The 57,671-nt window shown below is 29.0% G+C and carries 53 protein-coding genes (2 of these 53 cut by a window edge); 37 read left to right on the forward strand and 16 right to left on the reverse strand.

Annotated features, from left to right (window positions below; all coding sequences use genetic code 11):
- Window positions 1-149 carry the final stretch of a glycine--tRNA ligase gene (locus Q0733_RS09995; protein WP_298782039.1) on the forward strand. 1,393 nt of this gene lie to the left of the window's left edge, so the window shows 149 of its 1,542 coding nt (coding positions 1,394-1,542); the start codon falls outside the window, past its left edge; the stop codon is at window positions 147-149.
- A gap of 78 nt (window positions 150-227) precedes the next feature.
- On the opposite strand, the gene Q0733_RS10000 is transcribed toward Q0733_RS09995, so the two are convergent.
- Together Q0733_RS10000 and Q0733_RS10005 are read right to left on the reverse strand one after the other, a co-directional pair.
- A complete protein-coding gene (locus Q0733_RS10000) occupies window positions 228-503 on the reverse strand; it encodes a rhodanese-like domain-containing protein (protein WP_298782041.1) in 276 nt (91 codons plus the stop codon).
- Window positions 504-536: 33 nt separating this feature from the next.
- The gene (locus Q0733_RS10005; protein WP_298782043.1) at window positions 537-2,291 is read right to left on the reverse strand and encodes an aromatic amino acid hydroxylase; all 1,755 of its coding nucleotides are present in this window, start codon (window positions 2,289-2,291) and stop codon (window positions 537-539) included.
- A 460-nt stretch (window positions 2,292-2,751) separates the two neighbouring features.
- On the opposite strand from Q0733_RS10005, the gene gpmI reads away from it, so the two are divergent.
- The 4 genes from gpmI to Q0733_RS10025 all read left to right on the forward strand — a co-directional run bounded on the left by gpmI (window position 2,752) and on the right by Q0733_RS10025 (window position 6,530).
- On the forward strand, window positions 2,752-4,269 hold the full coding sequence (gene gpmI, locus Q0733_RS10010) for a 2,3-bisphosphoglycerate-independent phosphoglycerate mutase (protein ID WP_298782046.1): 1,518 nt from the start codon (window positions 2,752-2,754) through the stop codon (window positions 4,267-4,269).
- Between the two features lie 2 nt (window positions 4,270-4,271).
- Entirely contained in the window at window positions 4,272-4,877 is a 606-nt protein-coding gene (locus tag Q0733_RS10015; protein ID WP_298782048.1) for a thioredoxin family protein, read from the forward strand.
- Between the two features lie 72 nt (window positions 4,878-4,949).
- Entirely contained in the window at window positions 4,950-5,756 is an 807-nt protein-coding gene (map, locus tag Q0733_RS10020) for a type I methionyl aminopeptidase (RefSeq protein ID WP_298782050.1), read from the forward strand.
- Window positions 5,757-5,759: 3 nt separating this feature from the next.
- A complete protein-coding gene (locus tag Q0733_RS10025) occupies window positions 5,760-6,530 on the forward strand; it encodes a class I SAM-dependent methyltransferase (protein ID WP_298782052.1) in 771 nt (256 codons plus the stop codon).
- Window positions 6,531-6,553: 23 nt separating this feature from the next.
- Here the strand turns inward: Q0733_RS10025 and Q0733_RS10030 are convergent, their stop codons facing one another.
- Entirely contained in the window at window positions 6,554-7,534 is a 981-nt protein-coding gene (locus Q0733_RS10030; RefSeq protein ID WP_298782054.1) for an FAD:protein FMN transferase, read from the reverse strand.
- A 111-nt stretch (window positions 7,535-7,645) separates the two neighbouring features.
- Here Q0733_RS10030 and Q0733_RS10035 point away from each other — a divergent pair, with 111 nt between their 5' ends.
- A complete protein-coding gene (locus Q0733_RS10035) occupies window positions 7,646-8,491 on the forward strand; it encodes an OmpA family protein (RefSeq protein WP_298782056.1) in 846 nt (281 codons plus the stop codon).
- 113 nt (window positions 8,492-8,604) lie between these two features.
- On the opposite strand, the gene Q0733_RS10040 is transcribed toward Q0733_RS10035, so the two are convergent.
- The gene (locus tag Q0733_RS10040) at window positions 8,605-9,090 is read right to left on the reverse strand and encodes a hypothetical protein (protein WP_298782058.1); all 486 of its coding nucleotides are present in this window, start codon (window positions 9,088-9,090) and stop codon (window positions 8,605-8,607) included.
- Window positions 9,091-9,325: 235 nt separating this feature from the next.
- Here Q0733_RS10040 and Q0733_RS10045 point away from each other — a divergent pair, with 235 nt between their 5' ends.
- Window positions 9,326-10,822, forward strand: a complete 1,497-nt coding sequence (locus Q0733_RS10045; RefSeq protein WP_298782060.1) for a T9SS type A sorting domain-containing protein — start codon at window positions 9,326-9,328, stop codon at window positions 10,820-10,822.
- A gap of 195 nt (window positions 10,823-11,017) precedes the next feature.
- Here the strand turns inward: Q0733_RS10045 and Q0733_RS10050 are convergent, their stop codons facing one another.
- Both Q0733_RS10050 and Q0733_RS10055 read right to left on the reverse strand, forming a co-directional pair.
- Window positions 11,018-11,383 carry a Na(+)-translocating NADH-quinone reductase subunit F gene (locus Q0733_RS10050; RefSeq protein ID WP_298782062.1) on the reverse strand — a complete coding sequence of 122 codons (366 nt, stop codon included), beginning with the start codon at window positions 11,381-11,383 and terminating at the stop codon, window positions 11,018-11,020.
- Window positions 11,383-12,735, reverse strand: a complete 1,353-nt coding sequence (locus tag Q0733_RS10055) for a DEAD/DEAH box helicase (protein ID WP_298782064.1) — start codon at window positions 12,733-12,735, stop codon at window positions 11,383-11,385. Before Q0733_RS10055 ends, Q0733_RS10050 begins: the two co-directional genes overlap by 1 nt.
- A gap of 102 nt (window positions 12,736-12,837) precedes the next feature.
- Here Q0733_RS10055 and Q0733_RS10060 point away from each other — a divergent pair, with 102 nt between their 5' ends.
- The 5 genes from Q0733_RS10060 to Q0733_RS10080 are packed head-to-tail and all read left to right on the forward strand — an operon-like array spanning window position 12,838 to window position 18,680.
- Complete coding sequence (locus Q0733_RS10060; protein ID WP_298782066.1) at window positions 12,838-13,602, forward strand: TatD family hydrolase; 765 nt, start codon at window positions 12,838-12,840, stop codon at window positions 13,600-13,602.
- On the forward strand, window positions 13,602-14,084 hold the full coding sequence (locus tag Q0733_RS10065; RefSeq protein WP_298782068.1) for a methylated-DNA--[protein]-cysteine S-methyltransferase: 483 nt from the start codon (window positions 13,602-13,604) through the stop codon (window positions 14,082-14,084). Before Q0733_RS10060 ends, Q0733_RS10065 begins: the two co-directional genes overlap by 1 nt.
- A gap of 57 nt (window positions 14,085-14,141) precedes the next feature.
- Window positions 14,142-17,519: a hypothetical protein gene (locus Q0733_RS10070; protein WP_298782070.1), complete on the forward strand. Its 3,378-nt coding sequence runs from the start codon at window positions 14,142-14,144 to the stop codon at window positions 17,517-17,519.
- 53 nt (window positions 17,520-17,572) lie between these two features.
- Window positions 17,573-18,133 (forward strand): DUF3575 domain-containing protein, encoded by a 561-nt coding sequence (locus Q0733_RS10075; RefSeq protein ID WP_298782072.1) that lies wholly within the window; start codon window positions 17,573-17,575, stop codon window positions 18,131-18,133.
- 49 nt (window positions 18,134-18,182) lie between these two features.
- Entirely contained in the window at window positions 18,183-18,680 is a 498-nt protein-coding gene (locus tag Q0733_RS10080; RefSeq protein WP_298782073.1) for a hypothetical protein, read from the forward strand.
- 26 nt (window positions 18,681-18,706) lie between these two features.
- On the opposite strand, the gene Q0733_RS10085 is transcribed toward Q0733_RS10080, so the two are convergent.
- Complete coding sequence (locus Q0733_RS10085; protein WP_298782075.1) at window positions 18,707-19,654, reverse strand: GSCFA domain-containing protein; 948 nt, start codon at window positions 19,652-19,654, stop codon at window positions 18,707-18,709.
- A 65-nt stretch (window positions 19,655-19,719) separates the two neighbouring features.
- On the reverse strand, window positions 19,720-22,338 hold the full coding sequence (gene alaS, locus Q0733_RS10090) for an alanine--tRNA ligase (protein WP_298782077.1): 2,619 nt from the start codon (window positions 22,336-22,338) through the stop codon (window positions 19,720-19,722).
- A gap of 170 nt (window positions 22,339-22,508) precedes the next feature.
- Here alaS and Q0733_RS10095 point away from each other — a divergent pair, with 170 nt between their 5' ends.
- The 6 genes from Q0733_RS10095 (at window position 22,509) to Q0733_RS10120 (ending at window position 28,961) form a co-directional block, all read left to right on the forward strand.
- Window positions 22,509-23,471 (forward strand): M23 family metallopeptidase, encoded by a 963-nt coding sequence (locus Q0733_RS10095; RefSeq protein WP_298782079.1) that lies wholly within the window; start codon window positions 22,509-22,511, stop codon window positions 23,469-23,471.
- Window positions 23,472-23,483: 12 nt separating this feature from the next.
- Complete coding sequence (locus tag Q0733_RS10100; protein ID WP_298782081.1) at window positions 23,484-23,813, forward strand: MerR family transcriptional regulator; 330 nt, start codon at window positions 23,484-23,486, stop codon at window positions 23,811-23,813.
- A gap of 195 nt (window positions 23,814-24,008) precedes the next feature.
- Window positions 24,009-25,823, forward strand: coding sequence for an acyl-CoA dehydrogenase (locus tag Q0733_RS10105; RefSeq protein ID WP_298782083.1), 1,815 nt, complete (start codon window positions 24,009-24,011; stop codon window positions 25,821-25,823).
- Window positions 25,823-26,596: an SDR family NAD(P)-dependent oxidoreductase gene (locus Q0733_RS10110; protein WP_298782085.1), complete on the forward strand. Its 774-nt coding sequence runs from the start codon at window positions 25,823-25,825 to the stop codon at window positions 26,594-26,596. The genes Q0733_RS10105 and Q0733_RS10110 overlap by 1 nt, the downstream gene beginning before the upstream one ends.
- Window positions 26,597-26,685: 89 nt before the next feature.
- On the forward strand, window positions 26,686-27,900 hold the full coding sequence (locus Q0733_RS10115; RefSeq protein WP_298782087.1) for an acyl-CoA dehydrogenase family protein: 1,215 nt from the start codon (window positions 26,686-26,688) through the stop codon (window positions 27,898-27,900).
- Window positions 27,901-27,902: 2 nt separating this feature from the next.
- Window positions 27,903-28,961 carry a phosphotransferase family protein gene (locus tag Q0733_RS10120; protein ID WP_298782089.1) on the forward strand — a complete coding sequence of 353 codons (1,059 nt, stop codon included), beginning with the start codon at window positions 27,903-27,905 and terminating at the stop codon, window positions 28,959-28,961.
- On the opposite strand, the gene Q0733_RS10125 is transcribed toward Q0733_RS10120, so the two are convergent.
- Window positions 28,958-29,347 (reverse strand): HIT family protein, encoded by a 390-nt coding sequence (locus tag Q0733_RS10125; protein WP_298782091.1) that lies wholly within the window; start codon window positions 29,345-29,347, stop codon window positions 28,958-28,960. The two genes, Q0733_RS10120 and Q0733_RS10125, sit on opposite strands and share 4 nt — an antisense overlap.
- Window positions 29,348-29,425: 78 nt before the next feature.
- Window positions 29,426-29,899: a transcription elongation factor GreA gene (gene greA / locus Q0733_RS10130; protein ID WP_298782093.1), complete on the reverse strand. Its 474-nt coding sequence runs from the start codon at window positions 29,897-29,899 to the stop codon at window positions 29,426-29,428.
- Window positions 29,900-30,122: 223 nt separating this feature from the next.
- Between greA and Q0733_RS10135 the strand changes: the two genes are divergently transcribed.
- Genes Q0733_RS10135 through Q0733_RS10150 form a run of 4 tightly spaced genes read left to right on the forward strand, consistent with a single transcriptional unit; the run spans window position 30,123 to window position 34,269 of the window.
- Entirely contained in the window at window positions 30,123-30,512 is a 390-nt protein-coding gene (locus Q0733_RS10135; RefSeq protein WP_298782096.1) for a phosphoribosylaminoimidazole carboxylase, read from the forward strand.
- Window positions 30,513-30,565: 53 nt separating this feature from the next.
- A complete protein-coding gene (locus Q0733_RS10140) occupies window positions 30,566-31,723 on the forward strand; it encodes a 5-(carboxyamino)imidazole ribonucleotide synthase (RefSeq protein ID WP_298782097.1) in 1,158 nt (385 codons plus the stop codon).
- A gap of 2 nt (window positions 31,724-31,725) precedes the next feature.
- Window positions 31,726-32,205 carry a 5-(carboxyamino)imidazole ribonucleotide mutase gene (purE, locus tag Q0733_RS10145; protein ID WP_298782098.1) on the forward strand — a complete coding sequence of 160 codons (480 nt, stop codon included), beginning with the start codon at window positions 31,726-31,728 and terminating at the stop codon, window positions 32,203-32,205.
- Between the two features lie 48 nt (window positions 32,206-32,253).
- Window positions 32,254-34,269, forward strand: coding sequence for a M3 family metallopeptidase (locus tag Q0733_RS10150; RefSeq protein WP_298782099.1), 2,016 nt, complete (start codon window positions 32,254-32,256; stop codon window positions 34,267-34,269).
- 55 nt (window positions 34,270-34,324) lie between these two features.
- Here the strand turns inward: Q0733_RS10150 and Q0733_RS10155 are convergent, their stop codons facing one another.
- Together Q0733_RS10155 and Q0733_RS10160 are read right to left on the reverse strand one after the other, a co-directional pair.
- On the reverse strand, window positions 34,325-35,563 hold the full coding sequence (locus Q0733_RS10155) for a glycosyltransferase (protein WP_298782100.1): 1,239 nt from the start codon (window positions 35,561-35,563) through the stop codon (window positions 34,325-34,327).
- Window positions 35,564-36,037, reverse strand: a complete 474-nt coding sequence (locus Q0733_RS10160; protein WP_298782101.1) for a heme-binding domain-containing protein — start codon at window positions 36,035-36,037, stop codon at window positions 35,564-35,566.
- Between the two features lie 95 nt (window positions 36,038-36,132).
- On the opposite strand from Q0733_RS10160, the gene lpdA reads away from it, so the two are divergent.
- From lpdA to Q0733_RS10205, 9 genes are all read left to right on the forward strand, one after another.
- Window positions 36,133-37,533 (forward strand): dihydrolipoyl dehydrogenase, encoded by a 1,401-nt coding sequence (gene lpdA, locus Q0733_RS10165; RefSeq protein ID WP_298782102.1) that lies wholly within the window; start codon window positions 36,133-36,135, stop codon window positions 37,531-37,533.
- A gap of 79 nt (window positions 37,534-37,612) precedes the next feature.
- Window positions 37,613-38,914: an anthranilate synthase component I family protein gene (locus tag Q0733_RS10170; RefSeq protein ID WP_298782103.1), complete on the forward strand. Its 1,302-nt coding sequence runs from the start codon at window positions 37,613-37,615 to the stop codon at window positions 38,912-38,914.
- Window positions 38,915-38,933: 19 nt separating this feature from the next.
- Window positions 38,934-39,173: a hypothetical protein gene (locus Q0733_RS10175; protein WP_298782104.1), complete on the forward strand. Its 240-nt coding sequence runs from the start codon at window positions 38,934-38,936 to the stop codon at window positions 39,171-39,173.
- Window positions 39,149-39,991 carry an alpha/beta hydrolase gene (locus Q0733_RS10180; protein ID WP_298782105.1) on the forward strand — a complete coding sequence of 281 codons (843 nt, stop codon included), beginning with the start codon at window positions 39,149-39,151 and terminating at the stop codon, window positions 39,989-39,991. The genes Q0733_RS10175 and Q0733_RS10180 overlap by 25 nt, the downstream gene beginning before the upstream one ends.
- 22 nt (window positions 39,992-40,013) lie before the next feature.
- Window positions 40,014-41,315 carry a tRNA lysidine(34) synthetase TilS gene (gene tilS / locus Q0733_RS10185; RefSeq protein WP_298782106.1) on the forward strand — a complete coding sequence of 434 codons (1,302 nt, stop codon included), beginning with the start codon at window positions 40,014-40,016 and terminating at the stop codon, window positions 41,313-41,315.
- A complete protein-coding gene (locus Q0733_RS10190; RefSeq protein ID WP_298782107.1) occupies window positions 41,315-43,285 on the forward strand; it encodes a protein-disulfide reductase DsbD in 1,971 nt (656 codons plus the stop codon). The genes tilS and Q0733_RS10190 overlap by 1 nt, the downstream gene beginning before the upstream one ends.
- A gap of 49 nt (window positions 43,286-43,334) precedes the next feature.
- On the forward strand, window positions 43,335-43,706 hold the full coding sequence (locus tag Q0733_RS10195) for a hypothetical protein (protein WP_298782108.1): 372 nt from the start codon (window positions 43,335-43,337) through the stop codon (window positions 43,704-43,706).
- A 174-nt stretch (window positions 43,707-43,880) separates the two neighbouring features.
- Window positions 43,881-46,460, forward strand: a complete 2,580-nt coding sequence (locus Q0733_RS10200) for a phosphoenolpyruvate carboxylase (RefSeq protein WP_298782109.1) — start codon at window positions 43,881-43,883, stop codon at window positions 46,458-46,460.
- 120 nt (window positions 46,461-46,580) lie between these two features.
- Window positions 46,581-48,116 (forward strand): YifB family Mg chelatase-like AAA ATPase, encoded by a 1,536-nt coding sequence (locus Q0733_RS10205; protein ID WP_298782110.1) that lies wholly within the window; start codon window positions 46,581-46,583, stop codon window positions 48,114-48,116.
- Here the strand turns inward: Q0733_RS10205 and Q0733_RS10210 are convergent.
- From Q0733_RS10210 to ahcY, 3 genes are all read right to left on the reverse strand, one after another.
- Window positions 48,113-49,543, reverse strand: coding sequence for a DASS family sodium-coupled anion symporter (locus Q0733_RS10210; RefSeq protein ID WP_298782111.1), 1,431 nt, complete (start codon window positions 49,541-49,543; stop codon window positions 48,113-48,115). The two genes, Q0733_RS10205 and Q0733_RS10210, sit on opposite strands and share 4 nt — an antisense overlap.
- Window positions 49,544-49,557: 14 nt before the next feature.
- Window positions 49,558-50,022 (reverse strand): thioredoxin family protein, encoded by a 465-nt coding sequence (locus Q0733_RS10215; protein WP_298782112.1) that lies wholly within the window; start codon window positions 50,020-50,022, stop codon window positions 49,558-49,560.
- A gap of 169 nt (window positions 50,023-50,191) precedes the next feature.
- Entirely contained in the window at window positions 50,192-51,505 is a 1,314-nt protein-coding gene (gene ahcY, locus Q0733_RS10220; RefSeq protein WP_298782113.1) for an adenosylhomocysteinase, read from the reverse strand.
- Between the two features lie 62 nt (window positions 51,506-51,567).
- Here ahcY and Q0733_RS10225 point away from each other — a divergent pair, with 62 nt between their 5' ends.
- The 4 genes from Q0733_RS10225 to arfB all read left to right on the forward strand — a co-directional run bounded on the left by Q0733_RS10225 (window position 51,568) and on the right by arfB (window position 54,016).
- Complete coding sequence (locus tag Q0733_RS10225) at window positions 51,568-52,194, forward strand: 4'-phosphopantetheinyl transferase superfamily protein (RefSeq protein WP_298782114.1); 627 nt, start codon at window positions 51,568-51,570, stop codon at window positions 52,192-52,194.
- A gap of 98 nt (window positions 52,195-52,292) precedes the next feature.
- Window positions 52,293-52,925, forward strand: a complete 633-nt coding sequence (gene pnuC / locus Q0733_RS10230; protein ID WP_298782115.1) for a nicotinamide riboside transporter PnuC — start codon at window positions 52,293-52,295, stop codon at window positions 52,923-52,925.
- Window positions 52,886-53,545: an ATP-binding protein gene (locus tag Q0733_RS10235; protein ID WP_298782116.1), complete on the forward strand. Its 660-nt coding sequence runs from the start codon at window positions 52,886-52,888 to the stop codon at window positions 53,543-53,545. The genes pnuC and Q0733_RS10235 overlap by 40 nt, the downstream gene beginning before the upstream one ends.
- Before the next feature lie 66 nt (window positions 53,546-53,611).
- Window positions 53,612-54,016, forward strand: coding sequence for an alternative ribosome rescue aminoacyl-tRNA hydrolase ArfB (gene arfB, locus Q0733_RS10240; protein ID WP_298782117.1), 405 nt, complete (start codon window positions 53,612-53,614; stop codon window positions 54,014-54,016).
- A gap of 7 nt (window positions 54,017-54,023) precedes the next feature.
- Here the strand turns inward: arfB and Q0733_RS10245 are convergent, their stop codons facing one another.
- Window positions 54,024-54,422 (reverse strand): hypothetical protein, encoded by a 399-nt coding sequence (locus tag Q0733_RS10245; RefSeq protein ID WP_298782118.1) that lies wholly within the window; start codon window positions 54,420-54,422, stop codon window positions 54,024-54,026.
- Between the two features lie 343 nt (window positions 54,423-54,765).
- On the opposite strand from Q0733_RS10245, the gene Q0733_RS10250 reads away from it, so the two are divergent.
- On the forward strand, window positions 54,766-57,144 hold the full coding sequence (locus Q0733_RS10250; protein ID WP_298782119.1) for a TonB-dependent receptor: 2,379 nt from the start codon (window positions 54,766-54,768) through the stop codon (window positions 57,142-57,144).
- A 152-nt stretch (window positions 57,145-57,296) separates the two neighbouring features.
- Window positions 57,297-57,671, forward strand: the beginning of a protein-coding gene (locus Q0733_RS10255) for a hypothetical protein (RefSeq protein WP_298782120.1). Its footprint extends 393 nt past the window's final position; only the first 375 of its 768 coding nucleotides appear in the window; the start codon lies at window positions 57,297-57,299; its stop codon lies beyond the right edge, outside the window.

The following is a 57,671-nucleotide window of genomic DNA, read 5'->3' on the forward strand; positions in this document are numbered from 1 at the left end:
GTATTACCGTAGATCATGATACTTTAAAAGATAATTCTGTAACAATAAGACATAGAGACACAATGGAACAAAAACGTGTTGCAATTGCAGATTTAAAACAAATTATAAAAGATGCGGTTGATGTAAAAACGTGGTTGCAAAAAATGTAAACAAACCTTATTTTATAAAAAATCCTCATCAAATGATGAGGATTTTTTATATATTTTTTTGAGGTAAAAAAATTACCCTTACATATGTTTATCAACATCGCCCCAAGGACCACCGTTAATTACATCTACTCCGTGATTTGTTAAAAACTGTGTTGCTTGTCCACTTCTAGCTCCACTTCTACAAACGGCAATTACAGGCTTATTCCAAGATTTTATTTCATCAATATTTAAAGGAATAACATTTAAAACTATATGCTTAGCTCCTTCTGTATGACCTTCATTCCATTCCTCAATAGTTCTAACATCTAAAACAACTGCTCCTTTTTTTAAATATTCTTTTATTTCGTTATCCATATTTTTTCTTTTAAACAAGTTAAACAACCTCAACTAACTTTCATAATTTTTACATAAAGCTAATCCGTTTGAAATTAACTTTTTGAAATTACTATTTTCTTGTAATTTTTTCAAATGTAAAATAATTTCTTCTTTAATGGAAAAATTATGTTGCAAAGCTAATTCATAGATTTCTAAATTAAGCAACCAATCTAAAGGAAATTTAATTTTTAACTGATTAAATATTTCTGTTATTTTTTGTTCGGTTGATAAATTTTCTTCGCGCATTTCTCTTACTTGGTCGTATAAAATGTATAAATCTTTCTCAGATTTGGAATAAGATATCTTACTTGTTTTTGTATCAGAAACTTTGCCCAAATTATTAAAAGAATCTACATCTGCTGGACCGGAATATGCTGAAATTACTTCTTTACCAATTGCCATATCATAAATACCCCACTCTGGCTTAAATAGTATTTGATTATCATAAGTAACAGTACATTCATCTAAAGAAATAATTAAAATTTTACCTCTTAAATCTCTAGTACCAGTAATTGCTTTTCCTTTTACTACTACTCCACTTTCAAATTCTAATGTCATAAATTCACCTTCGTAAATTCCATAAGCTTTTAAATCTCTAGGACTCATATCTTCAATTGGTAAATTAATGCCTTTTAATTTTCCAACTGGACATCCAAAACCATCAGCATGACTGGTTATTCCATGACCAATTAATTCTTTATCTCTATTAGACAAAGCTGTTGCACCAGTAGTTTGTAAGTAAGCAACTTTGTTATTTTTAAACTGAATTACTTTGGTAAAAACACCCGAAATTTGAATTCCTGTTGTTAACTCTACCGTTCCTAAATTTTTAGAATTTATTAATTTTTGAACTCCTTTAAGTCCTCCAGTTCTTAGAGCCATTGTTTTTGCAAATTCATCTAAAACCAAACTTAAATAAGCAAAATCTGGCGTAACAAACAATTGAGGCTGAGGCTTTGTAATATCAAAACTAATATTTGCAGCTTCAATAGAATAAGGCACTTTTTTTACTTCATCTTTCATACACCAAGCACTTTCTCCAATTGATGATAATAATCCTGCTCCATAAATTTTAGGGTTATCAACAGTACCTATTAAACCATATTCAACGGTCCACCAATGCAAGTTTCTAATTTGAGACATTTCAGACAACTCACCCATATTGTTTTGCAACCACTCTACTTTTTCTTGAGCATTATCAATATCTTTTTGATTTGAATTAGGATCTTCTTTTAAAATGGATAAAAGCCTAATTGCTTCATACATTTCATAATCTTTTTCTGATGAAATAGCCTTACTTCCTATTTCTCCAAAACGTCTTAAATATTCTGCATACTCTGGGTTTGCAATTATAGGTGCATGACCAGCAGCTTCGTGAATAATATCTGGCGCTGGTGTATATTCTATATGATTTATAGTTCTCATATCCGAAGCAATTACCAACACGTTATATGCTTGAAACTCCATAAAAGCATTTGGTGGAATAAAACCATCTACAGAAACTGCAGCCCAACCAAGTTCTTTTAAAATTCTATTCATACCTTCCATATGAGGAATACTTTCTGAAGAAATTCCTGTTTTTTGTAAACCTGGAATGTATGATTTATGAGCAACCTTACTTAAATAATCAATATTCATTCTCATTACATACCTCCAAACTGCTTGATTTTGAGAAGTATATTCATTGTAAGGCTGTTTTACTATAAATTTATGTAAATGTTTTGGTAACTTTTTAGTTACAGAGTTCATTTCAAAATGCATATCCATTAAATAATTAATAAAATTTACATTGTAAAATTACGAATTTTACAATTAAAGTATTTTTTTTTAACATTAAAAATTAATCTAATAATATAAATAAAAAACATTGTAACATTTATTGGTTTTCAGCTACTAATAGTTAAACACTTATTATGGCTGGAGAAGGATTTATTGCACACATGATTGCTAGTTTAAAAGCTAACAAAAGAAATCGTGCCTCTACTTTTGAAAGAATAAAGGATTTCAAAGGTAAAGAGTAAAATTAAAGTTCATTTTAATAAAAAAGCCACTCCCAAACAACTCAAGGAAATTAGAGAAAAATTGCAATCTGAAAACAAAAAATCTTTACAAACAAAAATTGTTCTTATGCTTATTTTTATAACTGTAATGATTTACGTTATCGGTTTCGTAAAATTTTAAAAATATTTTTAAAATCTTTCTTATTTTTACTGCTTAAAATACAATAATGAACAAGAAAGTTATCTTAATGATTTTGGATGGATGGGGAATTACCCAAGACCCTAAAGTATCAGCAGTTTACAATGCTAAAACACCTTTTATAAATTCTTTATATGACAAATATCCTCATGCTGAATTGAGAACTGATGGAGAGCATGTTGGTTTACCGGAAGGACAAATGGGAAATTCTGAAGTTGGGCATATGAATTTAGGTGCCGGTAGAATTGTATACCAAAATTTAGCAAGAATTAACAAAGCCGTCAAGGAAAAAACGTTAGGGCAAGAAAAAGTACTGTTAGATACTTTTAAATATGCTAAAGAAAACAATAAAAATGTTCATTTATTAGGTTTGGTTTCTAATGGTGGAATTCATGCGCACATCAATCATTTAAAAGGATTATTAGATGTTGCTACAGAAAATAAAGTTGATAATGTATTCTTACATGCTTTTACTGATGGACGTGATTGCGACCCAAAATCGGGCACATATTTTATCAACGAAGTTCAAGAATACATGAAAGAATCTACTGGCGAATTAGCAACCATAACAGGTCGTTATTATGCTATGGATAGAGATAATAGATGGGAACGTGTTAAGGAAGCTTATGATGGCGTTGTAAATGCTATTGGAACAAAAACCACAGATGCAATTGCAACAATGAATGCCAATTATGAAGCTGGTTTAACAGATGAATTTCACAAACCAATCATTATTACTAATGAAGATGGATCACCAAAAACACAAATAAAAGATGGTGATGTAGTTTTATTTTTTAATTACAGAACAGATAGAGGAAGAGAATTAACAAATGCTTTATCTCAAAATGATTTTCCAGAATTTGGAATGAAAAAATTAGACTTATATTATACAACAATGACTTTGTATGATGAATCTTTTAAAGGGATTAATGTTATTTATAATAGTGATAATATTAAAAATACTTTAGGTGAAGTTTTATCAGCAGCCGGTAAAAAACAAATAAGAATTGCTGAAACAGAAAAATACCCACATGTAACTTTTTTCTTTTCTGGAGGTCAAGAAGCTCCATTTGAAGGCGAATCTCGTATTTTAAGAAACTCGCCAAAAGTTGCTACGTATGATTTAAAACCAGAAATGTCTGCATACGAATTAAAAGATGCTTTGTGTGAAGATTTACAAAAAGGCGAAGCAGATTTTGTGTGTTTAAACTTTGCAAATGGAGATATGGTTGGTCATACAGGTATTATGGAAGCTGCAATAAAAGCTTGTGAAACTGTAGATATTTGTGCCAAAGAAGTAATTGAAACAGGATTAGCAAATGGCTATTCTACTTTATTAATTGCTGATCATGGAAATTGTGAAACTATGATGAACCCTGATGGGTCTCCTCATACGGCGCACACCACAAACCCTGTTCCATTTATTTTAATTGATGATAAAATAAAATCAATAAAAAGTGGTATTTTAGGCGATATTGCTCCTACAATTTTAGATTTACTTGGAGTAGAACAACCATTAGAAATGACACAAAAATCACTTTTATAATTATGAAAAATTTTACAATCTTATTACTTACCATAATTTTTACAGCATGTAGTGCCAATAAAAAAATTATAGAATCAGAAAAACAAATTCAAGAGCCAGTTATTGATAAGGTTGAGATGAAAGTTGAAGAGAAGGTTATAAAAGTAACTGCAAAAAAAGATGCAAGCGGTCATTTAAGTGGTATTGCAAATAAACAGTCTTTTGCAGACCCTTCTTTTAAACCTTGGTTTGACAGCAAATACAATACTTATATTACCGATAAAGAAACAATAAGCAAATTAACAGAAGCTTTAAAAGGTTATACTATAAAAGGTTTTATGGGAACTTGGTGTGGAGATAGTAAAAGAGGAGTGCCACGTTTTTATAAAATTTTAGATCAAACCGGTTTTGATCAAAATAATTTTGAACTTATTACTGTTGGAAGAAATAAAAAAACTCCAGACAATCTTCAAGAAGGTTTTAATCTTATAAGAGTACCTACTTTTATCTTTTTTAAAAATGGTAAAGAAGTTGGACGTTATGTAGAAAGACCTAGAGAAACTCTAGAAAAAGATATTTTGAAAATTGTAACAAATCAACCATATAAACATTCTTACGATAAAAGTTAACATATTTCTTAGCGTTATAATTTTAAACTATTACTTTGAAAAGTACTAACTTTGCGTTTCAATTTTTATAATATGATTAAGATAAAAACTAGGGAAGAAATAGAAATTATGCGCGAGAGTGCATTAGTAGTTTCTAAAACATTAGGTATGCTTGCCAAAGAGGTAAAACCTGGAGTTTCTACTTTATATTTAGATAAACTTGCTGAAGAATTTATTAGAGAACAAGGTGCAATTCCTGGTTTTTTGGGTTTATATGATTTTCCAAATACACTTTGTATGAGTCCAAACTCTCAAGTAGTGCACGGAATTCCTAATAAAGAACCTTTAAAAGAAGGAGAAATAATTTCTATAGATTGTGGCGCATTAAAAAATGGTTTTTATGGCGATCATGCATATACATTTGCCGTAGGTGAAATTGATATTGAAACTCAAAAACTATTAGAAGTCACCAAAGAAAGTTTATATGTTGGTATAAGAGAATTTAAAGCTGGTAATAGGGTTGGCGATGTTGGTTTTGCGATTCAAAATTTTACAGAAAAACACGGATATGGTGTTGTTAGAGAATTAGTTGGTCATGGTTTAGGTCGTAAAATGCACGAAGATCCAGAGATGCCAAACTATGGAAAAAGAGGAAGAGGAAAAAAATTTGTAGAAGGAATGGTAGTTGCAATTGAGCCGATGACAAACTTAGGAACACACAAAATAAAACAACATTCAGATGGATGGACAATTACCACTTTAGATAATAAACCTTCAGCTCATTTTGAGCATGATGTTGCAATTGTTAACGGTAAACCAGAATTACTTTCTACATTTAAATATGTTAATGAAGCTTTAGGTATTGTTACTGATATTGAAGATGAATTTAGAGCGAATTAATAAGTGTCTCTTTTCAAATCCATATTAAATACAGTTCCAAGACCCTGGTTAATTAAAGTAAGTTATCTGGTACGTCCAATAATTGCTTTTTCTTTAAAAGGCGATAAATTTACTGATCCTATTGATGGAAAAAGCTTTCGAAAATTTTTACCGTATGGATATGAAAAACAAAGAGAAAACGCACTTTCTCCATCAACATTATCTTTAGAAAGACATAGATTAATGTGGCTTTTTTTAAGAGATGAAACAACTTTTTTTACATCCAAAAAAAAACTAAAAACATTACATATAGCACCTGAACAATGTTTTTTAGATATTTTTAGAAAACAGAAAAACCTAGAGTATATAACTTCAGATTTAGAGTCTCCAATTGCAGATGTAAAAGCAGATATTTGTAATTTACCATTTAAAGATAATGAGTTTGATGTGGTATTTTGCAATCATGTTTTAGAACACATTACTGATGATACAAAAGCAATGAAAGAATTGTTTAGAGTATTAAAAAAAGGTGGATTTGGTATTTTTCAAATTCCGCAAGATTTATCAAGAAAAACAACTTTTGAAGATAATACTATTACAGATAAAAAAGAACGTGCCAAAATATTTGGACAGTATGATCATGTAAGAATTTATGGTCAAGATTATTTTGATAAACTACGCTCTATAGGTTTTAAAGTTGATGAAATAGATTATACAAAAAAAATTATTCCAGAAGAATTAGAACGATTTTGTTTGATGAAGAATGAAATTCTTCCTGTATGTTATAAAACATAAATTTACATATACAAAACACCAACCTATTTGTAGCTATATGAAGAAAATTCTTTAAAATTTCCTTCAGCATCTAAATAATGAAGTATTGCTTCAATTTTTGAATTTGTTTTTAAAAACTCTTTTGTTTTTTCTAACCCCATTGCCATAAAAGCAGTTGCATAAGCATCTACATCTGCACAATCTAAATCTGCAATTACATAAACACTTAGCAAATTACTTTCTTTTGCAAAACCTGTTTTTGGATTTACAGTATGCACATACTTTTTGCCTTCATCTGTAATTCTAAATTTTCTAAAATTACCTGAACCCGCTACAGACTTATTATTTAATTTAATTATTTTAGAAAGGCTTCGAGTTCCATTTGAGTTAGGATAATCAAGTCCAATACTCCATAATTTACCTTGTTGATTTTGCCCTTTTGCTCTAATTTCTCCACCAATTTCAATCAAATAATTTGCTATTTTTTTACTTTCAAAAAAACGAGCTATTACATCAATTCCAAAACCTTTTGCAATAGAATTAAATTCTAAATATACTTGTGGATCTTCTTTAACGATTTTTCTTTTTTGTAGAGAAACTTTATCTAAACCAACAAATTGCATCAATTCTTTAACTTCCATCATAGTAAGATTCTTTTTCCTTTTTTTTGAGCCAAATCCGTATGCATTTACCAAATTTCCTACTGTTGGATCAAAATAACCGTCTGTTTCTTTAAAAATCTTTTTTGATTTATTAAAAACTTCCATAAAAAAATCATCAACAATTACAGTAGCATCTCCATTGTTAATTTTAGAAATATCAGATGTAGGTATATAGGTTGATAAAGATTTATTTACCAAATAAAACAAACTATCAATCTGTTTTTGATAATTAATTTTTGTATCTAAATAACTGATATTGTATGTAGTGCCAAAAACATTACCATTTAAATTTATTTTTTCTTTTTGGCAAGCACTAAAAAGAATTATAAATGTTATAAAAGTAAAAAAATTTCTATGTATCATCAAATTGGTGAATTTTTAACAAAAATAGCACATAAAGTTTTCACAAATTATTGTTAAGTCTGTTTTTTTGTTAGGGATTTTGTTAAATTTGTTTACTTAAATGATTTTAAAATGAAAAAAATATCAATAATACTATTAACAGCAATTACTTTAAGTTCTTGTGTTTCTAAAAAACAGTTTGTAGCTTTAGAAGCTGAGCATGCTCAAACAAAAGAAGAACTACTTGCTGTAAAAACGAATTTGCAAAAGTGTTTAATTGAAAGTGAAAAAGAATCTAGTAGGGCTTTTGCACTAACTGAACAAGTAAAATCTTTAAAAGATGATAAAAAAACAGCTTTAAAACAAGTTGAAAACTTAACTGTTTTAACACAATCTTCTTCTGACAATATTAAAAATGTTATTTCTCAGTTAAGTGAAAAAGACAGATATATTAATGGTGTAAGAAAAGCAATGACTCAAAAAGACTCATTAAACTTGGCCATAAAATATCATTTAACAAAGAACTTAACGGACGGAATACAAGATAAAGATATAGAAGTAAATGTTGAAAAAACAGTTGTATTTATCTCTATTTCTGATAAATTATTATTTAAAAGCGGAAGCTATAATGTAACTGAAAGCGCTTATACTGTTTTAGAAAAAATTGCAAAAGTAATTAACGATCAGCCTAAAATGGAAGTTATGATAGAAGGACATACAGATCCTACTCCAATTAAAAGAAATCTTATACAAGACAACTGGGATTTATCTGCTTTAAGAGCAACTTCAATTACAAGAATTTTACAGTATAAATTTAATGTACAACCAGAAAGGTTAATTGCTGCTGGTAGAAGTCAATATATACCTTTAGCACCAAATGATACAGCTGAAAATAAAGCTAAAAATAGAAGAACAAAAATTATTATCATGCCTAAATTAAATCAATTCTTTGATTTGTTAGAGCAAGATGCTAAATAATTTTTTTCAAGAGATTACTTAAAATTAAAACCCAACTCTATGAGTTGGGTTTTTTGTTAAATTAAATTTGATGTTTATAAAGACAAACTTTTAAAAAAGTTCTTTTTTATTTTTTAATCAAAGCTTTTATCCATTTGATATTGTTTAACTTCTATAACCATATCATTCTTAAAAATTAACTCCAAACATTCTTGTTGCTCGTTAAATGCACCAGGTTTAAAACCTAAATTATAATTCCATTTTTCTGATGAATTTACTTTTAAACTATCATCCCAACCAAACCACTCACTGCTTCCTAAAGCTTCTTTCACCTCTTTTTTAGTTTTGTCAATAAATAAATTATTTTCTATTATTTGATTGCTCATTTCATAACGCAAAGCAGGTTTTTCTTTCCAAGCAGTTTCATTAAAATATTTTTCATGATGATAACTACTAAAAATATTTAATAAAGGATAAAAAAGATAAAAATACACAACAGGTGTAAGTAATAAACTTACTAAAATACTTAACCATTTTCTATCGTCTATCGTCTTAATAAAAAGCCATAGCAATATGAATACGATTGTTAAAAAAACAAAAAAACTAGGATATAGAATCATTTTTGATGATATTTTAGGCAATTACTTCTATAAAAAAGTAACTTTATAAATCTAGTACGAATTTATAAAAATTTAAATTTCTAAGATGATTTCTTTATTCCTTTTTTAGCAAAACTACACAATTGACTTTCTTAAAAAAATGACTAACTTCGTTTAACTTTTGATTTAAAACATTAAAATGTTGTATATCAATGTTAGTTGTAAAACATCTGTTATAAAATTGAACCCAAATATTATGATTAAACTTTTACTTTTTATTACCCTAATAACATCTTTTACTTTTTTTAGTCAAACTCAAATAGCTTCTAGTATTTACGGAGAAGCAGCTGAAGATCATTCCGGTTGGGGTGTTAGTTTATCAAGTGATGGAAATATAGTAGCTGTTGGAGCATATAAAAATGATGGATTAAATGGAGAAGATTCTGGTCACGTCCGCATATATAAAAATACGAATGGAACATGGGTACAAATTGGTGATGATATTGATGGAGAGGCTGCAGGAGATTATTCAGGATATTACGTAAGCTTATCAAGTGACGGAAATATAGTAGCCATTGGCGCTAAATATAACAGTGATTCAGGCTTCTGGTCTGGTCATGTCCGTATCTATGAAAATATTAACGATGTTTGGACACAAATAGGGCAAGATATAGATGGTCGAGCTTCTTATGATGAATTCGGAAGAACTTTGAGTTTATCAAGTGATGGAAATACATTGGCTATTGGAGCATACAATAATGACGGCTTAAATGGGCAAGATTCTGGTTACGTAAGTGTATACAAAAACATGAATGCAACATGGGTACAAATAGGTGATGACATAGAGGGTGAAACAGTAGGTGATAGGTTTGGTTATAGTGTAAGTCTGTCTAGTGAAGGAAGCATAGTAGCCATTGGGGCAAACAGAAATGATGGAGTAAACGGTGAAGATTCTGGTCATGTACGTATATATAAAAATATAAATAATGTTTGGACTCAAATTGGACAAGATATAGATGGAGAAGCTGAAAGGGATGGCTCTGGTATTGCTGTTAGCCTATCAAATGATGGAAATATAGTAGCAATTGGAGCTGCGCTTAATGATGGTGTAAATAAACCAGGAGTTGGTCATGTTAGAATATATAAAAATATTAATGGTGTATGGACACAAATAGGTGATGATATTGACGGTGAAGCAGCTGGGGATTTGTCAGGTTACGGATTATGTTTATCTGGTGATGGTAGCATTGTTGCGATTGGTGCTCGATACAACAATACAAATGATACTACCTACTCTTCTGGACATGTACGTATATATAAAAATATAAATAATGAATGGACACAAATAGGTGTTGATATAGACGGAGAATCTCTACATGATTTTTCAGGTGTTGGAGTAAGCCTATCTAATGATGGTTCAATTATTGCAATTGGCACATATGGAAATGATAATATTAATGGAGAAGATGCTGGTAATGTTAAGGTTTTTGATTTAAGTGCAACACTAAGTTTAAATAACTCAATATCATCTCTATTTAAAATATATCCAAATCCTTCTTCTAATAAAATATCAATAGAATTAGAACCTGGATTAAAATTGAAAAAAGCAACACTTTATAATTTATTAGGACAATCTGTAAAAGAAGCATTTCACCCCATTATTGATGTTTCTTCTTTAGTCAAAGGATTTTATATAATAGAAATTGAAACTACTGTTAAAGGAAAAACAACTAAAAAAATCATGGTTGAATAAACGTTTTACAACAATGAATAAAATTAATACATACTTTAGTGTTTAACGCGATGTTTAGTCTGTTTTTTAATTTCCGCCAAATTTTTTGATTTGGCTTTGGAACAGAAAAAAAATAAAAAGTTTTGGCCAAGTGCTTAATCGAAAGTTCTCCACTTTTAATTCCCTTACTAACCCTAGCAAAACCCTTAAACAAACCTACTCCAAAATCTTAATAAAATCTTCGAAAGCAACATAATAAGGTTGGTCTTTAAAAACAGGGTTTTCAACACTTTCTGCATTTGCAATTCCTACCCCTGCAAACCACACTTTAGCATTTTGTTTTTTGGCATGCTCTTTAAAAGTTTCCATCCAAAGAACATCATATTCTTCTGGATTCTGAATATTATTGGTTGCTTTTACCAACACAAAAATAGTAGGTTCTCCTTTTTTAAATAACACAAACTGCGGGTGTCTTTTTAACTGACTATTAATGGCTTGAAATTCGTAACCCATTTTCTGTAACTTTTTGCCAACTATATTCATTGCCAAATTATGCAATTCTTGTGCTGTTAAAACCTGCATTATTTTTTCTTATTACGTTTGTTGTAATTTTTATCTCCTCTAGTTTTTGGTTTCTTATATTTCTTGGCAATTTCTCTTCTATAAGAACCTCCTTGATTGGTTTTACTATTCTTTTGACTCTTTTCATGAAAAGCTGGCCCTGGCACATACTCTAAACCAGTTCTGTTTTTAGATTGCTCTCTATCTTCTTTAGGGCGTTCATCTTCAGTAAGCATAGTAGAAATTTCTACTGATTCAGGAATCTCTAAAACAGGAATCTTATAATCCATCAATTCTTCTATTTTTTCTTTAGAAACCTGTTCTTTTTTAGTTGAAAATAAAATAGTTTTTCCTTCTTTTTCTGCACGACCCGTTCTACCTATTCTGTGCATATAATTTTCAGGAAAATCTGGCGTATCAAAATTAATTACGTGACTAACGTTGTCAAAATCTAAACCACGAGCCATTACATCTGTTGCTAATAAAATTCTATTTTTACCTTCATCAAACTGCCTAATAGAACGTATTCTGTAATTCTGAGTTTTATTAGAGTGAATAACACATGATTCGCTACCAAATACTTCTTCTAAATGCTTAAATAACAAATCTGCGGTTCTTTTAAAGGATACAAAAATTAAAACTTTATGAAATTTTTGCTTGTCTTTTAAAAGTAAATGCAACAAATTTACTTTGGTAAAAAAGTTAGGAAGATTATATGAAACCTGTTCAATATTATCTAACGGAGTTCCACTAACAGCAATTGAAATTTTTTCAGGATTTTTAAAGAAATCGTATAGCAAAGCATCAACATCATCTGTCATGGTTGCAGAAAACAAAATATTTTGTCTTCTGTCAGGCAAAACATCTAAAATATTAACTAGTTGAAATCTAAAACCTAAATCTAACATTACATCAACTTCATCAATCACTAATTTTTGAATAGTTTTTAGCTTTAAAACGTTACTCAATGCTAAATCATACAAACGTCCTGGAGTTGCAACAATAATATCTTGACCTTGTGCAATAGCTTGTTTTTGAGTGTTGATATTTGTACCTCCGTAAACCCCTAAAACACGCACATTTATATATTTTGCAAGCTTTTCTATTTCATCAACAACTTGCAAAACCAATTCACGAGTTGGCACTAAAACCAAAACTCTTGGGTGTTGCGTTTTTAAAAACTTTAAATCTCTTAAAATTGGCATCATGTACGCAAAGGTTTTTCCTGTTCCTGTTTGCGCAATTCCAACTACATCTTTACCAGATCTAACAACAGAAAATGCTTGTTCTTGAATTGGCGTAGGATTTTTAAATCCTAAATCATCAATAGCGTATTGTAACTGATTAGATAAATCTAAATCTTCAAAAGTCATTCTAAATAATTTTATGCAAAGGTACGTTTTATAAAAAAGCTTATCAATATTGGTTTCACATTTAATATCATTAGTTTTGTTGATGAAAATTGATCTAAAAAAATGATTACAGACACACATACACACTTATATTCTGAACAATTTGATGAAGACAGAAAAGAAATGATGCAACGCGCAAAAGACAACGGAGTTTCTCGTTTTTTTATTCCTGCCATAGATTCTTCGTATACAGAAAGCATGTTTTTGTTGGAAAAAGAATACCCAAATGATGTGTTTTTAATGATGGGTTTGCATCCAACTTCTGTAAAAGAAAATTATCTTGAAGAACTACAACATGTAAAAAGTTGGATTGATAAAAAAGATTTTTTTGCTATTGGAGAAATTGGTATCGATTTATACTGGGATAAAACTTTTTTACTTCAACAACAAGAAGCTTTTATAACTCAAATTAAATGGGCAAAAGAAAAAAAACTACCAATTGTTATTCACTGTAGAGATGCTTTTGATGAAATTTTTGAAGTTTTAGAAACTGAAAAAAGTGAGGGTTTAAGAGGGGTTTTTCACTGTTTTACAGGAACTCTAGAACAAGCAAAAAAAGCTATTTCTTATAATATGAAGTTAGGTATTGGTGGTGTTGTTACTTTTAAAAACGGAAAGATTGATAAATTTCTAAATGAAATCGATTTAAAACATATTGTTTTAGAAACAGATGCACCTTATTTAGCTCCTACCCCATATAGAGGCAAAAGAAACGAAAGTTCTTATATTACAAATGTTATTGATAAATTAGTAGATATTTATGATGTTTCTTTCGATGAAATATTAAAAATTACAACTCAAAACTCTAAAGACGTTTTTGGTATATAATGCAAGAAATAAAAACAACTTACTATAAAACACCTATAGGAACTGCAAAAATTGCAGGAAACGAAAACGGAATTCAATCTGTTTCTGTTTTAGATGAAGACATTAAAACATCTTCAGAAATTCCTGAATGTTTACAAGCTTGTGTTGTTCAATTAGACCAATATTTTGCTGGAGAAAGAACTAATTTTGATTTAAAATTAAATCCACAGGGAACAATATTTCAGAAAAAAGTTTGGCAGGAATTACTTAATATTCCTTTTAATAAAACCAGAACGTATTTAGAACAAAGCAAAGCTTTAGGCAATGCAAAAGCAATAAGAGCAGTTGCAACTGCCAATGGCAAAAACCCTATTTGGATTATTATTCCCTGTCATAGAGTTATTGGTTCTGATGGTTCTTTAACAGGTTACGCAGGTGGTATTTGGCGTAAAAAATGGTTATTGGCACATGAAAACCCTGTAAAACAACAATCTTTATTTTAAAGAAACTACAAAGATTAAATAACATATTTTTACGTTAGTAAGATATGATTTGTGTTTATGCTTCATAAAATTCTTTTTTTTGGTTTGTTTTTAATTGGATTTTCTATCCAATCGCAAACGCTTACAAAGAATTTAATCACCAAGAAAATTCAAATAAAAAAAGACACAATCCAATTAGATTCTGTACCCATAAATCCTCAAAAATTTAAAATCTTAAATACATTAAAAACTGAAATTTCTTCAGACAATTATAAAGTCGATTTTAATAAAGCGATAATAATAATCAACTCAAAAACATATCCAGAAATTATAGTTGAGTACTTTAGATTCCCTGATTTTATTACCAAAATATACACACCATTTGACGAAAAATTGATTTTAGAAAACAGCAATAATAATGGTCAATTATATAGTTTAACTACCAATAAAAAGGCATCTGAAATCAAACTTTTTGAAGGTTTGCAAACCAAAGGTTTTATTACTAGAGGAATTACCTCTGGTAACAATCAAAATGCAGTTACAAACTCAGCCTTAGATTTAGAAATTTTTGGAAAACTATCAAAAGAAGTTACCTTAAAAGCACATATTTTTGACACCAATATTCCCATTCAACAAAATGGGTATTCTCAAAATATTACAGATTTTGATCGAATTTTTATTGAGATGTTTACAGATAATTGGAATGTTAAAGCTGGTGATATTTCTTTACAAAATAAAGAAAGTTATTTTTTACCTTTTAACAAACAAATTGCAGGTTTACAGGTAAAAGCATCTATAAATAAAAACTTACAAATAGAAGCTTCTGGAGCGGTTGTTAGAGGTAAATTTAATAGGTTTAATATTACTAGCATCGAAGGTAACCAAGGGCCTTATAAAATTTATGGCGCTAATAATGAATCTGCAATTATAATTATTGAAAACAGCGAACAAGTTTATATAAATGGTATTCAAATAAAACGAGGAGAAAATGAGGATTATAGTATTGATTATAATTTAGGAGAAATTAGCTTTAATACAACGTTTCCAATTACAAATGATATGAGAATTTGGATTGATTTTCAATATTCCGATAGAAATTATACACGCTTTATCACCTATGAAAAGGCTTCTTACAAAAATGAAAAATTTAGCCTATCAGGATATTTTTATTCTGAAAATGATGCCAAAAATCAACCTCTGCAACAAGATTTAACAGTAGATCAAAAACAAATTTTAGCAAATGCTGGTAATAATAGCGATTTAATGGTTGCTGAAAGTGCGTTTTTAGACACTTTTAATGAAAACAAAATTTTATACAAAAAAGTAATTGTAGGCAACACAGAAATTTTTGAATACTCTACAAATGAAGTAGATGAATTATACACGGTTACTTTTTCAAATGTTGGTGCAAATAATGGCGATTATATATTAGATAGAACTATTGCCATAGGAAACATCTTTGTTTATGCTGGCGAAAACTTAGGAAGTTATAAACCAATTATTAATCTAATTCCGCCAAATAAATATCAAACATTTGTTTTAAAATCCGATTATAATCTTTCAAAAAAAACACAATTTAATTCTGAAATTGCATTAAGTAATAATGATGCAAATCTATTTTCTACTATTGATGATAATCAAAATACAGCCATTGCTACCAAAATTGGTTGGCAGCAAATTTTAATTGATAAAAAATGGCAATTAACAAGTAATATTAATTATGAGTTTGTAGAAAAAAACTTTAATACCGAACAAGGTTGGGAACCAATAGAGTTTAATAGAGATTGGAATATTATAACCAACAATGCTACAAAAAGTTATTTGCAATCAGATTTTATTTTAGAAAACAAAAAAAATGGTTATGTAAAATACAGCTTTAATAATTTAACCTATAAGAACAATTTTAAAGGTAACAAACATCAATTACAATCTAAATTAAATTTCAAAAAAACTACTCTTTCTATAAATAGCAGTTTATTAGAAAACACTTCTACAGAAGAAGATAATTTATTTTTTAGGGCAAAAGCAAAAGCAGAAAAAAGTTTTCCTAAAAACTGGATTGGAGCATTTGTTAATTTTGAAAACAATTCTAGAAAAAATGTTAATACTCAAAATTATATCAATACAAGTCATCGTTTTAAAGAATATGAAACTTATGTAGGAATCGGAGATTCAAGCAAAGTATTTGCAAAAATCGGTTTTAATTACAGAAAAAACGATAGTATAAAATCGAATGTATTTACTGAAATTAATAATAGAAAAACATTTTACATCAACAGTAAAATAATTCAAAACAAGAACACTAATTTAAGTGCATTTGCAAATTATAGAATTACAAAAAACAACTTTTCTGATGATGAAAAAGCACTAAATTCAAGAATTATTTTTAATCAGAAATTATTCAACAATTTTTTAAATATTAGTACTGTTTATGAAACTTCTTCAGGTAACATTGCGCAACAAGATTACATTTATGTACTAACTGAACCGGGCTTGGGTTTTTATACTTGGATAGATTATAATAATGATGATGTAAAAGATTTTAATGAGTTTGAAATTGCGCAGTTTCAAGACCAAGCAAATTACTTGCGTTTACCCAAACCTAACTTACAATATATAGCTACTCAACGAGCAAAATGGAAACAAACAATTACTATAAATCCGGGTATTTGGACTACAAAAACTGGTATTAAAAAAATAATTTCTCATTTTTATAATCAAAGTTATTTATCTGTTGAAAATGAACAAGAAAGAAGTGCAAATTCGTTTCAATTAAACCCATTTGATTTTAATGAAAATACCTTAGTTGGTTTAAATTTTAACCTAAGAAATAATTTGTACTTCCGAAAAGATTTGCAAAACAATAGCATTACTTACACTTACGCTAACTCAAATATAAAACAACAATATTTTATTGGTAGCCAAGAAAATAACATTAAATTAAATCAAATAGATTATACACATAAATTTGCTAATTTTTGGTTGCTTAATTTTATGGGAAAAGCATCTAAAAACAGTTTAGAAACAGAAAATTTTAGTGATAGAAATTACAATATAAATACAAAAGAAATTTTACCAAAAATTAGTTTTTTATATAATGAGAATAACCGTTTTTCTTTCTCCTATCACTTTAAAAAGAAACTAAATAAATTAGAAGCCTTTGAAGAATTACAACAACATAAATTTGGTGGTGAATATTTTTATATTACCAAAAAAAAGAATCAAATATCAGCAAATGTAAGTGTATTTTTAAATGATTTTATTGGAGTTACAAATACACCCGTTGCATATCAAATGTTAGAGGGCTTACAAGCCGGTGAAAATTATACTTGGAGTTTAATTTTTAATCAAAAACTGAACTCCACTTTAAATTTAAATCTTAATTATTTAGGTAGAAAAAGTAAAAACTCAACAACTATTCATACAGGAAGCGTTCAATTAAAAGCTAATTTTTAATAATTATTGGCATTCTTTTTGATACATTTGAATTCTTAAAACAAACAATTATTATGAAAAAAATTACACTACTTATTTTATTATTTATTTGTTCAATTTCTATTGCTCAAGATAAAGAAAACACGAAACTGCAAGACATAGATAAAAAGCACGAATTAAAAATTAATGCTTTCAATTTAATTGCATTTTCATCTTTAGACCTTTCTTATGAAAGGCTAATAAACTCAGAATCTTCATATGGAATTGCTTTATTTTATAATTTTACTGATATCCAAAATGATGATATTGGCTTTCCTAAAAAATTCTCTCTAACACCTTATTATAGATGGTTTTTTTCTGAGAGAAATTATGCAAGAGGCTTTTTTGTAGAAGGTTTTGGAATGTTAAACACTTACGAAGAAAATATTTATAATTATGATGATGGTACAGAAAGTTTTGATAAAGAAACAGGGTTTGCTTTAGGTATTTCTGTTGGTGGAAAATTTGTAACAAAAAAAGGCTTTACTACAGAAGTATATTTAGGTGTTGGTAGAAACCTTATTAATGCTGACAACTCTGTTGAAATTAATGATATCGTTGGTAGATTTGGAATTTCATTAGGCTACAGGTTTTAAAAACATACTTTAGTACAGTATAAAAACGTTATTTAAAAAAATTAAACACATGAAAAAATTAATTTTACTTTTTACAATATTTATTAGTTCATTTAGTTTTGCACAGCAAGAAATAAAAATTGATATTGCTGATGCGCTAATAATTAGAGGCCTAGAGTTTTCTTATGAGCACTATTTATCAGAGGATTCTTCTTTTGGAGTTTCTGCTTTATTTAATTTAGCAAAACAAACTGTTGATTTTAGATACAATGAAAACACAATGATTACTCCTTATTATCGTCATTACTTTACAACACACAGCCAATGGAACATTTTTGGTGAAGGGTTTTTAGGTATAAATTCTGGAAAAAAAGAATCTATAAAAGACTCTGGTATATATGACATAAAATATACTGATGGAGCTCTAGGAATTGCTGTAGGTACTAAATATATTGCTAAAGGTGGTTTAGTAATTGACTTATATGGTGGAATTGGACGTAATTTATTTGGATCAGATTCGCCAATTTTAGTTCCTAGAGTTGGTTTAAACGTTGGTTGGAGATTTTAAAGAAGGAGAATATCTTTTTATGTTTATTAAAAAGTGATGTGCTTAAATTGTGAGACAATAGTTGCTTTTTTCTTTTCTAAATTTGATAGAAATTTTTGATATTGCTCAGAATGCTCATTAAAAGGTTTATGTGCCAAACCTTTTTGAATAATATCAATTTTTTTCATTGTAGAAAACGAATTTTCAGAAATCCATTCATTTAAAAATTTATCCCAAATATAATTAACAGCTGTATTATTGGGATGAATCATATCTTCAGTATAAAAACGATAATCACGCAATTCATCCATCATAATTTCATAAGAAGGAAAATAAAACACATCATTTTCTTGCAATACTTGATGAATAGCGGTTATTAAATGAGATTTACTAAGGGTATTTTCTACAAATCCATCTTTGAGATGTCTAACTGGAGAAACTGTAAAAATAACTTTAGCTTCTTTGTTTACTGATTTTATCAGCGATAAAGTATTTTTTAAACTTTGTGTTATCTCATCAACATTCAATAGCGTTTTTAAAAATTTATTTTGCGGTATTTTATGACAATTAGCAACTATTTTACCAGTTTCAATAAACTTATAAACCCAAGCTGTACCCAATGTAATAGTAATGTGCGTGGCTTCTTTTACCTTTTTTTTAGTTTGTAAAATGGCTAAATTTAAGTTCTCTAAAAGAGCATTTTTATCTAAACTACTTAACCTAGAATGTGCCTCAAAACAATGCCAACGTTCATTTTGAAAAACTAAATCTTCATCTTTATAAATTTTGTCTTGTATAGCAGCATCTAATAAATTTTCAATTGCCTTTGGATGAAATAAAATGCCAAACGGATTTTGTGAAGATTGAAACTTAAAATAGCTTAATTTATCACTAATATTTTCTGAAAAACAAGAACCTAATAATAGAATATTAGAATTATAATCTATCTGATTTATAAGCTGTTTTTTTATTGGAATTTTGGTTTGTAGTTTCATAAAAACGCTACTTTTAAAATAAAAAGAACTTATAAACTAAATTCCATAACCTGATAAAAAAAATATTAAACTAAATATTCTTTCACTTTTTCTAATGCTTTAGGAATTCCTCCAGGGTTTTTACCACCAGCAGTTGCAAAGAAATTTTGACCACCACCACCTCCGTGAATTAATTTTCCTAATTCTCTAACTACTTTACCAGCATCATAACCACGCTCGTTTGCTAATTCTTTTGATATATAGCAAGTTAACATTGCTTTATCTTTAGCTGGAGCTGTTGCAAATAGTAAAAATAAATTTTGATATTCTTTACCAATTGAAAAAGCTAAGTTTTTAATTCCGTTTGCATCTAAATTTACTTTTGCTGCTAAAAATTGAACACCATTAATTTCTTGTAACTGGTTTTTTATTTCACCAGATAAATTTTGTGCTTTTTCTTTTAGTAATTGCTCAATTTGTTTTTTAAGTGATGTATTTTCTTCTTGTAAAGTCTGTACTGCTTTTACAGGGTTTTTTGTATTATTTAATAAGTCTTTTACTTCAAATAAAGTTTTATTACTATCAAAATAAAAATCTTTAACAGCATCATTTGTAATTGCTTCAATTCTTCTTATTCCTGCAGCAACTGCACTTTCAGATTTTATTTTAAAATGCCAAATATCGCCAGTATTTTTAACGTGAGTTCCACCACAAAGTTCAACAGAGTTTCCAAATTTAATTGCTCTAACTGTATCACCATATTTTTCTCCAAACAAAGCCATTGCTCCTTCATCTAAAGCTTCTTGCATTGGAATATTTCTTTTTTCTATCAAAGGTAACTTTCCAGATATACGTGCGTTTACAAAATTTTCTACATCACGTAATTCATCTACAGTTAATTTAGAAAAATGAGAAAAATCGAAACGTAAATATTTAGAATGCACTGCAGAACCTTTTTGCTCAACATGTGTTCCTAAAACCTCTCTTAAAGCCTGATGCAATAAATGGGTAGCTGTATGATTACATTCTGTTCTAAAACGTTGTTTTTGATCAACAACTGCCTTAAAACTTCCATTTAAGTGTTTTGGTAAATTTTTTGAAAAATGAATAATAACATTGTTTTCTTTCTTAGTATCTAAAATATAAACAACATCTCCATATACATCCTCTAAATATCCTTTATCACCAACTTGTCCTCCTCCTTCTGGATAAAAAGGTGTTAAATTAAATACTAATTGATACATTTCACCATCTTTTTTAGAGGTTACTTTTCTGTATTTAGTTAATTTAACATTAGATTCTAAAGCGTCATATCCAATAAATTCTTCAACAGCATCATCAGCTAAAACTGTCCAATCTTCAGTAGACATTTCACTTGCTGCTCTAGATCTATTTTTTTGCTTTTGAAGTTCTTCTTGAAAACCTTTTTCATCTAAAGTTAACCCTTTTTCTGAAAGAATTAAAGCTGTTAAATCTATAGGAAAACCAAATGTATCGTATAACTCAAAAGCTTTATCGCCAGAAATTTCTTTTGTTTTTGCAGAAGAGATAATATTATCTAGTAAAATTAAACCCTGATCTAAAGTTCTTAAAAAAGAAGTTTCTTCTTCTTTAATTACATTTTCAATTAATTGTTTTTGAGCTTTTAATTCAGGAAAAGCATCTCCCATTTTTTTACTCAATACATCAACTAATCTATATAAAAATGGTTCTTTTTTATCTAAAAAAGTAAAACCATACCTAACTGCTCTTCTAAGAATTCTACGTATTACATAACCTGCACCAGTATTACTTGGTAGTTGCCCATCTGCAATTGAAAAAGCAACGGCTCTAACATGATCAGAAATTACTCTTGTAGCAATATCTTGTTTTTCATTTGAACCGTATTTAGTGTTTGTAATGGTTTCGATTTCTCTTATAATTGGCGTAAAAACATCTGTATCATAATTAGATTGAACATTTTGTAAAACCATACATAAACGCTCAAACCCCATTCCGGTATCAATATGTTTGTTTGGCAAGTTTTCAAGAGAAGCATCTGCTTTTCTATTGTATTGCATAAAAACTAGATTCCATATTTCTACCACTTGAGGATGATCTTCGTTTACTAAAGTTCTACCGTCAACCTTTTCTTTTTCTTCTTTTGAGCGGATATCAACATGGATTTCTGAACATGGGCCACAAGGTCCTTGCTCTCCCATTTCCCAGAAATTATCTTTTTTATTACCTTTTAAAATTCGATCTTCAGCTATAAATTGTTTCCATATATCATAAGCTTCAGTATCCATAGAAAGATTATCAGCATCATCAGACCCTTCAAAAACAGTTACATATAAAATATCTTTATCAATTTTATAAACTTCTGTCAATAATTCCCAAGCCCAAGCTATAGCTTCTTTCTTAAAATAATCACCAAAAGACCAGTTTCCTAACATTTCAAATAAAGTATGATGATAAGTGTCATACCCTACTTCTTCTAAATCATTATGTTTACCAGAAACTCGTAAACATTTTTGCGAATCAGAAATTCTGTTACTTTTAGGTGTTCCGTTTCCAAGAAAATATTCTTTAAATGGAGCCATTCCCGAGTTAACAAACATCAAAGTTGGATCGTTCTTTGTTACCATTGGCGCAGAAGGAACAATTAAATGAGATTTTTCTTTGAAAAAATTTAAAAAAGTGGCTCTGATGTCTTGAGATTTCATAAATGAAATGAAGTTTCTCCCGAAAATTCGGGGTTGGTTTTTGTTAATTTATATGTAAAAAAACTAACTTAAAAAGTAGTTGTAAAACATTTTGTAAATTTGTAAGTTCTTATAAAAACGATTTTACTTTAAAATCGATTTAAAAGAACAAAAATAATATATTTAGCAATATGGCAAAAGTAAAATATTATTATGATGCAGATACACTTTCTTACAGAAAAATTACTGTAGTTAAGAGTGATTATTATAGAAAAATAATTGTTGGTTTTTTTGGTGTAGCTATAATTGCTATTGTTGGCTTTATTGGGTTGAGCCAATTTATAATGTCGCCAACTGAACGTGCACAAAAAAGAGAAATAGAAAACTTAAAGTTTCATTACGAATTATTAAATAAAAGGTTAGAGGAAAGTTCATCAATCTTAAATCAACTACAAGAAAGAGACAATAATATTTATAGAAGTTATTTTGAAGCAAATCCTATTACATTAGAGCAGCGTAAAGCTGGTTTTGGTGGTGTAAATAGATATAAAAATTTAGAAGGTTTTGATAATTCTCAGCTTATAAAAAAAATAACTAAAGAAGTAGATATTTTATCTAAACAAATGGTTGTACAGTCTAAATCTTTAGATGAAATTGTTGCATTGGCTAAAGAAAAAGAGGTAATGCTAGCCTCTATTCCGGCAATTGTTCCAATTAAAAAAGATGATTATTATGTAGCTTCTGGTTACAAAATGAGAATGCATCCTATTTTAAAAATTAATAAATTTCATAAAGGAATGGACTTTACTGCCGCAACAGGAACTCCAATTTATGCTTCTGGAAATGGAAAAGTAGATAGAGCAGAAAGAAGTACTACTTTTGGTAAAGTGGTTTATATAGAACATGGTTATGGCTATAAAACTATTTATGCTCATATGAGTAAAATAAAAGTACAAAAAGGAGATGTTGTAAAAAGAGGAGATTTAATTGGTTTTGTTGGTAATACAGGTTTATCTGTTTCACCACATTTACATTATGAAGTTCATAAAAATGGTGTAGCATTAAATCCTCTTAATTTTTATTATGGTAACTTATCTTTAGAAGAATTTGCGGCCTTACAAAAAGCATCAGAAGAGAGTCAATCTTTTGATTAATTTATACTATTTATGTACATAGACTTACCCAAAAAAAGATATTATAAAATAGGAGAAGTTGCAAAAGCATTCTCTGTAAATACTTCTTTAATTCGTTTTTGGGAAAAAGAGTTTGATATTATCAAACCAAAAAAAAATGCCAAAGGAAATCGTCTTTTTACGCAAGAAGATATTTCTAACTTTAAGCTCATTTTTAATTTAGTAAAAGAAAGAGGTTTTACATTAGATGGCGCAAAACAAAAATTGAAAAAAAATCCTGAAGGAATTTTTAATAATCACGAAATTATTACCAGATTAGAAACTGTAAAAGCTGAGCTTCAAAAAATAAAAAATCAGCTTTAAACGTTAATTTCCTTTTTTATAAAAATCATAAAACGCTAGCCTTATAATTGAGAATCAGTCAATTTTATAGTGTTAAATATATCTGATTTTATTAAATTACTATGCATGCATAATATTTTTCATTATATTTGAAAACATTAAAGATGTTTATTTTTAATAATTCACATCAAATATCAATTATAAAACTTCAATATTATGTCAAAAAAATATGTAGATATAGAAACACTTAAATATATACTTTATGATGTTCATAAATTAGAAGATTTATTATCAAGAGAAAGATTTCAGGAACATGATTTGGAGTCGTTAGACATGTTTATAGACTCTGTAAAAGAATTTTCTGATAGAGAATTGCATCCTTATTTTAAAGAAATGGATGAAACTCCAGCTTACCATAAAGACGGAACTGTTATTGTTCATGAGCAAGTGCACAAAGTAATGCTGCAATCTGGAGAAATGGGTATTATTTCAGCATGTTTTGATTATGATGATGGAGGTTTACAAATTCCAATATCTGCTTTTCAGGCAGCATTATATATTATGGATGCAGCCAACAATCATTTACCTGGTTATCCAAGTTTAACACTTGGTGCTGCAGAATTAATTGTTGAATTTGGTAAACAAGAATTAAAAGATATTTATGTTCCAAAAATGCTTTCTGGCGTTTGGGGAGGCACCATGTGTTTAACAGAACCACAAGCAGGTAGTTCTTTATCTGATATTGTTACAAAAGCAACTCTAACAAATGATGGTTTTTATAAAATTACTGGACAAAAAATATTTATATCCGGAGGTGATAATCAGTTTTCAGAAAACATAATTCATTTAGTTTTAGCAAGAATTGAAGGTGCTCCAAAAGGCACAAAAGGAATTTCTCTTTTTGTAGTTCCTAAAAACAGATTAAAAGAAGATGGATCTTTAGAGTATAATGATGTAATGACAGTTGCCGATTTTCAAAAAATGGGTCAAAAAGGATATTGTACAACACATTTAGGTTTTGGAGATAATGACGATTGTAGAGGTTGGCTTATAGGTGAAGAACATAAAGGTTTAGCACAAATGTTTTTAATGATGAATGGTGCAAGAATAGCTGTTGGTAGAGGTGCTGCTGCCATTGCAATGGCAGCTTATAGAACCTCATTACAATATGCAAATGAAAGACCTCAAGGACGAAAACTATCTGCAAACGGAAAGAAAAACCCTACTGAAAAACAGAGTTTAATTATAGAACATCCAGATGTTAGAAGAATGTTACTATTACAAAAATCAATAGTAGAAGGTTCTTTAAGTTTGGTAATGTTAGCATCAAAATATCATGATATTCTTACTACCGCAACTTCTAAAGAAGAAAAAGAAAAATATCATTTATTATTAGAAATGATTATTCCTATCGTAAAAACTTATCCTTCAGAAGCAGGTGCAGAATCTGTTGATAATGGGTTACAAATTTTAGGTGGCTATGGGTTTTGTACCGATTTTTCTTTACAGCAATATTATAGAGATATCAGAATTTCTGCTTTATACGAAGGTACAACAGGAATTCAATCACAAGATTTATTAGGTAGAAAAGTACCAATGCAAAATGGTAAAGCACTAAAATTATTAGCTGCAGAAATTATGCAAACAATAATAATTGCTTCTAAAGATGATGAATTAAAAGACTATGCTACTATTTTGGGTGATAAATTAAAAAACTCTCAAAAAGTATTAGAGCATTTAATGCCTTTTGCTATGAAAGGAAATTATGAACGCTATTTAGCAGATGCTAATTTATTTATGGAATATATGAGTATTGTTGTTTTAGGATGGTTATGGTTAGAAATGGCTGTAGATTCTAAAAATCAATTAAACAATGCTGATAAAAAATATTCAAAAACCTTTTATGAAAGTAAAATTCATACCATGAAATTCTACTTTAAATATGAAGTTCCAAAAACAAATTCATTAGCCGAATCTTTAATGAGTGATGAGGTTTTAACGATCAAAAAAGACAAAGAATATATTATATAATGAATATAAAACAACAATTTAATTTAGAAGGTAAAGTTGCTATTATTACAGGTTCAAGTAAAGGAATTGGAAAAGCAATTGCAAAAGGTTTAGCCCAAAATGGTGCACAAGTTATTATCTCTAGTAGAAGTCAAGAAGCCTGTGATGAAGTTGTAAAAGAGTTTATAGCTGAAGGATTAAAAGCTACAGGAATTGCTTGCCATATAGGAAAAGAAGATCAACGAAAAAACTTAGTTTCTAAAGCATTAGAAGCTTTTGGCAGAATTGATATTCTAGTAAATAATGCAGCTATAAATCCAGTTTTTGGACCCATTGAAGATGTAGATCCAGCAATTTTTGATAAAATTATGGATGTGAATGTAAAAGCTCCTTGGAGTTTATCAAACTTAGTATTACCACATTTTAAAGCAAATAAAAACGGAAGTATTATTAATATTGCCTCAGTAGAATCTTTAACGCCAGGTTTTGGGTTAGGTATTTACAGCACAAGTAAAGCTGCAATTTTAATGCTTACAAAAAATCAAGCAAAAGAATGGGGTCAACATGGTGTTAAAGCAAATGCAATTTGTCCTGGCTTAATAAAAACAAAATTCAGTGCTGCACTTTGGCAAAATGAAAAAATACTCGGCAAAATTAAAAAAACATTACCAAGCCAAAGAATGGGAATGCCAGAAGAAATGGTAGGTTTAGCTTGTTTATTAGCTTCTGATGCGGGTAATTATATGACAGGTGGTGTTTATACTGCTGATGGAGGTTATATGATTGCTGGATAATTTTTTAAACACTAGATAGAAAAATAGTTTCACGATTTTATGTACTCTAAGCTTCTATATGGTGATAATAGTGCAAATAAAATTAAACTATGAACTTCGAACACACAAGTAAATCACTAGAAATACAACAAAAACTAACCGCTTTTATCCAAGAACACATTGTTCCTGTAGAAGAAGAGTATATAGCTTTTCAAGCAGATAAAAATAATATGTGGAAGCGTTTTCCAAAGATAGAAACGCTAAAACAAAAAGCAAAAGATGCTGGCTTATGGAATCTTTTTTTACCAAAAGATTATGGAGATTTAAGTCCAGGTTTAACCAATTTAGAATACGCTCCTTTAGCTGAAATAATGGGGCGAAAAATATGGATTTCAGAAATTTTTAATTGTTCTGCACCAGATACAGGAAACATGGAAGTATTAGCAAAATATGGAAATGAAGCACAAAAAAAACAATGGTTAGCTCCTTTAATGAATGGAGAAATTCGTTCAGCATTTTTAATGACAGAACCACAAGTAGCTTCTTCAGATGCTACTAATATAGAAACTTCAATTGTTTTAGATGGTAATGAATATTTAATTAATGGAAGAAAATGGTGGTCTTCTGGTGCAATGGATCCACATTGTAAAATAGCTATTATTATGGGTAAAACTGACCCAAATGCACATAGACATCAACAACAAAGTATGGTTTTGGTTCCTATGGATACTCCTGGATTAAAAATTATAAGACCACTTTCTATTTTAGGTTTTTATGATTCTCCTGAAGGACACGCAGAAATTGAATTAAACAATGTTAGAGTTCCGAAAGAAAACTTAATTTTAGGAGAAGGACGAGGTTTTGAAATAGCACAAGGGCGTTTAGGACCTGGTAGAATTCATCACTGCATGCGTTTAGTAGGAATTGCACAATATGCATTAGAAACAATGTCCAAGAGAACTTTAGAAAGGGAAACTTTTGGAAAAAAATTTTATGAATATAGTAGCATCAGACACGATATAGCAAAATCCGCTTGCGAAATTGAACAAGCACGTTTACTAACTCTTTCTGCTGCTGCAAAAATGGATAACAAAGGGAATAAAGAAGCAAAAGATATTATTGCAATGATAAAAATTGTAGCTCCAAATATGGCTTTAAAAGTAATTGATAGAGCTATGCAAATTTTAGGCGGAAAAGGTGTTGGTCCAGATACTTATTTACCACATTATTTTGCCATTGCAAGGATGTTGCGTTTGGCAGATGGTCCAGATGAAGTACACATGTATCAACTAGGAAAAAGTTGTATTAAAAAATATGGAAGTTAGAAATGAGCAATCAAAAAGTAAGAAAAGGTGAGGAATTACCTGATATTCCTTTAAAAAAATATTTAAAAGAAATCAATTTAATTAATTCAGTTGAAAGTGAGTTGTTTGTACAACAATTTACAAACGGGTATTCTAACTTAACTTATTTACTACAAATAGAAAATAAAGAATATGTTTTAAGAAAACCACCAAAAGGCGCTATCAAAAGAGGTCATGACATGAGTCGTGAATTCAAAGTACAAAATAGTGTTCATAAAGTGTTTTCCAAAGCTCCAAAAATGTATGCTTTTTGTAATGATGAAACTATTTTAGGAAGTGATTTTTACATCATGAAAAAAAAGGAAGGTGTTATTTTAAACTTTAAAGAAGCAAAACAAAGAAACATTAAACCATCATCATATAAAACAATTGCAAACTCATGGTTAGACACTTTAGTCGAATTACATAAAGTAGATTATAATGCCGTTGGTTTGGGTAATTTAGGTAAACCTGAAGGCTATGTAGAAAGGCAGGTTTCTAACTGGGGAAAACAATATTTAAAAGCCAAAACTGATGAATATCATGAAGCAGAAATGGTGATAAATTGGATGAAAGAACATCAACCAAAAAAATACGATCATTGTTTAATTCACAATGATTTTAAATATGACAATGTTGTTTTTAAAGATGATTCTTGGCAAGAAGTTTCAGCCGTTTTAGATTGGGAAATGGCAACTTTAGGAGATCCTCTAATGGATTTAGGAACTGCTTTGGGTTATTGGACAGTTGCCTCAGATCATGATTTTGTAAAGCAAGGAATCCCTTCACCAACTGTTTTTGAAGGCAATCCTATTAGAAGTAAAATTGCTCAAATGTATGCAGAAAAATCAGGCAGAAATTTAGATAATTTAGTTTTCTATTATGTGTTTGGATTATTCAAAATTGCAGTAATAGCACAACAAATTTATTATAGATATGATAAAGGATGGACAACAGATTCTCGTTTTGCTAACCTAAATAAAGCCGCAGAATTGTGTTGTAAATTGGCATTAAAAGCTATTAAAACTAATAAAATAGATTAAATAAAATTATTAGAAATACTCTTTGCTAAACTAACAAATTCATCATTTGTTAATTTTACTTTTTTAGTAAACTGAATATCCGCCATTTCATTTAAAGGAATTAAATGAACATGTACATGAGGCACTTCTAAACCAATAACACTCATCCCTACTCTTTTACAAGGCACAGTTTTTTCAATTGCTTTTGCAATTCTGAAAGAAAAATCCATTAAATTTTTATACTCCTCTTTTGATAAATCAAAAATCTTATCCTCTTCTTTTTTAGGAACCACTAAAGTATGCCCCTTTGCATTTGGATTAATGTCTAAAAAAGCAATAAAATTATCATCTTCGGCAACTTTATAACTTGGTATTTCTCCTGTAATTATTTTGGTAAATATGCTCATTTTTCAGTTTTAACTATCATTTTGGTGTAAAAAAGACACTATTTTTTCACACTTTATGGTAATAATTTTTCTATTCTTTTACCTAGAAATTTCAACGATTTCAAATTTCATAATCCCACTAGGAACTTGAATTTCTGCGATTTCTCCAACTTTTTTACCTAATAAACCTTTACCAATTGGTGAGTTTACAGACAATTTTCCATTTCTAACATCAGTTTCAGAATCTGCAACCAACCTATAAGAGAATTCCATGCCATTAACTGTATTCTTAATTTTTACATTAGAATGAATTAATACTTTAGAAGTATCTAATTGACTTTCATCTAAAATACGAGCATTAGCAACTACGTTTTTTAATTTTGCAATTTTAAACTCTAAATGAGATTGCTCTTCTTTTGCTGCATGATATTCAGCATTCTCACTCAAATCACCTTTATCTCTTGCATCAGCAATTTCTTGTGTTACCCTTGGACGCTCAACTTGCTCTAATTGATGCAATTCATCCTTCAACTTTTTTAATCCTTCTGCAGAATAATAAGAAATTTCACTCATTTTTATTTTATTTTATTTATTACTTTCTTTAACAAACATTTCAATTTATTATTTAAAGAAAAATATCTAGTATTTTAAAAAACGTAACGATGGTTTTAAATCAAAAATCCCATTACCTTAATAGGAATGAGATTGTTATACAAATGTACAAAATAATTGTAACTTGTCATCGTTTTAAAAAAAACTGTTTTATATGATATTTAAGAAAATAACCTTTTTTTTTATGTTAATTTCTCTTTTGAGCTGCTCAGATAATAGCGCACTACAAAATTGTATTCAAACTTTACCAATAAATATTGCTACAGATTTAAACAATCCTGAATTGATAAACGCACAAACCCCTGGAGGTTCTGCTAACATTTCTGGTGGTAATAAAGGTATTTTATTATTTAATAAAAACGGAACTGATTTTGTAGCCTTTGATAAACTTTGCCCTAATGATGCTTGTACTACTCCAATGACCTTTGAAAACAGATTATTAAAATGTTCTTGTGATCAAAGCACCTATAGTGTAGATTTTGGGGGAGCCCCTCAAACCGATGGTTTTATATGCCCGGCAATTGAGTATAGAGTTACAAAAACTGGAACTACAATTCGAATCAGCAATTTTTAATAGTTTCTTAAGCTAGAGTTGATTATTTTTGTCGAAACACAACAATATTAAACGTGAAAAATTATTTCTCTTCTGATTTTAAATTAGGTATTTTAGGTGGTGGTCAACTAGGTAGAATGCTTCTAACAGAAACTCAAAAATTTGATATCCATACATCTATTTTAGATTCCAATAAAAATGCACCATGTGCAGAAATTTGCAACCATTTTGAAATTGGAGATTTACTAGATTTTGATGCAGTTTATAACTTTGGTAAAACTGTAGATGTATTAACTATTGAAATAGAAAATGTAAATATTGATGCTTTAGATAAACTAGAATCTGAAGGATTAACAATCTATCCAAAACCAAAGAATTTAAGAGTAATACAAAGTAAAGCAAGTCAAAAAAACTTTTATTTTGATCATAAAATACCAACTGCTCCTTTTTCTCATTTTGCCTATTTAGAAGAGTTAGTTCTTTGTTTAGAAAGTGAAATTATTAATTTTCCATTTGTTTGGAAAGCTGCACGTTTTGGGTATGACGGTAATGGAGTTAAAATTGTTAGAAATTTTTCTGATTTAGACACACTACCAAATGTTGAATGTATTACGGAACAATTAATTCCTTTTAAAAATGAATTAGCCGTAATTGTTGCCAGAAATACTGATGGAGAAACAAAAACATATCCTGTTGTTGAAATGGAGTTTCATCCAGAAGCCAACCAAGTAGAATATGTAATTTGCCCCGCAAGAATTGGTGAAAGTGTTGCCAAAAAAGCCCAAAAAGTTGCTTTAAAAGTAGTTGAAAAACTAGATTTTGTTGGTTTATTAGCGGTTGAAATGTTTCAAACAGAAACCAATGAAATTTTGGTAAATGAAGTTGCTCCAAGACCGCATAATTCTGGTCATTACTCTATTGAAGCAAGTTATATCAACCAGTTTGAACAACATTTACGATCTATTTTAAACCTTCCTTTAGGAAATACGGAAAGTAAAGTTGCCGGAATTATGGTAAACTTAGTAGGTGAAGAAGGTTTTTCTGGCGATGTAGTTTATCAAAATATAAATAATATTTTAAAAATTGATGGAGTAACACCTCATATTTATGGTAAAAAAGAAACACGTCCGTTTAGAAAAATGGGGCATGTAACCATTGTAAATAAAGATATTGACACTGCAAGAAAGATTGCACAAAAAGTAAAAGAAACAATTAGAGTAATTAGTAAGTAATTATGGTAGGAATAATAATGGGAAGTGATTCTGATCTTCCAATAATGCAAGAAGCAATAGATATTTTAGAAAGTTTTGATATTCAAATTGAAGTAGATATTGTGTCTGCTCATAGAACTCCAGAAAAATTAGTAAACTATTCTAAAAATGCACATCTAAGAGGAATAAAAGTAATAATTGCAGGCGCTGGAGGTGCAGCTCATTTACCAGGAATGGTAGCAAGTATGAGTCCTTTACCAATAATTGGTGTACCTGTAAAAAGTAGAAATTCTATTGATGGTTGGGATTCTGTATTGTCTATTTTACAAATGCCTGGTGGTGTTCCTGTTGCAACTGTAGCTTTAGATGGTGCAAAAAACGCAGGTATTTTAGCTGCCCAAATTATTGGCGCTTCTGATAAATGCGTTTTAGACAAAATTATTGCTTACAAAGAAGGATTGAAATTAAAGGTTGAAAAAGCTTCTGAACGTGTAAGAAAATAACATTTTTTACAATTACACTTTTCAACAATTAAACAAATATACATTTTGATGAATCCACTTTTACAAGATTTTAATACAGCTCCTTTTTCTAAAATTTCTAATGAGAATTACAAACCTGCTATCAAAAAAGGTATTGAAATTGCCAAAGCAGAAATTGATGAAATCACAAATAATTCTGAATCTCCAACTTTTAAAAACACAACGGTTGCTTTAGATTTTACCGGAGAAAAACTAAATAGAATCACCAGTATTTTCTTCAATTTAAACTCAGCAGAAACTAATGATGAGATTCAAAAAATAGCGCAAGAAGTTTCTCCTTTGTTAAGTGAGTTTTCAAATGATATTAGGTTAAATAAGGCTTTATTTAAAAGAGTAAAATCGGTTTTTGATGATAAAGAAAATCTAGATTTAACTAAAGAGCAAAACATGTTGTTAGAAAAACAATATAAAGGTTTTGCTAGAAATGGCGCTAATTTAAATGAAGATGATAAATTAAAACTTAGAGAAATTGACGCTCAACTTTCTAAACTTTCATTAAAATTTGGAGAAAATGTTTTAGCTGAAACCAATGCTTTTGAAATGCATTTAACGAATGAAGAAGATCTTTCTGGATTACCAGAAAGTGTAAAAGAAGCGGCAAAAGAAGTTGCAAAATCAAAAGAAAAAGATGGTTATATTTTTACTTTAGATTACCCAAGCTACATTCCGTTTTTAACGTATGCAGATAATAGAGAATTAAGAAAAAAAATGGCAATTGCTGCTGGTAAAAAAGCATTTCAAAATAATGAATTTAATAATGAGAAAATTGTTTTAGAGATTGTAAACTTACGTCAACAAAGAGCAAATTTATTAGGTTATAAAACACATGCTCATTTTGTTTTGGAAGAAAGAATGGCAGAAACGCCAGAAAATGTAATTGAGTTTTCTAATAATTTATTACAAAAAGCAAAACCAGCTGCAAAAAAAGAATTTGAAAATTTAGAAAATTACGCTAAAAAATTAGACAATATAGATCAACTTCAAAAATGGGATGGCTCTTATTATTCTGAGAAACTAAAGAAAGAATTATTCGATTTAGATCAAGAAATTTTAAAACCATATTTTAAATTAGAAAATGTTATTGATGGTGTTTTCGAAATTGCAAATCGTTTGTTCGATTTAAATTTTGAAGAAGTTTCTAATATAGAAAAATACCATGAAGATGTAAAAACATACAATGTTACTGATAATCAAGGCAACTTTATTTCTGTTTTTTATGCAGATTTTCATCCTAGAAAAGGAAAACGCAATGGTGCTTGGATGACTAGCTACAAATCACAACAAATTAAAAACGGAATTAACGAAAGACCACACGTTTCTATCGTTTGTAATTTTACAAAACCAACCGAAACAAAACCTTCGTTATTAACTTTTAATGAAGTTACAACGTTGTTTCATGAGTTTGGACATGCGTTACACGGTATGTTAGCAAACACCACTTATAATAGTTTATCAGGCACTTCTGTTTCTTGGGATTTTGTGGAGTTACCAAGTCAGGTTTTTGAAAACTGGTGTTATGAAAAAGAAGCTTTAGAGTTGTTTGCAAAGCATTATGAAACTGGTGAAATTATTCCAATGAAATATATTGAAAAGATAAAAGAATCTGCTAGTTTTCATGAAGGTATGCAAACTTTACGTCAACTAAGTTTTGGTTTATTAGACATGAGTTGGCATTCGCAAGACTCATCAAAAATAAAATCTGTAAAAGAATTTGAAAATGTTGCTTTTTCCGATACAAAATTATATCCTGATGTTGCAGAAAATTGTATGAGTACTGCTTTTTCTCATATTTTTCAAGGAGGATATTCTGCTGGATATTATTCATATAAATGGGCAGAAGTTTTAGATGCAGATGCTTTTGAATATTTCTTAGAAAAAGGAATTTTTAATAAAGAAGTAGCTACTAAATTTAAAGAAAATGTATTGTCTAAAGGCGGAACAGAAAAACCTATGGAATTATACAAACGTTTTAGAGGGCAAGAACCAAAACCTGATGCTTTATTAAAAAGAGCAGGATTATTATAGTAAACAACAGCAGTTTTCAGTAAATACTTTACTGAAAACTGCTATTGCAAACTGTTTATTTATTTTTCTCTTCAATCCATTTGCTCATATATTTTGTAGCTTGTAATGTTTGATGTTGTAATAAATTACCTAAAAAATTTTGAGTCCTATGTTCCTCTAAATTTAGTTGAAGTTCTTTAATTCCATTTATAAAAACCGGACTTAAATTCTCTTTATCATAAATTTGGTTGATAATTTCAATTCCTTTTTTTTGAGATGATTCCCATAATTTTTCATCAGAATATAATTGAACTGCTTTTTTAGAAAATTCATTAAAATCATTTTCTACAAAACCATTCCAAAGTAAATTATGGTGCATCCCTTCTGCTCCAATTTCGGTAGTTACACTTGGTGTTCCGCAAGTCATAGCTTCAGTCAATTTACCTTTTATTCCTGCACCAAATCGTAAAGGCGCTAAAACTACTCTAGCGTTTTTAACAACTTCTTCCGCATTTCCTGCAAAACCTTTTATAATAAAACCATCTTTTTTATTATGTAGTTCTTTAATTTGTTGTGTTACATAGGCTCCATAAACATGAAGTTCTGAATTAGGAATTAATTTTCTGATATTACTCCAAATTTCTTTTTTTAGAGTGATAACAGCATCAACATTTGGTTTATGAAAAAAATTACCAATAAACACGAAGTGGTTTCTTTCAGAAAAAGGTTTCCAATTTTTAGTTTGATTTTTATCAATTTTATATAATAAAAAAGGCAAATAATACAAGATTTTTCCATCAATCTTAAAAACAGATTTTAGCAAATTCATTTCAAAAGTAGAAATAATCAAACTCAAATCACATCTTAAAATAGATGCTATTTCACGTTTTGTTTCATCAGATTTTAATAAAGCATTGTTTGTAAACTCTTCTCCTTTTTTTAATTGTTGATATCTTACTTTTCGTAAAAAATGTAAATCTTCAGTATCTAAAATTCGTAAAGCTTTAGGGCAATTTTCTGCAACTCTCCAACCAAATTGCTCTTCAATCATAAAACGATCAAAAACAACAATTTTTGGGTTTAATTTTTTTACAAAATCATCAAAAGAAATATTATTTAATTCAATAAAAACTTCATGAACACCTATTGTTGATAAATCAAGTGCCTTTTGATTTTTTGTTGCAGAAGATGCAAAAGTAACTTTCCAATTTTGTTTTAAATAAAGCTCAATTAACTGCAACATTCTAGAGCCTGCAGCAGATGAATTTGGCTCAACCCAAACAGTACCAATAATTAAAACAGTATTTTCTACCAACTATTTAGCATTCATTTGTTGCTTATAATCTGCTTGCACTTTTTTTCCCCAAGTAACAATAGCATCAATTTGTTCTTGCGTTAAATTAGCTTCACTATGAGTCCAAGTATAAGAGTTTAAAGGCATTTCTCCTTTTTCTACTTCCTCATACAATTCATCCATTTTATGTTCTTTTCTTTTTAATGAATACTCATTCCATTTAGAAAAGTTTAAGTGTTTTTTTCCGTCTTTTACATGACTGTCTAACCAATAATTTATAGGTGTAATATTATTATACCAAGGATATTTGGTAACATTACTATGACAATCGAAACAACTTTCTGTTAAAATTTTACGGACTTCTGTTGGCGGATTTGTTTCAGCAATAAAAGCATCTATAGAAGTTATACTTCCTTCATTCTTATCTGGTCCAAAAAATTGCGAAATCAGTAATAAAATAAGTATAAAAAGTAATGTTTTTTTAAGAATCTTCATGATATAAATTTTAGATTTTAAATATAGTAAAATTAACCAATTCTCTTACTCTTATCTAAAAATATATGTACTTTTGTATCTAAAATTACAAAGTAATGACATACGATATTATTGTTATTGGTTCTGGACCTGGAGGATATATAGCTGCAGTTAGAGCCTCTCAATTAGGAAAAAAAGTAGCAATTATTGAAAAATATTCTACTTTAGGTGGTACTTGTTTAAATGTGGGATGTATTCCGTCTAAGGCATTATTAGACTCTTCTCATCATTATTATGATGCTGTACATCATTTTGAAGAGCATGGAATTTCAGTTGAAAAACCTACTTTCGATTTTGGTAAAATGGTTGATAGAAAAGCCAAAGTTGTAGAAACTACCACTGGTGGAATTAAGTATTTAATGGACAAAAACAAAATTGATGTTTTTGAAGGATTAGGTTCTTTTGTTGATGCAACTCATATAAATATTGCAAAAAATGATGGTACTTCTGAAGTAATTGAAGGAACAAACATAATTATTGCAACTGGCTCAAAACCATCTACATTACCTTTTATCACTCTTGATAAAGAACGTGTAATTACTTCTACTGAAGCTTTAAAATTAAAAGAAGTACCAAAACATTTATTAGTAATTGGTGGTGGTGTTATTGGTTTAGAATTAGGTTCTGTATATAAACGTTTAGGTGCAAATGTTACTGTTATTGAATATGCAGCAAAAATTACACCAACTATGGATGCCGATGTTTCTAAAGAACTACAAAAAGTTTTAAAGAAACAAGGGATTAAATTTGCTGTTAGTCATGGAGTTACTTCTGTAGAAAGAAATGGTGATGAAATAATTGTAAAAGCAAACAATAAAAAAGGAGAAGAAGTTACTTTTACTGGTGATTATTGTTTAGTTGCAGTTGGTCGTCATGCATACACAGCCGGATTAGGTTTAGAAAATGCAGGTGTAAAAGTTACAGAAAGAGGACAAATTGATGTTAATGATCATTTACAAACTAATATTTCTAATATCTACGCAATTGGTGATGTTGTTAAAGGAGCAATGTTAGCACACAAAGCTGAAGAAGAAGGTGTTGTTGTTGCAGAATATTTAGCTGGCGAAAAACCACATATAGATTATAATTTAATTCCTGGTATTATTTATACTTGGCCTGAAGTTGCCGCAGTTGGTAAAACTGAGCAAGAATTAAAAGATGCAAATGTAGATTATAAGGCTGGTAAGTTTTCTATGCGTGCTTTAGGAAGATCTAGAGCAAGTGGAGATATTGACGGATTTGTAAAAGTATTAGCAGATAAAAATACAGATGAAATTTTAGGAGTTCATATGGTTGGTGCGCGTGTAGCAGATTTAATCATGGAAGCTGCTGTTGCTATGGAATATAGAGCTTCTGCAGAAGATTTAGCCAGAATTTGCCATGGTCATCCAACATACTCTGAGGCCGTTAAAGAAGCTGCAAAAGCTGCTTGGGACGGAAAACCTTTAAATGCATAAAATTTATACATAATATAAAAAAACCTCACTATTTGTGAGGTTTTTTTGTTCTCAAAACTTTCGAGTATTTTTACACCATATGCAAAGAACAAATCGTACTTTTTCTGTTGATGATATTCAAGAATTTAAAACACAGCTTTTGTCTTGGTCTCAACAATTTGATACTGCTCTTTGGCTAGATTCTAATAACTATAAACAAAAATATTCTAGTTTTAATTGTGCTTTAGCTATTGAAGAATTTACATCAATTAAAACTGATTATTATAATGCTTTTGACAAGTTAAAAGAATATCAAACCATAACTAAAGACTATATTTTTGGGTATATTTCTTACGATGTTAAAAATAATGTAGAACAACTTTCTTCTAACAATTATGATAATTTAGACTTTGCTGATTTATATTTTTTTCAACCACAAAAATTGATCTTTATCAATGGTAATGAAATTGAATTTTGTTATTTAAAAATGGTAGATGATGAAATAGAAAATGACTTCGAAGAAATTTCTAAAAACAAAAATCTAAAAACGCAAAAATCTAATTCTGATATCAAAATAAAACTCAGAATTCATAAAGATGAATACCACTATAAAGTAAACAAAGTTTTAGATCATATTAAAAGAGGTGACATTTACGAAGCCAATTTTTGCCAAGAATTTTATGCAGAAAATGCTACTATAAATCCTTTAGAAGTTTACAATCACTTAAATGAAATTTCTGAGCCTCCATTTGCAGTTTTTTTTAAAATGGAACATCAATATGTATTATCTGCTTCACCAGAAAGATATATTAAAAAAGAAGGCGCAAAAATAGTTTCTCAACCTATAAAAGGTACCGCAAAACGTTTACGAAGTAAAATTGACGATGATAAAATTGCATCAGATTTAATGAGAGATGAAAAAGAGCGTTCAGAAAATGTTATGATTGTTGATTTAGTTAGAAATGATTTATCAAAAACTGCTAAAATAGGAACTGTAAAAGTAGAAGAATTGTGCAAAGTATATTCATTTAAACAAGTGCATCAACTAATATCTACAGTTGTATCTGAAGTTGAAGAATATACACATCCAATAGATATTTTACAAAGTACTTTTCCAATGGGAAGTATGACAGGAGCTCCAAAAGTTTCTGCAATGAAAATTATAGAAAACTTAGAAGAAACCAAACGTGGCTTGTATTCTGGCACTGTTGGTTATATTACACCAGAAGGTAATTTCGACTTTAATGTTGTTATCAGAAGTATTTTATATAATGAAGAAAAAAAATACATTTCTTATTCTGTTGGTGGTGCAATTACAGCAAAATCAATTCCTGAAAAAGAATATGAAGAATGCTTATTAAAAGCAAAAGCCATGAAATATGTATTGCTAAACTCGAAATAGATTTTTTTATATTTACAATATGATAATTGATCAAGAAGAAAAGTTTAAGTTAGTATTTGAAAATTTAAAAGAAAGGCCAAATGAAATAAATATGTTTGCTAAGTTTTTAGATATGTTTCCTTCTGAATGGAAACAACTAAAAATAAATTTCTCTAAATTTAATAGAAGTAAACAATTTGGCAGAACAATACCATTACCAAAACCAGAACAATCTTTAAAAAAAGAGATTAGAATTTGGCTAAAAAAACAACAATTATGACACATGATGAGTTTAATTTCAACATTTACAAAACCAAATTTTTTGGTCAATTTTGGAAAGCAAAAGAAACAAAAGCCGTTGTTGTATTAGTTCACGGAATGGGAGAACATTCCACCCGATATGTTCATGTTGCACAAAAATTAACAAAAAACAATTTTTCTGTTGTTGCTTTTGATCATTTTGGACATGGCAAAACCTTAGGTAAACGTGGTCATAATCCAAATTTTGGAGCAGTTTTAGAAAGCGTATCAAAAACTATTGAAAAAGCAAAAGAATTATTTCCAAACAAACCTGTTTTTCTTTATGGGCACTCAATGGGTGGTAACACAGTTATTAATTATAGTATTAGAAAAAAACATAATTTAAAAGGTATAATTGCAACAAGTCCGTTTTTAAAATTAGCATTTGAACCACCAAAAATTAAGTTAGCTGTTGGCAAATTGCTACAAAAAATAGCACCTTCAATAACAATCGGAAATGGATTAAATGCCAATGACATTTCTAGAGATAAAATAGAAATTGACAAATATATTGATGACCCTTTAATACATAATAAAATTAGCCCTAATTTTTCTTTAACTTTTATTGACACTGGTAAATGGGCAATTAGAAACGCTAATAAATTACAAACAAACATGTATTTATTACATGGTACGGATGATAAAATTACTGATTATAAAGGAACACAAGAATTTACAAATAATTCAGAAAAAGCAACTTTAAAATTATTTAATGGCGGCTACCATGAATTGCATAATGATTTATGTAAAGAAGAAATGCTACAAGATATTATAAACTGGTTAAATTCTCAGTTATAAATTACTTACTTTTGAGGCAGAAATGCTGCAAAAATTTAAAAAACATATCAATAATAATTTCTCTTATTTAAGAGATAAAAAGCTATTAATTGCTATTTCTGGAGGTTTAGATTCGGTTGTTTTACAACATCTTCTTTCCCAATTAAATTTCGATATTTCTTTAGCACATTGTAACTTTAAATTAAGAGGAAAAGAAAGTGATTTAGATGAAGAATTCATTAAAAAAATATCTAAAAAATATTCTAATCAAATTTTTACAATAAATTTTGATACAAATAAATTTTCCCAAAAAAACAAACTATCAACACAAATTGCTGCACGACAATTAAGATATAATTGGTTTCAAGAACTTATAGAAAAACACAATTTTAATTATGTTTTAACCGCACATCATGCAGATGATAATTTAGAAACCTTTCTTATCAATTTAACAAGAGGAACTGGTTTAGACGGATTTACTGGAATTCCTGAAAAAAATGGAAATATTATTCGTCCGCTTTTACCTTTTTCTAGGGAAGAAATTTTTGAATATGCTAACGAGCATAAAATTGAATGGCGAGAAGATGCAAGTAACGCATCTACAAAATATATCAGAAATAAAATTAGACATCAGATTGTACCTATTTTAAAAGAAATTAACCCCACTTTATTAAACACCTTTTCTAATACTATTGATAATTTGCAAGAGAGTAAACAAATTATTGAAGATAAAATTGAAGATGTAAAATCTAAAACTATCACTTCAGAAAACAGTATTATAAAAATAGATATTGATAAAATCAATCAATTATCAAAACCAAAAGCATATTTATTTCAGCTCTTAAAAGTATACAATTTTACTGAGTGGAATGATGTTTATAATTTACTTTCTGCTCAATCTGGCAAACAAGTTTTTTCAGAAAATTACAGGTTATTAAAAGACAGAGGTTTTTTATTATTGTCTAAAAAAAAACCGACTTCTTCTAAAGAATTATCGTTTCAAATTGATAAAAATCAAACTCAAATCTCAAATCCAATTTCTTTGGTTTTTGAAGAAGTTCAGCAAAAATCATCAGAAAACAAACAAACTATTTACGTTGATAAAGATTTGTTAAAGTATCCTTTAAAGATAAGGAAATGGCAAAATGGTGACTATCTTTATCCCCAAGGAATGCAAGGAAAAAAAAAATTAAGTAAATATTTTAAAGATGAAAAATTTTCACTTTTAGAAAAAGAAAATACTTGGCTACTTTGCAATACTGATAATGAAATTATTTGGGTGATAAATCATAGACAAGACAACCGTTTTATCAAAAAAAACAATTTAAAAATAACCACAACGTAATGAATAAATTTATCTTTTTAATAGCTTTTATACTCTGTTCATTTTTTAGTTTTTCGCAAACTGAAAATGATCCAATAAAAATAACAACTTCTGTTAAAAAAATATCTGATACTGAGTTTGATATTGCTTTTCATGCAAAACTTTACAAAGGTTGGTATTTATACTCACAATACAACCCTGAAGATGCTTCTTTACCACTAGAAATTTCATTACAAAAAGATGAAATTGGTTATAAATTAATGGGTAAAGCCACTGAAAAAGAAACTTTTAAAAAATATTCTGAAATTTGGAGAAAAGAAGAAATTGTTTTTAAAGATAAAGCAGTAATTACACAAAGAATACAATTAACAAATAAAGATCTCTCTCAAATAAAACTTAATTTCTTTGGACAAGTTTGTGAAACTGCTTGTATAAATATTGATGAAGATTTTACAATTTCATTAGTTGGTAAAACAATTGAAGAAGTTATATCTATTGATGAAAAAAGCAAAAACCTAACTAATAAATTAAAATTAGATTTAAAAAATACATCTCTTTTAAATAATACCTCAGATTCAAACTCTGAAAAATCAAATGGATTATTTAGTATATTTTTATTAGGTTTTGTAGGTGGTTTGTTAGCCTTGTTAACTCCTTGTGTTTTTCCTATGATTCCTTTAACAGTTTCGTTTTTCACAAAACAATCTCAAAATAAAAACAAAGGTATTTTTAATGCCGTTTTGTATGGAATTTTTATCGTATTTATATATATTTTATTAAGTCTTCCTTTTCATTTTTTAGATAATTTAGATCCAGAAATTTTAAATACAATCTCTACCAATATCTATTTAAATATTTTCTTTTTTGTGGTTTTGGTCTTTTTTGCGTTTTCATTCTTTGGCTTTTACGAAATAACTTTACCAAGTTCTTGGGGAAACAAAATGGATTCCGCTTCTTCAGTTGGCGGAATTATTGGAATTTTCTTTATGGCTTTAACCTTAGCAATTGTTTCATTTTCTTGTACTGGTCCTATTTTAGGATCATTATTGGCAGGTTCATTAACTTCTGATGGTGGAGCAACACAATTAACAGCAGGAATGACTGGTTTTGGTTTAGCACTAGCATTACCTTTTGCTTTATTCGCGTTATTTCCTAGTTGGTTAAATTCGTTACCAAAATCTGGTGGCTGGTTAAACACAACCAAAGTTGTTTTAGGGTTTTTAGAATTAGCTTTGGCTTTTAAATTTTTATCAAATGCAGATTTAGTTGCGCATTGGGGTATATTAAAACGTGAAGTTTTTATAGGAATTTGGATTGTAATTTTTATAGGATTAGCATTATATCTATTTGCTAAAATTAAGTTTCCACACGATTCTCCTATCAAAAAACTATCGTTTTCTAGAATTTCATTTGGGGTTTTAATTATTGCTTTTATCATTTATATTGCTCCTGGAGTTTTAAAAACACCAACATGGAATTTAAGTTTACTAAGTGGTTTTCCACCTCCCCAATTTTATAGTGTTTATGAAACCGAAAACAATTGTCCTTTAGGGTTAGATTGTTATAAAGATTTTGATGAAGGTTTAGCAGCAGCCAAAAAAACCAACAAACCCATTTTATTAGATTTTACAGGCTGGGCATGTGTAAATTGCAGAAAAATGGAAGAAAATGTTTGGAGTGAACAAGACATTTATCAAACGTTAAAAGAGGACTATATTTTAATTTCTTTATATGTGGATGATAATGAAAAGAAGTTGCCAAAAGAACTACAATTCGATTTTTTAAAGCCAAATGGAAAAGTGAAAAAAATTGAAACTTATGGAGATAAATGGGCTACATTTCAGGTGATAAATTTTAAAAACGCATCACAACCCTATTATGTTTTATTAAGTCCTGAGTTAGAAATTTTAAACAATACTCAACAATATACAGATAGAGACACCTATTATAGTTGGTTAAAAGAAGGTTTATTAAAATTTAAAGAAAACTAATTTGGTATAAATCTTGATGCTTATTCTAAGAACCAAAACTTACAAAATTATGAAAACTAAATACCTTTTTCTTTTTACTGTTTTTATTTTTAGTATTTCTTTAAACGCACAAAAACAAGATAAAAAAGAAACAACAAAACCAACAAGTATTTATACTTTTTCTAAATTATCGGTTGATAAAAATGGTTTTTCAGCACTTAATAAAAGGTTAAATTTAAGTAACTATACTTTTGTTTTTTCAGATCCATTTAATCAAAGTTTAAATCAATTTTCTGAAGATTTTCAATACTTTGGAAAACACCCTTTGGCTTTCAATTACGATTATAAAAGATCTTTGGATAGAAATTTATCAAAAATTTTAGTGCTACAAAACGATCCAACACATTGGAATATACATTGTCAAAATCCTAATTTAAACTAAAAAAAACGTTTAATATTCAGTAAAAATAATTCTGTTCGATAGAAATTAAACATTTATAAAAAAAATATCAAAATTTATATCGTTTTCGCAATTTTTTAATTGATTATTCGTAATTCTCTAGGTATTTTACTTTTAGTTTTTTGTAATTTCACGAATTATAAAATTCGTAGAGTTATGTCTGGATTACCCAAATTAGCAAGATTTAATAATAATGTGCTTTCTAAATATCAAATTTACAATAGCATATTTATGACACTTCCTTTTGACACCATCAATAATACTGGTGTTATGTTACCTTTATTTCATAAAATATGTGAAAATGGGTTTAAAGAAGGAAAAAATCCAACAGAAATTGTTGAAACTTTTTTCAAAAAATATCATGAAAACCCTACAGAAAAAGAAAAAACAGATTTACTTTTCCTATTTATACAATATATAGAACGCCAAGTAGTTTTATTTGATGCTGTAGAAGATGCTGCTTTTTCTAGCGTAAATAATATGGATGGAATTGGTACGCTTAGAAATTCTAAAGAAGCTGCCATTATTGGAAATAAAAAAGAAGAACTTAAAGCTTATTTAGAAGAATTTAAAGTAAGAATAGTGTTAACAGCTCATCCTACTCAATTTTACCCAGGTTCAGTTTTAGGAATTATTACTGATTTAGACAAGGCGATACAAAATGATGACTTATTATTAATAAAAAAATTATTAGCACAACTAGGAAAAACGCCTTTTTATAACAAGAAAAAGCCAACACCTTTTGATGAAGCTGTAAGTTTAGTTTGGTATTTAGAAAATGTTTTTTATCATTCTATACCAAAAATTTACAATTACATTCAACATAATGTTTATGATGGAAAACCTATAGATAATGAGATTATTGATCTTGGTTTTTGGCCTGGAGGAGATAGAGATGGAAACCCTTTTGTAACTACAGAAATTACTTTAAATGTAGCTGAAAGATTGCGTCAATCAATCCTTAGAAATTATTACAGAGATGTAAGAAGATTAAAAAGACGTTTTACTTTTGATGGTGTTCAAGAAATTTTAGGAAATCTAGAAAAAAGACTTTATAAACACGTTATTAGAAGTTATGCTAAAGTTAATTTTTCGCAAAAACTTTTATTACAAGAATTATATGCTGCTAGAGAAATAATTGAAACAAAACATCAATCTTTATTTATTGAGGAATTAAATGACTTTATTAATAAAGTAAGAATTTTTGGTTTCCATTTTGCAACATTAGATATTAGACAAGACAGTAGAGTTCATCATAATGCATTTACACAAATTGTAAATGATTTAATAGCAATTGGTGACACTACTTTTCCTAAAAATTATCAACATTTATCTGAAAAAGAGCAAATAGATATACTTTCTGTAACCAAAGGTAGTATTGACCCAAGTATTTTATCAGATGAAATGTCTGTTAAAACTATTGAGTCTATTTATGCACTAAAAACCATACAACAGAGAAATGGAGAAAGAGGTGCAAATCGTTATATAATTAGCAACAATCAAACGGCATTAAATGTAATGCAAACTTTTGCAATGTTAAATTTATGTGGTTTTGAAAACGAATTACCAGTAGATGTAATTCCTCTTTTTGAAACAGTAGAAGATTTAATAAACGCAGAAGATGTAATGCGTACTTTATACACCAATAAGACTTACCGTTACCACTTAACTAAAAGAAAAAACAAGCAAACAATTATGTTAGGTTTTTCTGATGGAACAAAAGACGGTGGGTATTTAATGGCAAATTGGGGAATTTTTAAAGCTAAAGAAGCATTAACAAAAGTTTCTAGAGAATTTGATATTGAAGTAATTTTCTTTGACGGACGTGGTGGACCACCTGCAAGAGGAGGTGGAAAAACACATCAATTTTATGCTTCATTAGGGCCAACTATTGAAGATAAAGAAATACAGTTAACAATACAGGGTCAAACAATTAGTTCTAATTTTGGAACTTTAGACTCTTCACAATACAATTTAGAACAATTAATAAGCTCTGGTATTAAAAACGAAATGTTTACCAAAGATCAATTAAATGATGAGCATAGAAAACTTATAGATGACTTAGCTACAACTAGTTATAAAACTTATGTAGATTTTAAAAATCATCCACAATTTTTACCGTATTTAGAAAAAATGAGTACGTTAAAATACTATGCAAAAACCAATATTGGAAGTAGACCAAGTAAACGATCTAATTCTGATACTTTAGATTTTTCACAATTAAGAGCAATCCCTTTTGTAGGAAGTTGGAGTCAGTTAAAACAAAATGTTCCAGGATTTTTTGGAGTAGGAACTGCACTTAAAAAATATGAAGACGCTGGTAAATTTGATCAAATTGTTGAGTTTTATAACGCATCAGATTTCTTTAAAACATTACTAGAAAACAGTATGATGAGTTTAACAAAATCTTTCTTTGGCTTAACAGCTTATATGGCTGATGATCCTGTTTATGGAGAATTTTGGAAAATTATTTTTGAAGAATACAAAACAACAAAAAGATTATTACTTAAACTAGCAGGACATACTGAACTAATGGAAAATTATCCTGAAGGAAAAGCTTCTATTGAAATTAGAGAAAGTATTGTTTTACCGTTATTAACTATTCAACAATTTGCCTTAAAACAAATTCAAGAATTACAAAAAAATAATGGAAGTACTGCAGAGATTGAAACTTATGAAAATATGGTAATGCGTTCTTTATTTGGAAATATTAATGCGAGTAGAAACTCAGCTTAAATAATGTTTCTTAAAAAATAGAAATAACATCTATTTATTAAAATTTTAATAAAAAATGCGAGCTAAATATTTTGCTCGCATTTTTTTATTGATTAAGATTCTTTATCTTTAAAGAAAAAAATGCTAGTAAAAGTCTACGGCTCAGCCGTTTTTGGTATTGAAGCTACCACAATTACTGTAGAAGTAAATATAGATAAAGGAATCGGGTATCATTTAGTTGGTTTACCAGATAACGCTGTTAGAGAGAGTTCCTATAGAATTTCTGCAGCGCTAAACAATAACTCTTTCAAACTTCCTGGAAAGAAAATCATCATTAATATGGCACCTGCAGATATTAGAAAAGAAGGTGCTGCTTATGATTTAACTTTAGCTATAGGAATATTAGCAGCATCTAATCAAATAAAATCTGAACATATTAATAAATATTTAATTATGGGTGAGCTTTCTTTAGACGGAAGTTTGCAACCTATAAGAGGCGCATTGCCAATTGCAATAAAAGCAAGAGAAGAAGGTTTTAAATATTTAATTTTACCTAAAGGAAACGCTAAAGAAGCTGCAATTGTAGATAATCTTGAAATTCTTGGAGTAGAAAATATATTAGAAGTTATTAATCATTTTAATGGTGATAAAATAATTGAACCTACAGTTGTAGATACAAGGGCAGAATTTTATAAAAACATCGATTTTCCTGAATTTGATTTTTCTGATGTAAAAGGACAAGAATCTATAAAACGTTGTATGGAAATTGCTGCTGCTGGTGGGCATAATATTATTTTAATTGGTCCTCCAGGATCAGGAAAAACAATGTTGGCAAAAAGATTACCTTCTATTTTACCTCCAATGACTTTACACGAAGCATTAGAAACTACAAAAATTCATTCTGTAGTTGGTAAAACTAAAAACGAAGGGTTGCTATATCAACGTCCTTTTAGAAGCCCACATCATACAATATCTAATGTTGCACTTGTAGGTGGAGGTCAATATCCAAGACCAGGAGAAATTTCTTTATCACATAATGGCGTTTTATTTTTAGACGAATTACCCGAGTTTAAACGTGATGTTTTAGAAGTAATGCGTCAACCTTTAGAAGACAGAGAAGTTACTATTTCTAGAGCAAAATTTACAGTTACGTATCCAAGTAGTTTTATGTTGGTAGCAAGTATGAATCCAAGTCCAAGTGGTTTTTTTAATGATCCAAATAGTCCAATGACCTCTTCTCCGCAAGAAATGCAACGCTATTTAAGTAAGATTTCGGGTCCTTTGTTAGACAGAATCGATATTCATATTGAGGTTACACCTGTTCCTTTTGAAAAATTATCCGAAGAAAGAAAAGGAGAATCTTCTGTAGAAATTAGAAAACGGGTAACTGCTGCTAGAGAAATTCAATCAGAGCGTTTTAAAGAGTTTGAAAACGTGCATTATAATGCTCAAATGAATGTAAAGCAGATTCGAGAATTCTGTAAATTATCCAAAGAAAGTTTAACATTATTAAAAACTGCTATGGAAAAATTAAACCTTTCAGCTAGAGCCTATGACCGGATTTTGAAAGTATCTAGAACCATTGCCGATTTAGCAAATTCTACTAACATTTCTCCAGATCATATTGCAGAAGCTATTCAATATAGAAGCTTAGATAGAGATGGTTGGTTGGGTTAAAAAAACAACGGAATTACAAACTGATAATACAAAATTAACAAACCAACTGCAATTAGATTCAATACAATTCCTGCTCTTACCATTTGATTCACTTTCACATAACCACTAGCAAAGACAATTGCATTGGGTGGAGTTGCCATTGGCAACATAAATGCACAACTAGATGCCATTGTAACAGGAATTAATAAATTTAAAATAGGAATATCTAAACCGATAGCTATACCCGCAACAACAGGTGCTAAAACAGCAACTAAAGCAACATTACTCATCAATTCTGTCATAAATAACATTAGGACAATTAATAAAGAAACTGTAAATAATATATTGAAGTTTCCTGCCGAAATTATATCTGTTATCAAAGAAACCAATCCACTTGAAGCCATTCCTTTTGCCAATGCTAAACCTCCTCCAAAAAGGATTAAAATTCCCCAAGCTAATTTTTCTGTGTCTTTCCATTGAAGGATAAAACTGTCTTTTTTGAAATTCATAGGAATTGCAAATAAAGAAACAGCTCCAATTAAACTAATAACAGTATCAGTTAATTTTAAACCTGGAAATAGTTTGTTAATTATGGTTCTTGTAATCCAAAGAGAAACGGTGATTGCAAAAATAGTTAACACTCTTTTTTCTTCTCTTGAAATTTTACCAAGTTTTTGTAATTCTTCATTAATAATATTTGTTGAAGATGTAAACAAAATATCTTTACAAGGAAAAAACCATTTTACCAATACAAAATAAACTGCTAATAACATTATGATTGAAAAAGGCAAGCCAAAACTCATCCAAGTTAAAAATGATATTTGAATATTATATTGATTTTCTAACAACCCAATTAAAACTGAGTTTGGTGGTGTTCCAATAACAGTTGCAATTCCTCCGGCATTTGCAGAAAACGCAATTCCTAACATAATTGCCAATGCAAAGTTTTTATCTGCTTTTGTAAAACCATCTTCGTCTTTTATTAGCAACCTAATTACAGATATTGCAATTGGTAACATAACAACTGTAGATGCTGTATTGCTAATCCACATACTCATAAAAGCAGTAGCTATCATAAAACCTAAAATAACTTTATTGGGTGTTGTACCTGTAAGTTTTACAATGGTTAATGCTATTCTTTTATGAAGATTTACTTTCTCTAAAGCCAAAGCCAACACAAAACCTCCAAAGAATAAAAAGATAATTGGACTTCCATAATTAGCACCAACATCTGCAATTGGCATCACTTTTAAAAGTGGAAATAATATTAATGGCAACAAAGCTGTAACCGAAATATTTACAGTTTCTGTAATCCACCAAATTACCATCCAAATAGCAACTGCAATAACTGAATCTGCTTTTTCTGAAACTAATATGATTGGCAAAAATTGAATCAAGAAAAATAAAATTGGCCCTAGTAGTAATCCTATTTTTTTGGTTGATTGCATTTTTAATTTTTATCCTATTTTTTTACAGGCGCCCATTTTGTAAAAAACTCCATCACTTTTTCGGTACTGTGTCCTTTTCCTTCTTCAAGTTTACCACTATCTTGAGTATGCACTACTTTACCTTCTTCGTCTAAAATTACAAATACTGGGAATCCATATTTATCTGGACTTCCTAATTCTTTAAAAATATCTTTATTTTCTCGAGAATAATTTAAGTGAACAGAAACATAATTTTCATCCAAAGCTTTCTTTAATATTGGAGTTGCTTTCACTTTATCATCAAATAAAATACACCAACCACACCAATTTCCACCTGCTTGAATCATTACATACTTTCCTTCTGATTTAGCTTTCTTTACAGCATTTGCAATATCTGCCTTAGCATCTGCTTCTGAATTGTAGGGTTTTACTTTTTCCTCTTGAGCATTCATTTTAGCTATTGAAAAGCATATGATGAATACTAAAATTATTTTCTTCATAATTTCTGTAATTTTTAAGCTAAAATACTTCAATTAACTGTTACAAAAAAACTCGCAACTTTAGATAAACTTTTTACACTTAATTTATATAAGTGTGTTCATTAGTTGCGAGTTTTTACAATTAAATATTATAATTGATGAAATGTTAAAACTAATTCAACATAACTTTTTAATATCTATAATGCTCAGGTTTATAAGGGCCATCTACAGTTACACCAATATAAGATGCTTGATCTTCACGTAATTCTGTAAGCTCCACTCCTATTTTTGCTAAGTGTAATTTTGCTACTTTTTCATCTAAATGTTTTGGTAACATATACACTTCATTTTTATAAGCATCGGCATTTGTCCAAAGTTCGATTTGAGCCAAAGTTTGGTTTGTAAATGAGTTAGACATTACAAAACTTGGATGACCTGTTGCACAACCTAAGTTTACCAAACGACCTTCTGCAAGAATAATAATATCTTTTCCGTTGATGTTGTATTTATCAACCTGTGGCTTGATGGTATCTTTTGTATTACCATGGTTTTTATTTAACCAAGCCATATCAATTTCGTTATCAAAATGTCCAATATTACAAACAATTACCTTGTCTTTCATTGCCTCAAAATGACGACCTTGAATAATATCTTTGTTTCCTGTTGTAGTGATAATAATATCAGAATTACCAACAACAGTTTCTAATTTTTTAACTTCAAAACCGTCCATTGCCGCTTGTAAAGCACAAATTGGATCTATTTCTGTAACAGTAACAATAGAACCTGCTCCTTTAAAAGAAGCCGCTGTTCCTTTACCAACATCTCCATAACCACAAACCGTTACACGTTTACCAGCCAACATAATATCTGTTGCTCTACGAATTGCATCTACTGCAGATTCTTTACAACCATACTTATTATCAAACTTAGATTTTGTAACAGAATCGTTTACGTTAATTGCTGGCATTGGTAAAGTTCCGTTTTTAACACGCTCGTATAATCTATGAACACCAGTTGTTGTTTCTTCAGATAAACCATTAATTCCTGCAGCTAGTTCTGGATATTTATCCAAAACCATATTTGTTAAATCTCCACCATCATCTAAAATCATATTTAATGGTTGCTTGTCTTCACCAAAAAATAAGGTTTGTTCTATACACCAGTCAAACTCTTCCTCTGTCATATCTTTCCAAGCATACACAGCAGTTCCAGCAGCAGCAATTGCAGCAGCAGCCTGATCTTGTGTAGAAAAAATATTACAAGAACTCCAAGTAACTTCAGCTCCTAAAGCTTGTAAAGTTTCAATTAAAACAGCTGTTTGGATCGTCATGTGTAAACAACCTGCAATTCTTGCACCTTTTAATGGCTGAGAATCACCATATTCTTCTCTCAAAGACATTAAGCCTGGCATTTCTGCTTCTGCTAAATTAATTTCTTTTCTACCCCAAGCGGCCAAAGAAATATCTTTAACTTTGTTTGGTACGTAAGCTGTTTTTGTGCTCATATTATGTATATTTATATTCAATATTTTAGAAGTGCAAATTTACGACATAGAAATTAAATAGTATGCCTCTTTACAAAAGTTTAACGGTTCATAAAAACACCAAGGTTTTAATTTGGAAAATTGAACAACCTTTGGCTGTTTTATTAGAAGGAATTGAATTAACAGAAACCAGCAGAATACGTTTAAACAACATGAAATCTGAACTACATAAAAAGGGTTTTTTAAGCATTAGACATTTATTAAAAATAGCAAATTATACGGATGCTGATATTATTTATGATGAGTTTGGAAAACCACATTTAAAGGATGGTAAATTTATATCTATTACTCATTCTTTTAATTTTACAGGTATTATTATTTCTGATGAATTTTCTGTTGGAATCGACATTGAAAAACAACGTGAAAAGATTTTAAAAATCGCACCTAAGTTTACACAAATTGAAGAATACAAAACAATAGCAAATGTAGATGCTTTAATTAGTAAACTTACAATTGTTTGGGGGGCAAAAGAGAGTTTATATAAAATTTATGGGAAGAAAAAATTGCTTTTTTTACATCATATATATGTAGATGATTTTAAATTTGATGATAAAAAAACTACTGGTGAAATCCGTTTTAATGGTAAAGAAACTACTTATAATATCGAATTTTTAGAATTTGAAGGTTTTACTTGTGTGTATGCTTATTAAATAAATTACTGAATTCTGTTCTAGAATTATATATTCCTATTGTGATAGAAAAACAAAACGCCTTACTTTTGACTTTTAAAAAACCAAACTAAAACAACATGACAGAAATTTTAGATTTTCTTTTTGGTCAATACTCACAATCATCTACTATAGATATTACACTTGAAATTATTGCTATAATTTTTGGTTTTTTATCAGTTTGGTTTTCGAAACAAAATAAAATTTGGGTATTTCCAACAGGGATGATTAGTACATCAATCTTTGTGTATTTGTTATTAAAATGGGAATTGTTAGGTGATATGATGATTAACATTTATTACTTTATCATGAGTGTTTATGGTTGGTATATTTGGACTCGTAAAGTAGATAACGATTTGGTTACACCTATCTCTGTAACAACAAAAAAAGAGAAAAAAACAGCTGTTTTTATTTTTATAGCAACTTTAGTTTTTGTTTTTATCATCTATAAAATTTTTAACAAATGGACATCTTGGGTTGCATATGCAGATACCATAACAACCGCCATTTTCTTTGTTGGAATGTGGTTAATGGCAAGACGTAAAATTGAAAATTGGTTGTTTTGGATTGTAGGAAACATCATTTCTGTACCTTTATATTTTTACAAAGGATTTACATTCACTAGTTTTCAATACTTAGGATTTACATTTATAGCAATATTTGGTTATTTAGCATGGAAAAAAAGCTTAGACAAAAAGACATCAACATTGTAAAAGTGGTTTTGTTTGGTCCAGAATCTACTGGAAAAACAACACTTTCTCGTCATTTAGCAAGACATTACAATACTGTTTGGGCTCCAGAATTTGCAAGAGAATACTTACAAAACAAATGGAACAATGAGCGTAAAACTTGTGAAGCAGATGATTTAATACCAATTGCAATTGGGCAAATGAAATTGGAAAATACATTGGCAAAAAAAGCTGATAAAATATTAATTTGCGATACAGATTTATTAGAAACCAAAGTATATTCTGAAGAATTTTATGGTGGTTTTGTTGATGAAAAACTAGACAAAGCAGCTAATGAAAACACCTATGATTTATACTTACTCACTTATATTGATACTCCTTTTGAAGAAGACGATTTAAGAGACAGACCAGAACTACGGTTAGAAATGTTTAATGCTTTTGAAAACGCTTTAAAAAAACATAACAGACCCTATATTTTACTAAAAGGAGATAAAGAAACTCGTTTAAAAAATGCTACCGCAGCAATTGATAAAATTATTGCAGATAAAGAAAATTTACATTCTTTTTCTGACTCTTTACAAGATATAGATATGCATTTTTTACATCATAGCTCAGATGATTTTGGAAATTCTTATGATTTTTAAATAAATAAGAGAAAAAAGAAGCTTATCAATTTTCTTTTATCTCTTTTCTAACTCTTTTTAGAAAAAATGAACAAAGAAAATATCATCAAAGAACTTAATTTTAAGGCCATCAGAAGTTCTGGTGCTGGAGGTCAGCATGTAAATAAAACATCTTCAAAAATTGAGCTAACTTTTGATGTAGAAAACTCAAATTCCTTGTCTAATAATGAAAAAGATATTTTAAAAGTAAAACTCGCATCAAAATTAACCAATGAAAATGTGTTACTTATCTTCTGTGAAGAAACACGCTCTCAACATAGAAATAAAGATTTAGTTATTAAACGTTTTTTAAATTTGTTGACAACAAGTTTAATTCGCCCTAAAATAAGACGTAAAACAAAACCAAGTAAAGCTTCTATCAGAAGAAAAACTGAAAGCAAAAAAAGAACTTCCGTAAAAAAAGCATTAAGAAAAAAACCAGATATAAATTAAAGTAAAATTAGCTATTTTTCATTTTCTCTAAATACTCACCCATTTTTTGATGCACAATATTTATAGCTTTTAAAGGCCTAATCATTACTTTTATTTCTTTTAATTGCCCTTCTTCATTAAACTTAATCATATCAATTCCGTTAACTGAAACATCGCTAATTTCAGTTTCAAATTCTAACAAAGCATTTTCTTCGTCGCAAACTTCTCTTATATATTTAAAATAACCGTTTGCTATAATTTTAGCTGCAGCTGTTAAATACATACTTACCATAAATTTACCTTTAATGGGTGTAAATACAACCGGAGAGTATAAAACAGCCTCATCTGCAATTAAATTTTTTAATCCATCAATATTTCTTGTTTCTAAAAATTGATGCCAGGTTTCTAATCCTTTTAATTTATCCATCTTAAAAATGCTTTTCTCAAAGCTACAAAAAAAACCATTTATAATTTGTTATTTAAAATTTACGTCTTAGTTTTGCGCCGTTCTCATAAAGGGGTGCTAAAACTGGATATTATTTCTTAGGAAACAAGTTCAGCAAAAGCTGAGATCATACCCAATGAACCTAGAACAGGTAATGCTGTTTAGGGAAATATCGTTAAGTCATTGCGAAGAATTTATTCTGAAGCAATCTTTATTCTGAAGAGATTACCAAGTCGTAACCTCCTCGTAATGACTAAAAATTTTAATTATTCAATATTAATCACAAGAATAATTACCTCTTTTTATTCGTTTTAAATTTTTTAAAATGAAAAAAAATATCTTTTTTTTATTCTTGTTTACAAGTATACTTGTAAACGCCCAAACATTTACACTAAAAGGAAAAGTAGTAAATGAAAACAACGAACCTTTACCAGGAGCAACTATTTTGGTAAAAGAAAGTAAAAAAGGAACTTCAACCGATTTTGATGGTCAGTTCTCAGTAAATCTTCCAAAAGGAAAGTACACAATTCAAGTTTCTTTTATTGGCTACAAGTCAGTTTCTAAGGAAGTTTCTTTGACTAAAAATGATGAAATTGAGTTTTCATTATTGCCAGATTCTACAGTTTTAGAAGAGGTTTTGGTTTCTGCAGTTCGTGTAAAAGCGAATTCGCCAGTAACACATTCTAACTTATCAAAAAAGGAAATTGCAAAACGTAATTTAGGACAAGACATTCCTATTTTGCTTAACTATTTACCTTCTGTAACTACATCTTCTGATGCTGGAGCAGGTATTGGTTACACGTATATTCGTGTTCGTGGTTCTGATGGAAGTCGTGTAAACGTTACAGTAAACGGAATTCCGTACAACGATGCAGAAAGTCAAGGAACTTTTTGGGTAAATATGGGTGATTTTGCTTCTTCTACAGAAAGCTTACAATTACAACGTGGTGTTGGTACATCTACCAACGGTTCTGGTGCTTTTGGTGCGAGTTTAAACATTTTAACGGATGCTATTTCTGAAGAAGCTAGTGGAGAAATTTCAAACTCTTTTGGTTCTTATGGAACAAGAAAACATACAGTAAAATTTACAACAGGAAAAATAAATGACAATTTTGAGTTTGCTGGTCGTTTGTCTAATGTGTATTCTGATGGTTACATAGACAGAGCTTTTACAGATTTAAAATCGTATTTCTTACAAGCTTCTTATGTAGATGAAAACACCTTAGTAAAAGCATTGGCTTTTGGAGGTAAAGAATATACTTATCAAGCTTGGTATGGCTTAACTGCAGAGGAATTAGCAGAGGATAGAAAACAGAATCCTTATACCTATGATAATGAAACTGACAACTACCAACAAGATCATTATCAGTTGCATTGGAATGAGAAATTAAACAAAAATTGGTCTACAAACTTAGGTTTAAATTACACAAGAGGTAAAGGATATTTTGAGCAATTTAAAGAAGAAGAATCTGCTGAAGATTTTAATAACTTAATTACAGAAGATAGTGATGTTGTTGTTAGACGTTGGTTAGACAACCATTTTTATGTAGCCAATTTTAACGCTACATACAAAAACAATAATATAGAAGTTATTGGAGGAATGTCTTACAGCAACTATACTAATGATCATTTTGGAGAAATAATTTGGGGAAGTGATTTATCTGAGGGAACTAGTATTAGAGATCAATATTATTTTAGTGATGCTAAAAAAACAGATTATAGTTCATTTATAAAAACTACTTATAAAATATCAAATCAATTAACTGCTTTTGTTGATTTACAAGGAAGGTTTGTAACTTATAAAACAAAAGGATTGACATCTGATAGAGATGAAATAGATGTAAATACTAATTTCAATTTCTTTAATCCTAAATTAGGATTAACATACACACTTAACAACTCAAATAGTTTTTATGCATCTTATGCAAAAGCAAACAGAGAACCTAATAGAAATGATTTTGAAGTAGGAACTACACAACACGAAAGTTTAGATGATTATGAGTTAGGTTGGCGTTTAAAAAACGAAAACATTAAATTAAGTACCAATGTTTACTATATGGATTATAGAAATCAGTTAGTATTAACTGGTGCTTTAAATGATGTTGGTTCTCCTATTAGAGCTACAAGCGGAAAAAGTTACCGTTTAGGTTTAGAAGTTGATGCAGATATTCGTGTAAATGATCAATTTTCTATTAGACCAAATGTAGCCATAAGTTCTAATAAGAACGTAGATTTTAACGCGACCATAAATGGTGATTTAGTTAATTTAGGAAATACGCCTATTTCTAATTCTCCTGATGTAATTGCAGGTAATGCTTTTGTTTTTCAGCCTTTAAAAAACTTACAATTTTCTCTTTTATCTAAATATGTTGGCGAACAATATATGGGTAATTTAGGTGGTGCAGTTGTGAATGAACCATCAATTCTTTATAAAGAAATATCTACAGATAACGAAAAACTAAAAAGTTATTTTACAAGTGATTTTAATGCAGTTTATGAAATAGAAACAAATAAAATATTTAAATCGGTTGTATTTACTGCTTTAATAAATAACATCTTTAACAAAAAATATGTAGACAGGGGTTATTATTACACCTATGATGACACTTGGACAACTGCTGGTGTTACAACAACTGTTGATGGAGCTGGTTATTATCCGCAAGCAACAAGAAACTTCTTATTAGGAGTTACATTAAAATTTTAATTACACTTTTTAAAAACCTCTTATTATTAAAAATAAGAGGTTTTTTCTTACTTGACTTTCTGTTTTAAAAAAGATAACTTAGCTAACTTCTGATATATGTCATTAAAAAAGACGTTATATCACTAATAACGTGGCAGTAATTAAAAAACAGAATGTTAAAAGTAAACTACAACAACAAAGAATATAAGTTTCCGCAAATGAATCCTATGCAATGGAATTCTTATGTATATGGAACTATTAATTTAGATAATAATTGGCGTGAATTAGATTATAAAAACGGTGGACATACCTTAAACATAGGTGCTATTTCTTATTTTGAAGTTCCTAAACAGTTATTTAATGAATTGTATAAAAGTGAGTTCTTTTTTTCAGAACAAATAATCAATGAAATTGAAGATGGAGAATCTTTTGAAAAACTTCCAATAATATATTTTAATTTAGATATAAATTTTACCAAAATATTTGATTTTAACACTTATGAAAGTGTTTTGATTGGAAATATAAAAAGTAAGTTTCCTACTTTTAAA

The sequence above is a fragment of the uncultured Polaribacter sp. genome (genome assembly GCF_947500975.1).
GTDB lineage: Bacteria > Bacteroidota > Bacteroidia > Flavobacteriales > Flavobacteriaceae > Polaribacter.

Coding starts and splice junctions, on each gene's coding strand:
- arfB (WP_298782117.1), top strand. CDS start 53,612: ATGAACAAAGAAAATATCATCAAAGAACTTAATTTTAAGGCCATCAGA.
- Q0733_RS10050 (WP_298782062.1), bottom strand. CDS start 11,383: ATGCAGGTTTTAACAGCACAAGAATTGCATAATTTGGCAATGAATATA.
- Q0733_RS10080 (WP_298782073.1), top strand. CDS start 18,183: ATGAAAAAATTAATTTTACTTTTTACAATATTTATTAGTTCATTTAGT.
- Q0733_RS10100 (WP_298782081.1), top strand. CDS start 23,484: ATGTACATAGACTTACCCAAAAAAAGATATTATAAAATAGGAGAAGTT.
- Q0733_RS10075 (WP_298782072.1), top strand. CDS start 17,573: ATGAAAAAAATTACACTACTTATTTTATTATTTATTTGTTCAATTTCT.
- alaS (WP_298782077.1), bottom strand. CDS start 22,338: ATGAAATCTCAAGACATCAGAGCCACTTTTTTAAATTTTTTCAAAGAA.
- Q0733_RS10210 (WP_298782111.1), bottom strand. CDS start 49,543: ATGCAATCAACCAAAAAAATAGGATTACTACTAGGGCCAATTTTATTT.
- gpmI (WP_298782046.1), top strand. CDS start 2,752: ATGAACAAGAAAGTTATCTTAATGATTTTGGATGGATGGGGAATTACC.
- Q0733_RS10195 (WP_298782108.1), top strand. CDS start 43,335: ATGAAAACTAAATACCTTTTTCTTTTTACTGTTTTTATTTTTAGTATT.
- Q0733_RS10250 (WP_298782119.1), top strand. CDS start 54,766: ATGAAAAAAAATATCTTTTTTTTATTCTTGTTTACAAGTATACTTGTA.
- lpdA (WP_298782102.1), top strand. CDS start 36,133: ATGACATACGATATTATTGTTATTGGTTCTGGACCTGGAGGATATATA.
- Q0733_RS10120 (WP_298782089.1), top strand. CDS start 27,903: ATGAGCAATCAAAAAGTAAGAAAAGGTGAGGAATTACCTGATATTCCT.
- purE (WP_298782098.1), top strand. CDS start 31,726: ATGGTAGGAATAATAATGGGAAGTGATTCTGATCTTCCAATAATGCAA.
- Q0733_RS10205 (WP_298782110.1), top strand. CDS start 46,581: ATGCTAGTAAAAGTCTACGGCTCAGCCGTTTTTGGTATTGAAGCTACC.
- pnuC (WP_298782115.1), top strand. CDS start 52,293: ATGACAGAAATTTTAGATTTTCTTTTTGGTCAATACTCACAATCATCT.
- Q0733_RS10030 (WP_298782054.1), bottom strand. CDS start 7,534: ATGATACATAGAAATTTTTTTACTTTTATAACATTTATAATTCTTTTT.
- Q0733_RS10215 (WP_298782112.1), bottom strand. CDS start 50,022: ATGAAGAAAATAATTTTAGTATTCATCATATGCTTTTCAATAGCTAAA.
- Q0733_RS10160 (WP_298782101.1), bottom strand. CDS start 36,037: ATGAAGATTCTTAAAAAAACATTACTTTTTATACTTATTTTATTACTG.
- Q0733_RS10225 (WP_298782114.1), top strand. CDS start 51,568: ATGCCTCTTTACAAAAGTTTAACGGTTCATAAAAACACCAAGGTTTTA.
- Q0733_RS10040 (WP_298782058.1), bottom strand. CDS start 9,090: ATGATTCTATATCCTAGTTTTTTTGTTTTTTTAACAATCGTATTCATA.
- Q0733_RS10175 (WP_298782104.1), top strand. CDS start 38,934: ATGATAATTGATCAAGAAGAAAAGTTTAAGTTAGTATTTGAAAATTTA.
- Q0733_RS10170 (WP_298782103.1), top strand. CDS start 37,613: ATGCAAAGAACAAATCGTACTTTTTCTGTTGATGATATTCAAGAATTT.
- Q0733_RS10095 (WP_298782079.1), top strand. CDS start 22,509: ATGGCAAAAGTAAAATATTATTATGATGCAGATACACTTTCTTACAGA.
- Q0733_RS10070 (WP_298782070.1), top strand. CDS start 14,142: ATGCTTCATAAAATTCTTTTTTTTGGTTTGTTTTTAATTGGATTTTCT.
- Q0733_RS10245 (WP_298782118.1), bottom strand. CDS start 54,422: ATGGATAAATTAAAAGGATTAGAAACCTGGCATCAATTTTTAGAAACA.
- Q0733_RS10065 (WP_298782068.1), top strand. CDS start 13,602: ATGCAAGAAATAAAAACAACTTACTATAAAACACCTATAGGAACTGCA.
- Q0733_RS10055 (WP_298782064.1), bottom strand. CDS start 12,735: ATGACTTTTGAAGATTTAGATTTATCTAATCAGTTACAATACGCTATT.
- greA (WP_298782093.1), bottom strand. CDS start 29,899: ATGAGTGAAATTTCTTATTATTCTGCAGAAGGATTAAAAAAGTTGAAG.
- Q0733_RS10085 (WP_298782075.1), bottom strand. CDS start 19,654: ATGAAACTACAAACCAAAATTCCAATAAAAAAACAGCTTATAAATCAG.
- Q0733_RS10150 (WP_298782099.1), top strand. CDS start 32,254: ATGAATCCACTTTTACAAGATTTTAATACAGCTCCTTTTTCTAAAATT.
- Q0733_RS10000 (WP_298782041.1), bottom strand. CDS start 503: ATGGATAACGAAATAAAAGAATATTTAAAAAAAGGAGCAGTTGTTTTA.
- Q0733_RS10235 (WP_298782116.1), top strand. CDS start 52,886: ATGGAAAAAAAGCTTAGACAAAAAGACATCAACATTGTAAAAGTGGTT.
- Q0733_RS10015 (WP_298782048.1), top strand. CDS start 4,272: ATGAAAAATTTTACAATCTTATTACTTACCATAATTTTTACAGCATGT.
- Q0733_RS10200 (WP_298782109.1), top strand. CDS start 43,881: ATGTCTGGATTACCCAAATTAGCAAGATTTAATAATAATGTGCTTTCT.
- Q0733_RS10190 (WP_298782107.1), top strand. CDS start 41,315: ATGAATAAATTTATCTTTTTAATAGCTTTTATACTCTGTTCATTTTTT.
- ahcY (WP_298782113.1), bottom strand. CDS start 51,505: ATGAGCACAAAAACAGCTTACGTACCAAACAAAGTTAAAGATATTTCT.
- tilS (WP_298782106.1), top strand. CDS start 40,014: ATGCTGCAAAAATTTAAAAAACATATCAATAATAATTTCTCTTATTTA.
- Q0733_RS10035 (WP_298782056.1), top strand. CDS start 7,646: ATGAAAAAAATATCAATAATACTATTAACAGCAATTACTTTAAGTTCT.
- Q0733_RS10110 (WP_298782085.1), top strand. CDS start 25,823: ATGAATATAAAACAACAATTTAATTTAGAAGGTAAAGTTGCTATTATT.
- map (WP_298782050.1), top strand. CDS start 4,950: ATGATTAAGATAAAAACTAGGGAAGAAATAGAAATTATGCGCGAGAGT.
- Q0733_RS10135 (WP_298782096.1), top strand. CDS start 30,123: ATGTTAATTTCTCTTTTGAGCTGCTCAGATAATAGCGCACTACAAAAT.
- Q0733_RS10005 (WP_298782043.1), bottom strand. CDS start 2,291: ATGGATATGCATTTTGAAATGAACTCTGTAACTAAAAAGTTACCAAAA.
- Q0733_RS10105 (WP_298782083.1), top strand. CDS start 24,009: ATGTCAAAAAAATATGTAGATATAGAAACACTTAAATATATACTTTAT.
- Q0733_RS10115 (WP_298782087.1), top strand. CDS start 26,686: ATGAACTTCGAACACACAAGTAAATCACTAGAAATACAACAAAAACTA.
- Q0733_RS10045 (WP_298782060.1), top strand. CDS start 9,326: ATGATTAAACTTTTACTTTTTATTACCCTAATAACATCTTTTACTTTT.
- Q0733_RS10060 (WP_298782066.1), top strand. CDS start 12,838: ATGATTACAGACACACATACACACTTATATTCTGAACAATTTGATGAA.
- Q0733_RS10125 (WP_298782091.1), bottom strand. CDS start 29,347: ATGAGCATATTTACCAAAATAATTACAGGAGAAATACCAAGTTATAAA.